We start from the raw sequence: 57,671 nt of genomic DNA, 5'->3' as shown, positions 1-57,671 counted from the left end.
GGGCGCACACCTGGAGGGGCCCGCACCGACCGGCGCGGGCCCCTCCAGACGTCGTACGACTGATCCGGTGTCGTACGACTGATCCAGATGTCGCCGACCGCTCCTGCTTCCTACTCCTGCTTCTTGCGCCGCGTGCCGAACACGATCTCGTCCCAGCTCGGGACGGCCGCTCGGCGGCCCGGGCGGACGCCGTCCGCCTCGGCCTGGCGGTCGGTGGCGCCGATCAGGCGGTCGCGGTGGCTGGTGACGGAACGGGGCATGAGGACGTCCGCGTAGGCGGAACCGGCCGAGGCCGCGGGGGCCGGGGGCTCCTCCTCCTCGGGTTCCGGGGCGGAGGGCTCCTCCACCTCGGGTTCCTCCACCGGGCGCTCCGGGACCACCAGGTCGCCCCGGAAGCTCGGCACCGCCTCCAGCAGGCTGGTCAGTGAGTCCCGCTCGCCCACGCTCTCCTCGGCCGGCTCGTCGAGCGAGGGCCCGGGCAGGCTCGGCCGCTCCCGGTCGAGGGCGCGGTCCAGCGGACGGTCGCGTGGCAGCCGTGCGATGCGCGGTACGAAGGGAAAGCTGGGCTCCGGGGTGGCGGCGAGGTCGTCGGACTCGCCGATCAGCGAGCGCGCCTCCTCGTCGACGGCCTGGACGAGCCGCCTGGGCGGGTCGTACGTCCAGCTCGCCGAGTGGGGTTCGCCCGCGACCCGGTAGACCAGCAGGACTTCCCAAGTACCGTCGTCGCGGCGCCACGAGTCCCACTGGACGGTGTCCTTCTCGGCGCCGCGCACGAGCAGCCGCTCCTGGACGGCCTCGCCGAGCTGGGGTCCGGCGGCGTTCTCGCCGGGACGGCGGACCGGGGTCTTCCTGGCCCGCTCGGCCATGAAGGCACGCTCCGCGAGCACGGGGCCCTCGAAGCGCCGCACGCGATCGACGGGGATTCCGGCCATCTGCGCGACCTCTTCCGCGGTCGCGCCAGCACGTATACGCGCCTGGATGTCTCGGGGGCGGAGATGGCTCTCCACCTCGATCTCGATCTGGCCGAGGCGAGGACGGTCGCCGCGCACGGCGGCGCGCAGGCGTTCGTCGATAGGAAGCGTGTATTCCGTAGAGTCGGCAGCCTTCAGCACCAGCCGTGTGCCGTCATTGGAGACGGCCACGACACGCAGTTCGGGCATGGGGACCTCCCGGGTGGTGCCTGCCGACGTCACGTGCGTCGCTGCTTCCGCTAGTCGAGTGTGGCCTGCCCGGGTGCAGCCTGCCACAACCTTGCCGAGTTGCCCGGCGTGTCGGGCACAGGCCCGGGAACGCCGTTATGGCACGGTTACCTATTCGCAACGCTAAGTGACCAACTCCGTCACCCTGTGCAACTAGCCCCCTCCCGGCGGTCCTTGAAGGCCACGGACGCCCTGGCGGGAGACCGAACCCAGGGCTCGCAACAGTACTCCATTCGGGCCACGTGCGTGGATTGGCACGCCGCCCAACTTCCGGCAGGGGGTGGCGCTCGGCCGCCGTGGCGCGGATTTCCGGATCTTGAACGTGGCGTAATTCACCTAATCGCCGGAAACGGAGCCAATGGTTACGTCTGTACGTCGCCTTCCCGCACGCTTGGTCGACCAGGTCCGTCCCCGAGCGCGTCCGCTACGCCCCCAAAACCCGCCGCAAGTAGTCGTTCTGGAACCGGCGATCGGGATCCAGCCGGTCCCGCAACGCCGTGAACTCGCCGAAGCGCGGGTACACCTGGGCGAAGTAGTCGGCGTCCCGCGTGTGCACCTTGCCCCAGTGCGGCCGGCCCTCGTGTGCGGTGAAGATCCGCTCGGCGGCGGTGAAGTACGCCTGGTAGGGCGCCCCCTTGACCATGTGCACGGCGATGTACGCACTGTCGCGGCCCGACGCGGTGGACAGTGTGATGTCGTCGGCCGGGGCGGTGCGCACCTCGACCGGGAAGCTGACCCGGAGGGCGGAGCGGTCGACCATCGCCTTGAGTTCGCGCAGCGTGTCGGCCACGGCCGCGCGCGGGACGGCGTACTCCATCTCCACGAAACGCACCCGGCGCGGAGACGTGAAGACCTTGTAGGGAATGTCGGTGTAGGTCCGCGCGGACAGCGCCTTGCTGGAGATCTGCGCGATCGCCGGCACCGTGGCGGGCACCGCGCGGCCGACCCACTGGGCCACCTGGAAGACGCCGTTGGAGAGGAACTCGTCCTCGAACCAGCCCGCGAGCTGTCCCACCGGCTGCTCCGGGCCCGCGCTGCGGTTGTTGCGCTTGGTGTTGGTGCTGCCGGTGTGCGGGAACCAGTAGAACTCGAAGTGTTCGTTCTCGGCCCACAGTTGGTCGAACTCGGCCACGACCTTGTCGAAGGGCATCGGCTCCTCGCGCGCCGTGAGCAGGAAGATGGGCTCCACGGCGAAGGTGATCGCGGTGACTATGCCGAGGGCGCCCAGGCCTATTCGGGCCGCGGCGAAGACTTCCGGGTTCTCTTTCTCCGAGCAGGTGAGCACCGAGCCGTCGGCCGTGACCAGCTCAAGGCCCTTGATCTGAGCGGCGATCGAGCCCGACTCGCGGCCGGTGCCGTGCGTACCGGTGCTGGTCGCCCCGGAGACCGTCTGCTCCATGATGTCGCCCATGTTGGTGAGCGACAGACCCTCGCGGGCCAGGGCCATGTTGAGCCTCTTGAGCGGCGTACCGGCCTCGACCGTGACCGTGCCGGCCTCGCGATCGATGCCGCGGATGCCGGTCAGGAGTTGAGGGCGGATCAACACACCGTCCGTGGCGGCGATGGACGTGAAGGAGTGCCCGGAGCCGACGGCCTTCACCTTGAGGCCGTCCTCGGCGGCCTGGCGCACCGCGTCGGAGAGTTCCTCGACGGAGGCGGGAGCGACCTCCCGCGCGGGGCGGGCGGCGACATTGCCTCCCCAGTTACGCCACGTGCCGTTCTTGCCGCTCGCTGTGCTGCTCAACGGTCCCTCCCCGACGCGGAGCCGGCCTGCTGAGCCGGCGGTACCCCAGGAAACCGACCGCGACCGCGACGGCTCCGGACACCGCCGGAACCCCGTACCCGGCCCGCGCGCCGGCGGCGTCGATCACCCAGCCGGCCACGGAGGAGCCGAGCGCGACCCCGACCGCGAGCCCGGTGCTCACCCAGGTCATGCCCTCGGTCAGTTGCGCGCGTGGTACGTGCTGCTCGATGAGGGACATCGTCGTGATCATCGTGGGAGCGATGGACAAGCCCGCAACGAACAGCGCCACGGCCAGAAACGGCAAGTTTCCGACCAGTAGGAGGGGGATCATACTCACGGCCATCGCGCAGACGCCCAGCAACCAGCGAGGTTCGGGCGCTCCCTTGAAGCGCAGCAGCCCGAACACGATCCCGGCGACGCAGGAGCCCGCCGCGTACAGCGCGAGGACGACGCTCGCGGCACCCTTGTGTCCCTGCTCGTCGGCGAAGGCCACGGTGACCACGTCGACGGCCCCGAAGATCGCGCCGGTCGCCACGAAGGTGGCCACCAGAACCTGCAGGCCCGGGGCACGCAGGGCCGAGTCGGCGCCGCGGTGCTGGCGCGGGTGCGGCGCCGGCTCGGTGGCGCGCTGCGCGGTCAGCCAGAAGACGCCGACCGCCAGGAAGCAGGCGGCGAGCAGCGGGCCGGCCTCCGGGAACCAGGCCGTGGACAGCCCGATGGAGATGATCGGGCCGAAGATGAAGCACACCTCGTCGATCACGGATTCGAAGGAGTACGCGGTGTGCAGCTGCGGAGTGCCCCGGTAGAGCGCCGCCCAGCGGGCCCGGATCATCGCCCCGACGCTGGGCACGCAGCCGATGCCGGCACAGGCCACGTACAGCGTCCAGTCCGGCCAGCCGTAGTGCGCGGCGAACAGCAGCACCGCCGCCGCGACGAGCGAGATCAGCGTCGCCGGACGCAGCACCCGCCGCTGCCCGTACTGGTCCACCAGCCGCGACACCTGCGGGCCCGCCACCGCGGCGGCGAGCGCGATGGTGGCCGACAGCGCACCGGCCAGGCCGTACCGCCCGGTCAGCTGGGAGACCATGGTCACCACGCCGATTCCCATCATCGACAGCGGCATCCGGCCGAGCAGGCCCGCGGCGGAGAAGCTCTTGCTGCCGGGGGCCGCGAACAGGGCGAGGTAGGGGCTGGGCAACGGGGTCTCCGGAGTGGCTCAGTAAGGTGCGAACGCAGTTGATACAGCTTACTGATTTAGGTAACCCTAATGCACCCCTGCCGACGGGTTGACCAGCAGTGGTCACCCCGCCGTTTCCGGGCCGTCAGTGCCGGGTGGCAGGATCGACCCATGCCAGACGCGCTCGATGTCACCCCCCGCGGTGTCACTCCCTACGACGCCCTGCTCCTGCTCTCGTTCGGCGGCCCCGAGGGCCCGGACGACGTGGTTCCGTTCCTGGAGAACGTGACGCGGGGACGCGGCATCCCCAAGGAACGCCTGAAGGAAGTGGGGCAGCATTACTTCCTGTTCGGCGGGGTCAGCCCGATCAACGACCAGAACCGCGCCCTGCTGGACACCCTCCGCAAGGACTTCGCGGACCACGGCCTGGACCTGCCGATCTACTGGGGCAACCGCAACTGGGCGCCCTACCTGACGGACACCCTGCGCGAGATGGTCACCGACGGCCGCCGCCGCATCCTGGTCCTCGCCACCAGCGCCTACGCCTCCTACTCCGGCTGCCGCCAGTACCGCGAGAACCTCGCCGACTCGCTGGCGATCCTGGAGACCGAGGGCCTGGAGCTGCCCAAGATCGACAAACTGCGCCACTACTTCAACCACCCCGGCTTCCTGGAGCCCATGATCGACGGGGTGATCGAGTCCCTCGCCGACCTCTCCGAGGGCGTCCGTGACGGCGCCCACATCGCCTTCTCGACCCACTCGATCCCGACCGCGTCCGCGGACACCTCCGGTCCGGTCGAGGGCCACGGCGACGGCGGCGCGTACGTCAGGCAGCACCTGGACGTGGCGCGGCTGATCGCCGACGCCGTCCGCGAGCGCACCGGCGTCGACCACCCCTGGCAGCTCGTCTACCAGTCCCGCTCCGGCGCCCCGCACATCCCCTGGCTGGAGCCCGACATCTGCGACCACCTGGAGGAGCGGCACGCGGCCGGGGTTCCGGCGGTCGTCATCGCGCCCATCGGCTTCGTCTCCGACCACATGGAGGTCCTGTACGACCTCGACACGGAGGCCAAGGCCAAGGCCGAGGAGCTGGGCCTGCCGATGCGCCGCTCGGCCACCGTCGGCGCCGACCCGCGGTTCGCCGCCGCGATCCGCGACCTCGTCCTGGAGCGCGCCGCGGTCGAACGCGGCCAGGAGGTCACCCCCTGCGCCCTGGGCGCGCTCGGCCCCGATCACCAGCTCTGCCCGATCGGCTGCTGCCCCGCCCGCGCCCCGCGCCCCGCCGCAGCGGGCGCCGACAGTCCCTACGCGTGAGGAGCCCCGTGACCGACCCCCTGCCCGCGGAACTGCTGAAGCTCGCCCACGAGGCCGCTCGCCGCGCGGGCGCGCTGCTGCGGGACGGCCGCCCGGCCGACCTCGCGGTCGCCGCGACCAAGTCGAGCCCGATCGACGTGGTCACCGAGATGGACATCGCGGCGGAGAAGCTGATCACCGACCTGATCTCCGGGCACCGCCCGGACGACGGCTTCCTCGGCGAGGAGGGCGCCGCCACCGAGGGCACGAGCGGCGTCCGCTGGGTGATCGACCCGCTCGACGGCACGGTCAACTACCTGTACGGGCTGCCCACTTGGGCCGTCTCCATCGCCGCCGAGCAGGACGGCGAGTCAGTCGTCGGGGTCGTCGCGGCCCCGATGCGCGGCGAGACGTACCACGCGGTCCGCGGCGAAGGCGCCTGGGCCACCGGCGGCTGGGACGGCGAACGCAGGCTGGCCTGTCGCCCCGCACCTCCGCTGGAGCAGGCCCTGGTCTCGACGGGTTTCAACTACGTCACCGAGGTCCGCGCCCACCAGGCCCACGTGGCCCAGCGGCTGATCCCGCTCCTGCGCGACATCCGGCGCAGCGGCTCGGCCGCGGTCGACCTGTGCGACGTGGCCTCGGGCCGCCTGGACGGCTACTACGAGCGCGGCCTCAACGCGTGGGACCTGGCCGCAGGCGACCTGATCGCCCGCGAGGCGGGCGCCCTGACCGGTGGACGCCCCGGAGAACGCCCGTCCCGGGACCTGGCGGTAGCGGGGACCCCGGGCGTCTTCGAGCCCCTCCAGCAGCTCCTGGAGGACCTGGGCGCCTGGCACGACTGAATGGCTCGGTCGCCTACGGGGCGCTTTCAGCCTGTGTCGAGAGCACGACCGTGCTCAGCCCTTCGGGCCTCCGCGCGCTCGTGCTCTCGACACAGGCGCGCCCCTTCGGCTCCCTCGCGGCCGACGCGTCGGGACAGTGGGCCTTGGTGGGCCCTGACTGTTGGGCGTGGTGCGCCCCCTGCCGGCGACCGAGCCATCACACACAGCAGGCCCCCGGCGCTGGATTCGCCGGGGGCCCGCTGTGGTGCCGTGCGAGCCGATCAGACGCTGTACGCGCCGACCTCCACACCGTGTTCGGCGGCGAGGCGGCGCAGGTCGTCGAGCTCGGCCTGCTCCACCTCGACGAGGAAGTCGTCGCCCTCGTCGCGAGCCCGCGTCAGGTCGGACTCGGTCGCCCTTATGCGCTGCAGAAGTCCTGCGGTGAATGCGTCCATGCTGCGCCCCCTCGTCCTGGGTCGTGGGTCGGTGGCACGGGGGTGTGCCGTTCGGAAGGGGCGATCACGTCTCCGTAGGTGCCCAGCGCTGCCCGGTGCTGGGCGGCGACGGTGCCGGACACCCACGCCCACTCTGCTGCAAGCGGATCGCGGAGTGCCGCATGGTGGTACGGCACGTGCAGAGCGTGATCGCGGGGTGTAAAGCCGTCCTCCCCCCGCTCTCTTCCACGGAAACCTCAACCGGAGGAGAAAATCTCGCATTCCCCGGCCTCATACCTGTCCTTCGGACTGCGCTCACCCGCCTTATCGCCGACTTATGGCCGAAAAGGGCAGGATGGAGGTCTACACACTGACCAAGCCCCCCTGCCCGCGTGCCCGAGAAGCGCTACGCGGGTGGACACAGGAAGGACAAACGACGTGCGCGTACTCGTCGTCGAGGACGAGCAACTGCTCGCCGATGCGGTGGCCACCGGCCTGCGCCGGGAGGCCATGGCCGTCGACGTCGTGTACGACGGTGCGGCCGCCCTGGAGCGCATCGGCGTCAACGACTACGACGTGGTCGTCCTCGACCGCGACCTCCCGCTCGTGCACGGCGACGACGTCTGCCGCAAGATCGTCGAGCTCGGCATGCCCACGCGCGTGCTGATGCTGACGGCGGCCGGCGACGTCAGCGACCGCGTCGAGGGTCTCGAGATCGGCGCCGACGACTATCTGCCCAAGCCCTTCGCGTTCAGCGAGCTCACGGCACGCGTGCGTGCCCTCGGCCGGCGCACCAGCGTGCCCCTGCCGCCGGTCCTGGAGCGTGCCGGGATCAAGCTCGACCCCAACCGCCGCGAGGTCTTCCGCGACGGCAAGGAGGTCCAGCTCGCGCCCAAGGAGTTCGCCGTCCTGGAGGTGCTGATGCGCAGCGAGGGCGCGGTCGTCTCCGCCGAACAGCTCCTGGAGAAGGCCTGGGACGAGAACACCGACCCGTTCACGAACGTCGTGCGGGTCACCGTCATGACGCTGCGCCGCAAGCTGGGCGAACCTCCGGTCATCGTCACGGTGCCTGGCTCGGGCTACCGGATCTGATCCCCCGTGGCCGCGACCCCCGCGCCTCCCCAGGCGCCTCCGAAGCCCACCTGGGACCCCAGGCGGCCGCAGCCGCCGTTCCCGTGGCTGCGCCCGACCATCCGGATAAGGCTCACGCTGCTGTACGGCGGGATGTTCCTGATCGCCGGCATCCTGCTGCTGTCGATCATCTACCTGCTCGCCGCGCAGGCCCTCAACCCGGGCAGCGACCTGCCGTTCAAGGTCGTCGCGGGCAGCAAGGTGACCAGCACCATCTGCAAGTTGCCCGACCAGGCCTCGCCCGACGAGTTCAACAACGCCATGAACGAGTGCGTCAACCAGCAGCGCCAGGACGCCCTGGACAACCTTCTCAGCCGCTCGCTCCTGGCCCTGCTCGGTCTGGCGATCATCGCCTTCGCCTTCGGCTACGCCATGGCCGGCCGCGTGCTGTCGCCGCTCGGCCGGATCACCCGCACCGCGCGCGCGGTGGCGGGCTCGGACCTGTCCCGCCGTATCGAGCTGGACGGCCCGGACGACGAGCTGAAGGAACTGGCGGACACCTTCGACGACATGCTGGAGCGGCTGCAGCGGGCGTTCACGGCCCAGCAGCGCTTCGTCGGCAACGCCTCGCACGAGCTGCGCACACCGCTGGCGATCAACCGCACGCTCCTCGAAGTGCACTTGTCGGATCCGAACGCGCCGGTGGAGCTGCAGCAGCTCGGCAAGACGCTGCTGGCCACCAACGAGCGCAGCGAGCAGCTCGTCGAGGGCCTGTTGCTGCTCGCCCGCAGCGACAACCAGATCGTCGAGCGCAAGCCGGTGGACCTCGCGGAAGTGGCCGAGCAGGCCATCGACCAGGTGCATGCCGAGGCGGAGGCCAAGGGTGTGGCGATCCGCGGAGAGCAGAAGCCCGCCGTGGTCCAGGGCAACGGCGTGCTGCTGGAGCGGATTGCCCTGAACCTCGTACAGAACGCGGTGCGGTACAACGTGCCGGAGGGCGGCTGGGTCGAGGTCACGACGGATGTCCAGCACGGTCAGCCGGTGCTCGTGGTGTCCAACACGGGCCCGGTGGTGCCGGCGTACGAGATCGACAACCTCTTCGAGCCCTTCCGGCGGCTGCGTACGGAGCGCACGGGCAGTGACAAGGGTGTCGGCCTCGGTCTGTCCATCGCCCGGTCCGTGGCCCGGGCGCACGGCGGGCACATCTCGGCTCAGCCGCGTGACGGAGGGGGACTCGTCATGCGCGTGACCCTCCCTGTCTGAGAGCATGGCCCCCGCACACGATCCGACACACGGGGATGTTCGCTTTGCGCGGAATTTTCGGGGCACCCGCCGACCATCCACCGAGCGTCTCCCTGTGTGATCGATCACAAGAGCGATTTTCCAGCCATGTACTCTCCGTGATCATGCGGTCGGCCGGAAAGCCGGGAAAGTCCGGGTTTCCGGGGGTCCTGATCACGGGAAGTACACGGTGAGACGCCTTTGAAGTGCGGGATTCGGACCGTGTACGGTCCCGATCGCCATCCAACCCGATCACTCATGAGGAGTTCGGTTGGGTGTCGATTGAGTAACAGACCTTGATGTGAGGCAAAATCTCCGCCTCGGGTCGGGCACAAGTCCGGCCTCTCACGCGTTACGTGCGCTGGAGACACCGCAGACACCCAGAGGGGGAGAGCGACATGGCAACCGATTACGACACTCCACGCAAGACCGATGACGACGTCGACTCGGACAGCCTTGAAGAACTGAAGGCTCGGCGGAACGACAAGTCGACCTCCGCAGTGGACGTCGACGAATTCGAGGCCGCCGAGGGTCTCGAACTGCCCGGCGCCGACCTGTCCAATGAGGAGCTGGCCGTCCGGGTGCTGCCCAAGCAGCAGGACGAGTTCACCTGCATGAGCTGCTTCCTGGTGCACCACCGCAGCCAGCTGGCCCGGGAGAAGAACGGCCAGCCGATCTGCCGCGACTGCGACTGAGGGCGGGTCGGCCGTGACTGGCTCGACCCCTCCCCGGAAGCGCCGCTTCCTCCAGAGGGAAGCGGACCGAGGGCCGTCCGACGGCCCGCACGGCGCGCGTGACGACGAGCGGGGCTCATCCGACAAGGGATCGGCCTCGCTCGAACCGGCGGCCGGCCGGGCTGACCTCCCGGTGCCGGCCGAGACCCCCGTGCCCGTCGCGCGGCGGCGGGCGGCGGTGATCCGGGAGAAGGCCAGAGAAGGCGTCCGCAAGGGCGGCAGCCGTGCCCGGGCGGCCCTTGCGCATCTCGCCGACCGATTGATCGACAACGCCCCGCGGATCCCCGTAAGGGACCTCGCCACGCTCCGTGGGCAGTTCCCGGGTCTCGGGCCGGAGGAGCTCGCCGACAAGCTCGTCACGGGCGCGTCGAGTGCGACGGCCACGGTCGGAGCGGGGATCGGTGCGGCCGCCATGATGCCCGTGCCGCCCGCGATGCCGGCGGAGCTGGCCGCCGAGATCACCGGCGTGGCGGCGATCGAACTGAAGCTGATCGCCGAACTCCACGAGGTCTACGGCCAACGGCCGCCGGGCAATCTGAAGCAGCGCTCCACCGCGTATCTGAACTCCTGGTCGGGAGAGCGCGGAATCGACGTGACCAAGCCGTCGACGATAAACGGCGCGCTGAACAGCCGAATGAAGCAACAACTGCGGCAGCAGATCATGAAGCGGATGGTGCGGAACCTGCCGAACCTGATGCCGTTCATGGTGGGCGCGGCCGTGGGGGCCGTCATGAACCGCCGGGACACCAGGCAACTCGCGGAGCGGATCCGGGGGGACCTGCGCGAGAAGCAGGTGCCGTGGGACGAACTTCCCGCACTGCCGCCCCTGGAGACCCCCAAGGACGCGCTGCCGATCGGGAACGTGCCCGAACAGGGCGGTCCGGGAACGGACGGCCCGAAAGAGCTCGGGTGACGCCTCGCCCGGGTGTTCTAGCCGGCGGCCCGCGCCGCCTTCAGGGCCTCGGCCAGCCGCTCCGGCTCACGCGTCGACAGGTACAGGTACGGCGTCGGGTCCTCGGGGTCCGTGACCTCCACGCGCAGAGCGGTGGGGATGTAGGCGCGCAGCAGCAGGAAGGCGCGGGTGTCGGCCTTGTACGTACGCCAGGCGGCGGCCTCCGCCGCGTCCAGGACCTCCGCGTCACCCAGCGCCGACACCGGGATCTTCGCCTCGCCCGCGATCAGGAAACCGCCCACGACGCGGATGCGCGGCGAGCCGTACGCGCTGGCCACGACCGCCGCCGCGGCGGTGCCGCCGGCCAGGCCGCCGAGCATCGGCAGGGTGCCGAAGGGCAGCAGGATCAACGCCATCGAGACCCCGACCAGGAAGGAGATCAGCCACCAGGAGCGGGGCGCGGTGAGGCGTTCTTCGTACGGGGCGGCGGAGAGCTGCATGAAGCCAAGCTTGGCACGGTGTCGGTACAGCCCCGACGCGCGGGTAAGGTCTGCGGCTGTGAGTGGTACTTCCGCAGCTCTCAAGCCTCCGGCCGACGCCGTGAAACCGGTGCGGCACCCTGAGGCTCCCGCACCCGGCGAGCTCCTCGGTGCGCACTACGCACAGTGTTTCGGCTGCGGCGGCGGTCAGCCGCACGGACTGCACCTGGAGGCGCGGGCCGGCGAGGGGGTCACCCTCACCGCCGAGTTCGCCGTGCAACCCGCCCACCAGGGCGCCCCGGGGCTCGCGCACGGCGGTGTGCTGGCGAGCGCCCTCGACGAGACCCTGGGCGCGCTGAACTGGATGCTGCGGACGATCGCCGTGACCGGGCGCCTGGAGACCGATTTCGTGCGGCCCGTTCCGGTCGGTACGACCCTGCACCTTCAGGCCGAGGTGAGCGCGGTGGCCGGGCGGAAGATCTACTCGACCGCCACCGGCCGCATCGGTGCCCCCGACGGGCCCGTCGCGGTCCGTGCCGACGCGCTCTTCATCGAGGTGAAGGTCGACCACTTCGTCGACCACGGCCGCCGGGAAGAGATCCAGGCCGCCATGAACGATCCGGACCAGGCGCGGCGTGCCCGTGCCTTCGAGGTGAACCCGTGAGCCGTGAGCCCCGTCAAGAAATCGACGTGCTGATCCGGCGCGTCGACCCGGACGTACCGATTCCGACGTACGCGCGTCCTGGTGACGCGGGAGCCGATCTGCGCACCACCGAGAGCTGTGAACTGCGGCCGGGTGAACGGGCCGTGCTGCCCACGGGGGTGTCTGTGGCCCTCCCGGAGGGGTACGCGGCCTTCGTGCACCCGCGGTCCGGTCTCGCCGCCCGCTGCGGTGTCGCTCTGGTGAATGCCCCGGGGACGGTTGATGCCGGGTACCGTGGGGAGATCAAGGTGATCGTGGTGAATCTCGACCCGCGCGAGTCCGTGCGGTTCGAGCGCTTCGACCGGATTGCCCAACTGGTCGTCCAGCAGGTCGAGAGGGTCCGCTTCCAGGAGGTCGCGGAACTTCCCGACTCGGCACGGGCCGAGGGGGGATTCGGGTCCACCGGTGGCCATGCCGCGGTGGACGGCGGGCGCGGCACAAGTGGTCATGCCGCCGTGGGCGGCGCGACGGGTGGGAATCGATACGCTTCGGTCGTATCCGACCGGGAAGGACAGTGACGTGTTCGGACGTCGCAAGAAGAAGGGTTCCGCTGAGGACGCGGCGGACGCGGCGAGCGAGGCCGAGCAGGTCGTCGACAGTGTCGACACTGAGGCGGACGACGAGGTCGAGCGTGAGCGCGTGAGGCTGGAACCGGAGCCGCGGCCCGACGGGCCGTGGGACAGCTCCGAGGTCCGTGACCCGGCCGAGGGCCGGGTGGACCTGGGCGGTCTGTTCGTGCCCGGCGTCGACGGCATGGAGCTGCGGGTCGAGGTCGCGGGCGACGCGATCGTCGCGGCGACCGTCGTGCTGCAGGACAGCGCCATCCAGTTGCAGGCCTTCGCCGCTCCCAAGCGGGAGGGCATCTGGGGCGAGGTGCGCGAGGAGATCGGCTCCGGCATCACCCAGCAGGGCGGCATCATCGACGAGGTCGAGGGTCCGCTGGGCTGGGAGCTGCGCGCCCAGGTGCCGGTGCAGCTGCCGGACGGCACCGGCGGTTTCCAGGTGGTGCGGTTCGTCGGTGTGGACGGGCCCCGCTGGTTCCTGCGCGGGGTGATCTCGGGCCAGGGCGCGGTACAGCCGCAGGCCGCCGGTCTGCTGGAGCAGATCTTCCGGGACACGGTGGTGGTCCGCGGCGAGGGCCCGATGGCGCCGCGCGACCCGATCGTCCTGAAGCTGCCGGACGACGCGCAGATGGTCCCCGAGAGCATCACGCAGGAGGAGGCGGGCTCCCGCTTCTCCGGCGGCATGGGGCAGCTGCAGCGCGGGCCGGAGATCACCGAGGTCCGGTAGACACCAGGGACACAGGGCCGCACCCCTCGCCGGGGTGCGGCCTTTTCTCGTACTCTGGCGCCCGGTTCACGGGGAACGGGGGAGGACACATGACTCAGGTGGTCACCGAGACCATGGTGCGCGTCGAGAACGTCCGCAAGTCCTACGGCGACTCGGCCGCCGTCGTCCACGCCCTGCGCGGCGTTTCCTTCGACGTGCCGCGCGGGGAGCTCGTCGCCCTCAAGGGCCGGTCGGGATCGGGGAAGACCACGCTCCTGAACATCGTCGGCGGCCTTGACGCGCCGGACGAGGGGCGCGTCGCGGTCGACGGGCTCGACCTCGCGGGGCTGGACGAGGACGGCCTGCTCGCCCTGCGCCGGGACCGCATCGGCTTCGTCTTCCAGTCCTTCGGGCTCATCCCGATCCTCACCGCCGCCGAGAACGTCGGCGTGCCGATGCGGCTGCGCCGGGCCGACCCCCGCGAACGCGAGGAGCGCGTCGAGCTGCTGCTGTCCCTCGTCGGCCTCGCCGACCACGCCGGGCAGCGGCCCGGCGAGCTGTCCGGCGGCCAGCAGCAGCGGGTCGCCATCGCCCGCGCCCTCGCCAACAGCCCCTCGCTGCTCATCGCCGACGAGCCGACCGGTCAGCTGGACGCGGATACCGGTCACTCCGTGATGGAGCTGCTGCGTGCCGTCGTACGCAGTGAACAGGTCACCGCGCTCGTCGCCACGCACGACGCGAACCTGCTGGATCTGGCCGACCGGGTGCTGGAGCTGAGGGACGGGGAGATCGTCCAGGGCTGACGCTCCGGCGTCAGGATGTGGCGTCAGGGTTTCGTCAAAGACGGTCCCGAGGCCGCACCCGACCCCATTTGTCGGGATTCTTGGTCGTAAGGTCGACGCTGCGCAGGCAGCTGACCGGAAGACAATGAGGGCATGGGACGCGGCAGGCTTCGGATCTATCTCGGTGCGGCACCGGGCGTCGGCAAGACGTACGCGATGCTGTCCGAGGCGCACCGGCGGGTCGAGCGGGGCACCGACTGTGTCGTGGCCTTCGTGGAGCACCACGACCGGCCGCGCACCGAGGTGATGCTGCACGGCCTGGAGCAGATCCCGCGCAAGGAGCTGGAGTACCGCGGCGGCGTCTTCACCGAGATGGACGTCGACGCCGTCCTCACCCGGCGGCCTCAGGTCGCTCTCGTGGACGAACTCGCCCACACCAACATCCCCGGCTCGCGCAACGCCAAGCGGTGGCAGGACGTGGAGGAGCTGCTCGCGGCCGGCATCGACGTCATCTCGACCGTCAACATCCAGCACCTGGAGTCGCTGGGCGACCTGGTGGAGTCGATCACCGGGGTGCGGCAGCGGGAGACCGTGCCGGACGAGGTGGTGCGGCGGGCGGACCAGATCGAGCTCGTCGACATGTCGCCGCAGGCGCTGCGGCGGCGGATGGCGCACGGCAACGTCTACCAGCCGGACAAGGTCGACGCGGCGCTGTCGAACTACTTCCGGCCCGGAAACCTGACCGCGCTGCGCGAGCTGGCGCTGCTGTGGGTGGCCGACCGCGTGGACGCGTATCTGCAGCAGTACCGCAGCGAGCACCGGGTGTCGAAGATCTGGGGATCGCGGGAGCGGATCGTGGTCGGGCTGACCGGCGGTCCGGAGGGGCGGACGCTGATCCGGCGGGCGGCGCGGCTGGCGGAGAAGGGCGCCGGCGGCGAGGTCCTCGCGGTCTACATAGCCCGCAGCGACGGGCTGACCTCCGCATCCCCGAAGGAACTGGCCGTACAGCGCACCCTCGTCGAGGACCTGGGCGGCACCTTCCACCATGTGGTGGGCGACGACATACCGGTGGCACTGCTGGACTTCGCCCGCGGCGTCAACGCCACCCAGATCGTCCTCGGCTCCTCCCGCCGCAAGACCTGGCAGTACGTCTTCGGCCCCGGCGTCGGCGCGACGGTCGCCCGGGAGTCCGGCACCGACCTCGACGTGCACATCGTCACACACGGCGAGGTCGCCAAGGGGCGCGGACTGCCGGTGGCCAGGGGCGCGCGGCTGGGCCGGGCCCGGATCATCTCGGGCTGGCTCGTCGGCGTGGTCGGGCCGGCGATCGTGGCGCTCCTGCTCAGCCTCGTGGACCTCGGCCTCGCCAACGACATGCTGCTGTTCCTGACGGTGACGGTGGCGGCGGCCCTGCTCGGCGGGCTCTTCCCCGCGCTGGCCTCGGCGGCGGTGGGCTCCCTGCTGCTGAACTACTTCTACACACCACCCCTGCACCACTGGCGGATCGCCGACCCGGAGAACATCGTCGCCATCGCCATATTCGTCGCCGTCGGGGTGTCGGTGGCCTCCGTGGTGGACCTGGCGGCCCGGCGCACGCACCAGGCGGCCCGGCTGCGGGCGGAGTCGGAGATCCTGTCCTTCCTCGCGGGCAACGTGCTGCGCGGCGAGACCGGCCTGGAGGAGCTGCTGGAGAGGGTCCGCGAGACCTTCGGCATGGAGTCGGCCGCGCTGCTGGAGCGGGAGAGCGACGTCGACCCGTGGACCTGCGCGGGCCAGGTCGGTCCCGGGCGGGCGGTGGAGCGACCGGAGGACGCGGACGTGGACGTTCCGGTCGGGGACCACATGGCGCTCGCGCTGACCGGCCGGGTGCTGCCCGCCGAGGACCGCCGGGTGCTGGCCGCCTTCGCCGCCCAGGCCGCCGTCGTCCTGGACCGCCGACGCCTGCAGGAGGAGGCCGACCAGGCCCGCAGCCTGGCCGAGGGCAACCGGATCCGTACGGCGCTGCTGGCCGCCGTGAGCCATGACCTGCGTACGCCACTGGCCGGGATCAAGGCGGCCGTCTCGTCGCTGCGGTCCGACGACGTGGCGTGGTCCGAGGAGGACCGGGCGGAGCTGCTGGAGGGCATCGAGGAGGGCGCCGACCGCCTGGACCACCTGGTGGGCAACCTCCTCGACATGTCCCGCCTGCACACCGGCACGGTCACCCCGCTGATCCGGGAGGTCGACCTGGACGAGGTGGTGCCGATGGCGCTCGGCGGGGTGCCCGCGGACAGCGTGGAGCTGGACGTCCCGGAGACGCTGCCCATGGTCGCCGTGGACCCCGGGCTGCTGGAGCGGTCGGTGGCCAACCTGGTCGAGAACGCGGTCAAGTACAGTCCGCCCGGCGATCCGGTCCTGGTCTCCGCCAGTGCCCTCGCCGATCGGGTCGAGGTGCGGGTGGTCGACCGCGGGCCGGGCGTCCCCGACGAGGCCAAGGAACGCATTTTCGCGCCCTTCCAGCGCTACGGCGACGCCCCGCGCGGAGCCGGTGTGGGTCTCGGCCTCGCCGTGGCACGCGGTTTCGCCGAGGCCATGGGCGGCACTCTCGATGCCGAGGACACTCCCGGCGGGGGCCTCACCATGGTGCTCACGCTCCGGGCGGCGGGATCGCGCCCGGAGTCCCTTCCCTCAGCGGAACCCGAAAGGCAGGCTTCATGACCCGGGTGTTGGTCGTTGACGACGAGCCCCAGATCGTGCGCGCCCTCGTGATCAACCTCAAGGCGCGCAAGTACGAGGTCGACGCGGCGTACGACGGCGCCACCGCCCTCCAGCTCGCCGCCGCCCGCCACCCTGACGTGGTGGTCCTCGACCTCGGCCTGCCCGACATGGACGGCGTCGAGGTGATCAGGGGCCTGCGCGGCTGGACCCGGGTGCCGATCCTGGTGCTGTCCGCCCGGCACTCCTCCGACGAGAAGGTCGAGGCCCTCGACGCGGGCGCCGACGACTACGTCACCAAGCCGTTCGGCATGGACGAGCTGCTGGCCCGGCTGCGGGCCGCCGTACGCCGCGCGGAGCCCACCGGCGGCGGGGAGGACGACGTCCTGGTGGAGACCGACGAGTTCACCGTCGACCTCGTCGCGAAGAAGGTGAACCGGGCGGGCAAGGACGTACGGCTGACGCCCACGGAGTGGCATCTGCTGGAGGTGCTGGTGCGCAACACCGGCCGTCTGGTCAGCCAGAAGCAGCTGCTCCAGGAGGTGTGGGGGCCGTCGTACGGGACGGAGACGAACTACCTGCGGGTCTATATGGCCCAGCTCAGGCGGAAACTGGAGGCGGACCCGTCGCATCCGAAACACTTCGTCACCGAGCCCGGGATGGGGTACCGGTTCGAGCACTAGTACGGGGGGTACGTAGCTGTCGGTGGGCCCCGGTACGCTTCAGATATGAGTGCTGCCCCTCGATCCGAGAAGCCGGTGGGCCGGTTCCGGCGCATGCTCGACCGGCTCTCCTCGTCGCAGGAGGACCTGGAGTCCGAGGAGCTGCGGGAGGACGCCGCGACCGCCGGCTGCACGCGGATCGGTGACTGTCACGACCGACAGGTGGTCACGGTTACTGGTACCTTGCGCACGGTCACCCTGCGGCCGCGCGCGGGAGTTCCGGCCCTGGAGGCCGAGCTGTTCGACGGCTCCGCCGCCCTGGACGTGGTGTGGCTCGGCAGGCGCTCCATAGTGGGGATAGAGCCGGGGCGCAAGCTGATCGCATCGGGCCGGATCTCGATGAGCCGGGGCCGCCGGGTGCTGTTCAACCCCAAGTACGAACTGAGACCCCTCGGACGGGAGTAGCCGGTGACGTCGCTCGACAAGCCGACCACAGACACCGAAGACACCGCGGACATCGAAGACGCCGCAGCCGCTGAGCGGGATGCCCGGGCGGTGACGGAGGCCGCGTTGTTCGAGGCGTTCGGCGGCGTGCGGGGCATGGTCGAAACGGTGCTGCCCGGCCTCCTGTTCGTCACGATCTACACGATCAACAAGGACCTGCACCTGTCGGCGATCGCCGCCCTGGGCGTGTCCCTGCTGCTGGTCGTGGTCCGCCTGGTGATGCGGGACACCGTCAAGCACGCCTTCAGCGGCGTCTTCGGCGTCGCCTTCGGTGTCGTCTTCGCGATGATGACCGGCAACGCCAAGGACTTCTATCTGCCCGGCATGCTCTACACGCTCGGCCTGGGGCTGGCGTACATCATCACGACCCTGGCCGGTGTCCCGCTGATCGGTCTCATCCTCGGCCCGGTCTTCAAGGAGAACCTCTCCTGGCGCACCCGCAACCCGGGCCGCAAGAAGGCGTACGCGAAGGCCAGTTACGCCTGGGGCGCGATCCTGCTCGCCAAGTGCGCGATCCTCTTCCCGCTGTACTGGTGGGCCGACACGACCCAGCTGGGCTGGGTGCTGGTCACCCTGAAGATCCCGCCGTTCCTGCTGGCGGTCTGGCTGACCTGGGTCTTCCTCGCGAAGGCGCCCGCGCCCATCGACGTGTTCGCGGAGATGGAGGCGGAGGAGAAGGCACGGGAGGCCGCGGCTCGGTCGGCTGAGTAGGCACCGGCACCGAGAGGTGAAAGGGGCGCCCTGGATGGTCAGGGCGCCCCTTCTCGTCGTAACCCCCGGAGGGCTCAGCCCGCCGCGTCCTCCCGCCGCACCGACAGCAGGTCCTCCAGCTGCTCCTCGCGGGCCTGCGCGGCCACGAACAGCAGCTCGTCGCCCGCCTCCAGGGAGTCCTCCCGGGAGGGCGTGAGGACGCGGGTGCCGCGGATGATGGTGACCAGGGACGTGTCCTGAGGCCACTCCACGTCGCCGACCTGGGTGCCGGCCAGGGCCGACTCCTCGGGCAGGGTCAGTTCGACGAGGTTGGCGTCGCCGTGGCTGAAGCGGAGCAGGCGGACCAGGTCGCCGACGCTCACCGCCTCCTCGACCAGGGCCGACATCAGACGCGGGGTGGAGACGGCGACGTCCACGCCCCAGGACTCGTTGAACAGCCACTCGTTCTTCGGGTTGTTGACGCGGGCCACGACGCGCGGGACGCCGTACTCCGTCTTCGCCAGGAGGGAGACGACGAGGTTCACCTTGTCGTCGCCCGTCGCGGCGATCACCACGTTGCAGCGCTGGAGCGCCGCCTCGTCCAGGGATGTGATCTCGCAGGCGTCGGCGAGCAGCCACTCCGCCTGCGGGACGCGCTCGACCGAGATGGCGGTCGGCGCCTTGTCGATGAGCAGGACCTCGTGGCCGTTCTCCAGCAGCTCGCCCGCGATCGAGCGGCCGACCGCGCCGGCACCGGCAATGGCGACCCTCATCAGTGACCGCCCTCCTCTTCGGGACCCTTGGCGAACGCCGCCTCGACCTTGTCGACCTCGTCGGCGCGCATCATCACGTGCACCAGGTCGCCCTCCTGCAACACGGTCTGCGAGGTGGGCAGGATCGCCTCGCCGAGCCGGGTCAGGAACGCCACACGGACGCCCGTCTCCTCCTGCAGCCTGCTGATCTTGTGGCCGACCCAGGCGGTCGACGCGTGCACCTCGGCCAGCTGGACACCGCCGGTGGGGTCCCGCCACAGCGGCTCGGCACCCGAGGGCAGCAGGCGGCGCAGCATCTGGTCGGCCGTCCAGCGGACCGTCGCGACCGTGGGGATGCCCAGGCGCTGGTAGACCTCGGCGCGGCGGGGGTCGTAGATCCGGGCCGCGACGTTCTCGATGCCGAACATCTCGCGGGCCACGCGGGCGGCGATGATGTTCGAGTTGTCGCCGCTGGAGACGGCGGCGAAGGCGCCGGCCTCCTCGATGCCCGCCTCGCGCAGGGTGTCCTGGTCGAAGCCGACCCCGGTGACCCGGCGACCACCGAACGAGGAGCCCAGTCGTCGGAAGGCGGTGGGGTCCTGGTCGATCACGGCGACCGTGTGCCCCTGTTGCTCCAGGGTCTGGGCGAGAGCGGACCCCACTCTCCCGCAGCCCATGATGACGATGTGCACGACCGTCCTTCCGGTGTGAATAGTTACTGCTCAGCCACATCAGGGTCTCAGACCGAGGCCCAAGCTACACACGCGCGGTACGACGTCGGCACCCCTGTGCACGGTTGCCTCGCACCCGGGGCGGTCAGCGGCGGCCGATGCTGCGGACGCTGGCCAGAGTCAGGATTCCGAGGCCGACGAGAGTGGCCGCGGCACCGATCAGCTGTGCGGTCGTATGCATGGAACCTCCAGGGGCGGCTACAGCCGGAAAACGCGGGGTTTTGTCATATAGGCATGCGGATCCCGCCACCTGCGGAACCCGCAGCCGGGCCGCCGGTCGATTTCACCCGTAGGGCAGATGAGGGGTGGCGGGTGGTTGCCCCCGCATTCGAACGCCTACGATCCTCTGTTGTGTCCAAACTGACCGACGTGCCCAAACGCATTCTGATCGGGCGCGCACTGCGCAGTGATCGGCTCGGGGAAACGCTCCTGCCGAAGCGCATCGCCCTTCCCGTCTTCGCATCCGACCCGCTGTCCTCCGTCGCGTACGCGCCTGGCGAGGTCCTGCTGGTCCTGTCGATCGCGGGCGTGTCGGCGTACCACTTCAGCCCCTGGATCGCCGTCGCGGTCGTCGTGCTGATGTTCACGGTGGTCGCCTCCTACCGGCAGAACGTGCACGCCTACCCCAGCGGCGGCGGCGACTACGAGGTGGCCAACACCAACCTGGGGCCCAAGGCGGGCCTGACGGTCGCGAGCGCGCTGCTCGTCGACTACGTCCTGACCGTCGCCGTGTCGATCTCCTCGGGCATCGAGAACCTGGGCTCCGCGATCCCCTTCGTGGTCGAGCACAAGGTGGCCTGCGCGATCGGCGTGATCGTGCTGCTCACGCTGATGAATCTGCGGGGCGTCAAGGAGTCCGGCAAGCTCTTCGCGATCCCGACGTACGTCTTCGTCACGGGCGTCTTCATCATGATCGCCTGGGGTGCGTTCCGCGGGCTGGCCCTCGGCGACACCATGCGGGCACCCACGGCGGACTACGAGATCAAGGCGGAGCACCAGGGGCTCGCGGGATTCGCCCTCGTCTTCCTCATGCTGCGCGCCTTCTCCTCCGGCTGTGCCGCGCTCACCGGCGTGGAGGCGATCTCCAACGGTGTGCCCGCCTTCCGCAAGCCCAAGTCGCAGAACGCGGCGACGACGCTCGCGATGATGGGCCTGCTGGCCGTCACCATGTTCTGCGGCATCATCGGGCTCGCGCTGGTGACCGACGTCCGCATGGCCGAGAACCCGGCCGCCGACCTGCTGCGCAACGGTGTCGCGGTCGGCGCCGACTATGTGCAGAACCCGGTGATCACCCAGGTCGCCGAGGCCGTCTTCGGCAAGGGCAGCTTCTTCTTCGTCGTGCTCGCCGCGGCCACCGCGCTGGTGCTGTTCCTGGCCGCGAACACCGCCTACAACGGTTTCCCGGTGCTCGGCTCGATCCTCGCCCAGGACCGCTATCTGCCGCGCCAGCTGCACACCCGCGGAGACCGGCTCGCCTTCTCCAACGGCATCGTGCTGCTCGCCGGCGCGGCCATGTTCCTGGTGTGGATCTACGGCGCCGACTCCACCCGGCTGATCCAGCTGTACATCGTCGGCGTGTTCGTGTCCTTCACGCTCAGCCAGACCGGCATGGTCCGCCACTGGAACCGCCACCTGGCCACCGAGCGCGACCCGGCCAAGCGCCGCCGCATGATCCGTTCCCGAGCCATCAACACCTTCGGTGCCTTCTTCACCGGGCTGGTGCTGATCGTCGTCCTGGTCACCAAGTTCACGCACGGCGCCTGGGTCGCGCTGCTCGGCATGGTGCTCTTCTACGCGATGATGACGGCGATCCGGAAGCACTATGACCGGGTGTCCGAGGAGATCGCCGCCCCGGAGGGCCCGACCGACGACAGCGTACGGCCGTCCCGCGTGCACTCGGTCGTGCTGATCTCCAAGATCCACCGACCGACGCTGCGGGCGCTGGCGTACGCCAAGCTGATGCGCTCCGACACCCTGGAAGCGCTCAGCGTCAACGTCGACCCGGCCGAGATCAAGGCGCTGCGCGAGGAGTGGGAGCGGCGCGGCATCGACGTACCGCTGAAGGTGCTGGACTCGCCGTACCGCGAGATCACGCGGCCGGTCATCGAGTACGTGAAGAGCCTGCGCAGGGAGTCGCCGCGGGACGCGGTGTCCGTGATCATCCCCGAGTACGTGGTCGGCCACTGGTACGAGCAGTTGCTGCACAACCAGAGCGCGCTCAGGCTGAAGGGCCGTCTGCTGTTCACGCCGGGTGTCATGGTGACCTCGGTGCCCTACCAGCTGCAGTCGTCCGAGGTGGCGCGGAAGCGGGCCCGCAAGCGGCAGGAGTGGAACGCTCCGGGCTCGGTGCGGCGCGGTCCCGCCCAGGAGCGGGCGAAGGAGACGTCGACACCGACGTAGACTGGTGGGCTGTTGTCCGCCTTCCCCCTACTCGATGTTGTGGAGTCACCCCGCCATGCAGGCAGAACCGAAGAAGTCGCTGGTGGGGGAGGAGTACGAGGTCGAGGTCGGCCCCGTCGCCCACGGCGGGCACTGCATCGCCCGTACCGAGGAGGGCCAGGTGCTGTTCGTCCGGCACACGCTGCCCGGCGAGCGGGTCGTGGCGCGTGTCACGGAAGGCGAGGAAGGGGCGCGTTTCCTGCGGGCTGACGCCGTCTCGGTCCTGTCGCCGTCCAAGGACCGGATCGAAGCGCCCTGCCCCTACGCCGGCCCCGGCCGCTGCGGCGGCTGTGACTGGCAGCACGCCAAGCCGGGCGCCCAGCGCCGGATGAAGGGCGAGGTCGTCGCCGAGCAGCTGCAGCGGCTCGCCGGTCTCACGCCGGAGGAGGCCGGCTGGGACGGCACCGTGATGCCGGCCGAGGGCGACAAGCTGCCGGCGGGCCAGGTGCCGCAGTGGCGGACGCGCGTGCAGTACGCGGTGACCCCCGACGGTCAGGCGGGCCTGCGCCGGCACCGCTCGCACGAGGTCGAGCCGATCGACCACTGCATGATCGCGGCCGAGGGCGTCAGCGAGCTCGGCATCGAGAAGCACGACTGGACGGGCATGGAGTCCGTCGAGGCGATCGCGGCGACAGGCTCGCAGGACCGCCAGGTGATCCTCACGCCCAAGCCGGGCGCACGGCTGCCGCTGGTCGAGTTGGACAAGCCGGTCTCCGTGATGAGGGTCGAGGAGAAGGACGGCGGCGTTCACCGCGTCCACGGCCGCCCCTTCGTCCGCGAACGCGCGGACGGCCGTACCCACCGCGTCGGCAGCGGCGGCTTCTGGCAGGTCCACCCGAAGGCGGCGGACACGTTGGTGACGGCCGTCATGCAGGGCCTGCTGCCCCGCAAGGGCGAGATGGCGCTGGACCTGTACTGCGGCGTCGGGTTGTTCGCGGGGGCGTTGGCCGACCGGCTCGGCGAGAAGGGCGCGGTCCTCGGCATCGAGTCCGGCAAACGCGCCGTGGAGGACGCCCGGCACAACCTCGCCGACTTCGACCGCGTGCGCATCGAGCAGGGCAAGGTCGAGGCGGTACTGCCGCGCACGGGGATCACCGAGGTCGACCTGATCGTCCTGGACCCGCCGCGGGCGGGCGCCGGACGGAAGACGGTCGAGCATCTGTCGTCGCTGGGTGCGCGGCGGATCGCCTACGTCGCCTGCGATCCGGCGGCGCTGGCGCGGGATCTGGGGTACTTCCGGAGTGGGGGGTATCGGGTGCGGATGTTGCGGGTGTTCGATCTGTTTCCCATGACGCACCATGTGGAGTGTGTGGCGATCCTCGAACCGGTGGCTAAGAGTGCCTGACCTGCGGTTTTGCGCGTGCGCGTTATGGGCGGTGTGGGCGTTACGGGCGATATCTTGACGCTGAAATGACGCTCGTGACGCTCATTTGACGCTCGTTCTGATGGGGTGTCAGGTGTGTATTGGGCAGGTCAGGTGGCGTCAAAGCTGCGAGTGACGATGTGACGCCGAGGGCTGGTGACGCTCAATACGGGGCCGCCGGATCGTGCAGATCAGATGTTCCGGAAGAGACCAGCGGGGCCCGTGACCTGCTGTGCTTGGTTGGTCCGATCCTCTGAGCGATCCCGGTTCCCACGCGACCGGGTTCTCTCCATCCTGCGGTGGCTGCCCTCCGGGACGATGAAGAACGGCTGGTGATGTCGCCCGCACTCCGTTGTCGGTCGCTTTTCTCCATCCACGGGGGCGCCGACGACCTGGTGGAGACCGGCTCGGTGGGCGAGGCCCGCGCGAAGTGGGAGGCGCGGATGGAGGGCAAGGACGCCGACATGCAGGACGGGGACGTGGTCGAGTTCCGCCACGGAAAGGCGTCAGGCGGCAAGGCCGTCTCGTAGCGCTAGAGGTCCTTGACGGTCACGCCCTTGGTTTCGAAACTGGCGGTGCACTCGTCGCAGGCGGACCCGTGGAGCATCAGTAGATCCTGCCGGAACACGAACGGCGTGAAGCTCGCACCCTGCCCCGGGAAGTGCCTGCGGCAGTTGTCGCTCAGCACCGACGAACCACGCACGCGACGGCCCTGAACGTGCTGCTGCCGGCCGTTCAACAAACCACGACACTGTGTCGGAGGTTCGCTTTACCATGGGCGCATGGCGCAATGCACAGCACCCTCCCGAGGCCACCGCACCGCGAGTGGGGCCGCGAACTGCCCAGCGTGCAGCAGCTGGGGACGGAGGTCGCACACCCCGTCGTATTCGTCCGGACCCTCCTACGGCGGTGGCGGCGGTGGCGGTCGGTCGTCCGGGTCGTATGGCGGCGGCACCTCGCGGCGCACCAGGTCCGGCAGGACGGTGTCGTACACCCCGACCGAGTGGCGGGCGGTCGAGCCCTACGCCGACAAGGCTGCGGTACAGGCACAGGTACACCCGGACAAGCGAGACCTCTTCCTCTGCCACGCCTGGAACGACCGCGAGGGCAGCGCGAAGGAGCTGTACGGTCACCTGAAGACGAGCGGTGCGACGGTGTGGTTCAGCGAGGAAGACATCCCGCTGGGCTCGCTGCAGATGCGGGAGATCGACAAGGGGCTTCGTAACTCCCGGATCGGCATCGTGCTGGTCACGCCAGCCCTGCTCGAGAGCATTAAGAACGAGGGGATCGCCGAGAAGGAGCTCGCCGTCCTGCTCGGCACCAACCGCGTCGTGCCCGTGACGCACGGGGTGACCTTCGACGAGCTCTATGACGTCAGCCCCATGCTCGCGTCGCACTCCGGGCTGAGCACGAAGGAGTCGTCGCTCGACGCCGTCGCCGCCAAGATCGCTGCTGCTGCCGCCGCGCTTCCCGCTGCCTGACGTCCGGACGCCGGAGAAGATCACGCGAAGAGACCGAACAAGGTCACACGAAGGGGCGGGTCTGCTGCACGATCGGGCGGCGGGTGAGTCGCCCGGTGACTTTGCGCGTGCTCGGCGGAGTCGGAGGGCGGAGTGCGGCGAGGCTGGACAACGCGATCCCTGGCCCAGTCCCGCAGCGTGGAGTAACCGACTATCCAGCCGCGCGGTCGGGCAGTTGGTTGGCTGCACGGGCGTGACAGGTCGCCCACGTACCGCGTCGCCTCCTTGCGGGCCTCGGATGGCGTGGATCGCGCAGCATCGAGGCCCCTCTGCCACAAGCACTCCCGGACAGATAGAAGGGCGGGCGGCAGCTCTGTGGAGCGCCACCGCCGCAAGGACGTAATGGCTTTAGAAACTCGCCTGTATTTCGCCGCCGTCGATGGATTCCCGCATCGTGGCCAGGAGAGCTGTTGCCTGTCCGGTCAGCGTCTCGTCGTCCGTCTCGCCGAGCGCCGTGACCGCAGCTGTACCAACTGAGATGGCTTCTTCTGGATCCGTCGCCCACAAGGCTGACGAGAGCAGGAAGAGGGCTCTCCCCTCCCCGTGACGGTCCCGAGCCGTCCGGTAGAGCGTGATCGCCTCCCGGACCGCTTCGATGGCCCGGTCCTGTCGCCCCAGTACCCCCCATGCCTTGCCCAGGTTCATCAGCGCCTTGGCCAGCGCGTGGGTAGCCCCGGCTTCCTTGAGCAGGTCATACGCGCTCATCAGTATCCGGACGGCCTCGGCTGGTGCCTTCGCATTGAGTCGGTTGGTGGCGAGATTCGTCAGCGCGACGCCCTCGCCCTGCTTGTCTCCGAGGTCGTGGCAGAGGGCGGCAGCCTCCTCAAGGAGGTCTGATCCGTCACCGAGTCCGCCTGCGCGTAGCGCACTGCTCAGATTTGTGAGGGCCATGGCGACACCGTGGTGATCACCGGCCCTGTGGAAGGCGTCCCGTGCAGCTGTGTGGGCAACCGCAGCCTCGCCGGCCCGCCCCAATTCCCTGAGGGCCAGGCCGAGATTGTTCTGGGTGACCGCCTCACCGTGCCAGTCGTCGATGCGGCGGCAAATTTCAATGTCCCGCTGGTACACGCCCACCGCTTCCTCGTAGCGGCCCGACTCGTCCAGCGCGCGTCCGAGGTTGGTGAGCGCAGCGCCTTCGCCTCGCAGGTTCCCTGCCTTGCCCTGCAGGACGACGGCTTTTCGCAGCACGAGCACGGCGCGATCGATGTCGCGCATTTCATGCAGCGTGTGACCGAGGTTGGTCAAAACCTCGGCTTCACCCAAGAGGGACCGCTCCGCGCGATGGATCCGTAGGGCTTCCTCGTGTGCGGCAACCGCTTCCGGGAACCGGGTCAGACCTCTGAGGGCGCATGCCTGTGCGTCAAGGAAGGCGGCTCGAAAGGCGGCAGGGGCGCTTCCGGCGCAGCACCTGAGTGCGCTGTCGTATATCTCCGTCAACTCGGCGTAGCCGCGGCGCAGTTTGAGGTAGTCGCCGATGCGTCCAGCCATCTCCATGATGACGTATGGGTTATCTGTGGGAGACGTTGCGGTTATGGTCGCGACGAGGTTCGCGCGTTCTTCGTCCAGCCAGGAGAGTGCTGCGCCCCGATCTGCGAAACGGGGCGCCGGGGACTGACCCGGGACAAGGCGGTCGTGCGCCTCAGCAAGCCGGTCTGCGTAGTGGCGGACCAGCCGGTCCAGGGCAGCGGAGCGATCGGTGCTAGCGCGCTCCGTCCGCCCGGTCTCGTCCGCGTAGAGCCTGATCAAGTCGTGCATGTGCCACCGGCCGTAGGTAGCCGAGCTCTGGACCAGGTGACCGCGCCCCAGGGCTCCCAAGAGTTCTTCGGCCGTGTCGGGATCGATGTCGCATAGGTGGGCCACGGACTCGGTCGAGACATCGGGGCCAGGGTTGAGAGCGAAGAGTCGGAAGAGCCGCGCCTGGTCCGGCGGCAGGTGCCGGTAGGACAGTTCGAACGCGGCTCGTACCGCGAGATTCCCCCGGCTCAACCGACGCAGGCGGCGATGCTCGTCGTCCAGAGCCTGGGCCATCGAGGACAGTGGCCGGTCGGGCTGGTCCGCCAGGAGGGCGGCGACGATCCGCAACGCAAGTGGCAGGTGTCCGCAGTGCCGGGCGATGGCCTCAGCAGTGTCGAAAGCATCCTCGACCCGTGTATCTCCCTTGCCCCGGGTCGCTCGCAGGACAAGACGGAGCAGGTCAACGGAGTCCGCAGGATCGAGCACGGCCAGGTCGTACAGGCGGGCGTCCAGTTCGGACAGTGTGTGTCGTGAGGTGATGAGTACGGGGACTCGCGCGTCGCCCGGGAGGAGGGGGTGGACCTGCTCACTGTCCATGGCGTCGTCGAGGACGATCAGGGTGCGCTGGCCCTGGTCGGCTCGGCTGCGCAGCGTCGATCGGTACAGTCGCGCGCGGTCCTCTAGATCTACAGGGAGGTGTTCGTGGTCGATGCCCAGCCCCCGGAGCATCGAAGCGAGCGCCTCGTCGGGGCTCTGCCGGCGGGCAGGGTCGTACCCGTAGAGTTCGACTGCAAGGGCACCGCAGAACCATCCGTCCTGGTCCTGGGCGCGATGGGCAACCTGTCGTATCAGCTCAGTCTTTCCGACACCAGGCAGTCCGGCCACCACGTGGACCGAGGGCCCCTCGCCTGTGGTACCCGGATCCAACGCCGAGAGTAGCTCTGCTACTACGGCGTCTCTACCGGTGAACGTGCCGGAAGGTGAGGGCAGTCCTGAGAGGGCAGGAGTGGTTCGAGGGATAACACGGTCGGGGGCGGTCTGGGCTATCCCACTCACCGGTGCCATGGCGGCGGAGTTCTCCGGTTTGACGTTGTGCCACAGCCCGTACTGCGGGAGTCGGGCCATTATGGCTCTCGCGTCGAGGCGCGTACCCAGGGAGTTGAGGAGTAGGTCACCCAGGGCGAGGGCCGCCAGTCGGCCGGGAGCCCCGGACAGAACCTTTTCAGCGAGAGCTGCATTCATGGCGACCACGTCGCGCTCATCGGGCCACTCCACCCACAGAGAGCGGAGCATGCGCCATACTGTCTCCGGTGCGCCAAATATCCCGGGAGCCGCGAGTTCGTCGAAGGGGGCACGGAGTTCGTCCGTCAGCCAATCACGGATGAAAGTGGAAAAGTCGTCGGAGCGGCGGGCGCGGTCGCCGAGTTCCTGAAGTGGCCGGGCCGGCACTATGGAGACGAAGTGGAAGTCATGGCTCGCCTCGACGTGGGTGCGCAGGTGCCGCCAAATCCCCTTTGCCTCCAAGGATGCGACGTTCCATCCGTTGGCATTGCGGTTCTGTCGTTTGACCTGATGTACCTCGGTGCGGCCATTGTGACGATAGGCAAACTCAGTCCCCTCACCGAGGACTCCGCTCGGTTCGAGGGTGAGCGAGTCCCCCTGCCCGAGTAGGACGTACAGGGCGTGCCTGATTGTCCAAGCGCCCTCGTAGCGATTGCCGAACTTGTCCGTCTCCCCACCCGGCCTCGGTGCCACCGGTTCCTCCTTGCCCCGCCTGCCCGGCGACTCTCTGCCCAGCCTTGTGCACGGCCACGCTACCCGGCGGCGCTGACAGTGGTTCATGTTGATCGGTTGTGTACCCGGCTGATCCGCGCGACGAGTTTGAGGTTCCCGGAGGCTCGAGCAAGGAGCCGGCATGCGGATCGTCCATGTACCGTATCTCGCAAGGGGGTTGCCCCGAAGCGGTGATGCCGCGGGCAGAGCCGATCAAGCGTACGGTTCGCTCGTGCGGTACTTGAACCCTGAATGGCTACAAGCCTCCACCTCGGCGGCGATGCACGCCGGGCAACGCAGCCTGCTGGAACGTGTGCTGTCCGCCCTCGATGGCAGCAGCCACCTTGGCCAGAACGTTGCAACACTGCCGAGTGCACTCGTCGCACTGATTCGTGCGCAGGCAGCACTCGAGAGCCACGGGTCCGTGGGGCAGCCGAGATGGCAACTGCTTGGTCGCGTCGTTGACGCGGCGATCTCCTCGACCCGGCAGGCGGCAGGTGCCTACCGCCTGGGTGGCCGAGCAGATCTTGCGCTGGCGGAGACGGAAATGGTCGCTATTGCAAGCCTGATTTCACAGCGTAGGGATTCCACGCCGCAGAATCAGACACGGCAGGCGGCGATCCAGCTCGACCGCCTCCTCGTTCCGCTTAGCGAGGCAATCAAGGGGTGGGTGAACCGCTGTGGACTGGTGCAGTCAGCGACCGGTACCTCGCGGAGCAGATGGCTGCGGAGATCGGGTTGCTCGTTGCCCTTGAGGGCCGGGACACGACTGCGCTTTACACCGATCTGGTGAATCTCATCTCCTGCGGCGCGGTGAGTGCGGACGCCGTCAAGAGCGCATTGTGGCCGCCCAACCGTTCGCATCGGGTCACGCTTGCCGTGCACGGAACACGGGAGCTTCGCGGCCTTGCGACCTTCCTGCCTGGCAGCCAGCAGTGGGGGCTGTGGGGCGGGCAGGAGGAAGACAAACTGCCCACGAGAGCTCCGATCCGCAAGTTTGTACGCTTCGTCGGCCCCCTTGAAGGCTCCGCTGTTCTGGTTAGCATTCGGATCGAGGCAGCTGACCCCGGCACAGCAGCGCGAATCGCGCGGCGAGAGCTCAGCGAGGCTTTGGATCATTATGCGGCTGGCGATCGACTCATTGACCTGCAACTGGCTCCAACGTGGTCGGTCGAGTCACCGTCTGACCGGCACGCAATGGGCACCGTGCGCAGCCCGGGGCGGCGTACGGCCTACCCGCTCACTGGCTACATGCCCGATTCGTTGCGTGCTGCGATGAGGGCGGCCAACCTCGCTCGCCATGTGGACGCACCCATGGCGAGCGCCGCTCTGTCCTGGAGTGCCTTGGAGACGACTGGCCTGGCAGCAAACAAAGTCGAACGATTGGCTCGAGCCTGCGCCCTGCAGACACTCCGCCGACACCTTGCCTCGACTCATGCAGTACTCCGTTCTGCTGCCCGTGCCCGGCTTGACCACCAGCGCCATGCCGTGGAGATGGAAAAGGTTCAACTCAAGAAGCATGAGACCGCGGCGCACTTCTGCGCCCAGTCCGACAGCCTTAACGCTCAGGCCGCGCTCAACACGCACGTGGAACTCGCAGCGACCGCGCGTGCGCGGCTGGAGCGCGTGGAAATGGACCTCCAGGTTACCGAGACGGCGATCACGTCCGACATGGCAGCATTGGGTGCGTATGTGACAACCGAAGGGAGCAAGGAACACCTGAAGTCTGTCGACGCCTGGCTCGACGTCCTGCTCCCCGCGCAATCAGGCATCTCGTCCTGCCTGCAGGCGGCCAAGGACGCTGCCACGGACCTTGCAACCCGCTGCGAAGGACTTGCCGCCGAGACTCTCTCCCTGTGGCGCTCCCGACTCGCTGCTCCCAAGGACTTGGCGAACTGGCTCGAAATCCAGGCCGGAACCTACCGAAGCGTCCTCGAATGGCTCTATGCCACCCGCAACATGGTCATTCACAAGGGCCACTTCACCGCTCCGTCCGACGAGTTGACCGCGTTTGCAGCCCGCGGCGTCGTCGATATGGCGCTGGAGTTCCTGAGTAACTGGCACACCGTCGAACGTGCCCGCTCTGGCAGGGAGACTCCTGCTGCCGAGGTGTACCAACGTCTAGGTGACCGGTTGACAGATGTGATCACCGAACTGCGCCGTCCCGGAGCGGCATGCCATTCCCTGCGCGTCGACTATCTCACTGGGCCCGACTCGACCTGGTGGATAACCGGATACCTGAGAGGAACTCCTTGACTGGTCCGAAGCGGACGGCGCATCAAGTCCTTGAACTTCAGGTTGGTTATGCCGCCCTACTCATCGATCGGCTCCAGGGCGACCTGTAACCGCATCGAGGGAGGCTCCGGCACTTCGATGACCGTCTCCTCCTCGGCGCCTTCATACAGGCAGTCGTGGTGCTGTTGACAGGTCCTCTTTCCTGCGGTGTTCGGTACTGACAGCCCGCGAAGCGCTGCACGAGCGGGAAGGTCGTGCTGGGCGACGGCGGACCGGCCGCGGCATCCGTCATCCATCCCGTACTCTGCTTCCTCGCGACGGGGATCGAACTTCGCGCAATCGCGGGGATCGTCATCGTCGCGGGGACAGCGCTGGCTGGCAACGACGTCAACTGCGAGCGCGCTTTTCGCCTTCTGCGGTTCCTCTACTACCGCTCACAGCCTCCGGCACCGTCCCAGCGGGTTGAATCACCACGTTCGCTGGGAAGGGTGAATCGATGATGAACTACTTGTTCAGATGGGACGAGATACCGCAAGTACGGGGGTGGGACCTTCGGGGTGGAAGCCCCGGAAGGCTGATCGACTCCAAAGGTTCGGGGGCGATGCGGTCGCCTATTCGGAGACCGGATGTATGCCATGTTCGACGAGACGGGTGCGGCGGCGCAGCAGATCCCCCTTTTTTTTGCGCGGGTGCTTGGCGCCGCCAGCCGTGTAGTCGGAGTGGTGCTGCCGGACAGTGCTGCCCTGCCGGTGGAAGACCCCGATCTAGACGGCGGCCTTGCGGTAGAGCGGTGAGGCCGTTCAGGTTCTGGCGCGGCGTGCACAAAAAGCCGTCGCCATAGAGCAGGTGCTTAGAAGGCGCCTGCTCTGTTCGGCTGCTTCGGGCCACGAAACGGGCGCTGTCGATGCTCCCTTGCGAGGCGGCGGCATCGGGGCGGTTCGCCGACGGCAGACAAGTTGGGACCGGAACGGACTGGAATAGAGGGCCCTGTGCAAGTCAATCTAGAGCGCTTCCTGAAGATCGTGATGACTTGCCGCCGCCATCCCTGACGTGGATCTGACGTCAGCATCGTTGGGATCCCGTGGCGTTATAGCACGGGATCCCCGGTTACCGAAACCGGGGATCGTGCCGACCATTGAATCTGTCACGCGGATCCCCGAGTGGCGCATTCTGTCCCTTTCCCTGAGGAGTTAATCGCTGTGTCCGTCGACGTAATGGACGAAGAATGGCTGCTTTCCGTGGAGCAAGTTCGATCGCTGCTCGAGTGGATACGTGGGCACGCGGGTGCCGATCGCTCGGTGTACCCCTTCATGCTCACCGTGGCCGAGCAGGCACTGCGTCCGGGGGAGGCTCGCGCCCTGCGAGTTCGCGACGTGATGCTCCCGGAGGGCGACGGGGGTCAGTTGACGGCTCGTCACCGAGGAGTAGCTAGGGAGATTCCCCTCCAGCCCCGTTTCGTTGAGTTTCTGCGTCACTGGATCGATGAGGCTGGTCTGAGGGAGGGCGATCTGCTGTTTCCCGGCAGGCGCGGTGGGCCGCTCTCGGCTTCCGTCTACCAGCAAGTGTGGGAGCAGGCCCAAGAGGCTGTCCTGCCCCGGGACGAGCGGTACTCGTGGCGTCTGGGGGAGCCCATCTCCATCCTGCGGGAGTCGTGCCTCGTGGAGTGGCTGAGGATGGGCATCTCGTCCTTCGCGGTTGCCGAGCTGGCCGGTGTGACGCCGGATTGGCTGGCACTTCGCTACCCGTACTGCTTCCGTCGGGAGGATGCCGACATCGACTGGGATCGCCTGGCCAAGGCCATGGCCCTTCCGGAGCTCAAGCGATGAAATCCCGCCCGCGCTCCGGCCGATCCGCGGAGCGCGGGCACCCTACCGATTTCATCCCTCTGCCCCTCGTCAGTCCTCACGCCCAGCGACACCGTCACGTCACGAAATCCTGGTTTGCGAGGTTCCACTTCGAGGTGAGGTCTCACTGCCCTGAGGGAGCTGGTTGACCTTCGCCCTGGACCGGCTGCCGCTTCGCCGGGCACCCATCCCGCCCCCATCGTCAAGGATCTACCCATGCCTGCCCGCTTGCTGTCCATTCCCGCTGTCGCCGCCGCCCTGGATGTCGACCGGCGTACGGTCTACCGCTTCATCGCTGCTGGTGAGTTGCCGGTCGTCGATCTGCGGACCGGAGCGGGGCGTTCCCGTGTCCGTGTTCCCCTTGCCGGGCTCGAGGAGTTCATCACCAGCAGGTCGGTCGCTGCCCCGAGGTCCCGCCGCTGATCTCCTGCCGTCGGCTTGTCCCGCTCCACCCTCGAACAAAGGAGTAGTATCGCGTACCTGCGCAAGTTGAAGTCTGGAAAGTGGCAGGCGACCGTCCGCAACCGGATAGGAGACCGGTTCAGCGAGTCGTTTCCCCTCAAAGCCCAGGCGCGGGCCTGGGGCATCGAGATGGAGACCCAGTTCGCGCGCGGAGGTATGCGCGACCCGCGGGCCGGTGAAGTGTCGTTCTGCGAGTGGCACGACCGGTGGTGGAACGCTCGCATCGTTGAGCCCCACACGCTGCGCGGCGACGCCTCCAACATCAAGAACCACGTCATGCCCTACTGGGCCGACTGGGAGATGCGGGCCATCACCCGCATGGACGTTCAGAGTTGGATCCGGACCCTGGTCGAGAAGGGCGCGGGGGCCGCTGCGATCAAGCGGGCCTACAACCTGACGTCCTCCATGATGCGCGCGGCCGTCGACGATGACGTGATCGCGGTAAGCCCCTGCCGCAGCATCGACCTGCCCACCATCGCGGTGAAACCGCCGCAGTGGTTCACGCTCGACCAGGCGCAGAGCATCCTGGACGAACTCCCCGCCCCGTGGCGGACGATGTGCCTGCTCGGCTTCTACACCGGTCTGCGCTGGGGAGAACTGACCGGCTTGCACCGCCACCGCATCGACACGCGTCGCGCGCGCCTGTTCGTGGTGGAGGTCAACAGCAAGAGCGGCATCAAGGAGTACCCCAAGAGCTCCAAGAGCCGCCGGGAAGTCCCGCTCCCGCCCCACGTCCTGGAGGCCCTTGAACGCCACATCCACCGGCTCGACCGGGACGCCGTGGTCTTCACCACCATCACCAAGGGCCGTACCGGGCGCCTCCTCGCCGACAGTAACTGGCGCCGGCAGACCTGGTGGCCCACCGTCGAAGCCTCCTACTACTTCGACACCGATGGCGAGCAACAGCTCGTCCCGCACTACCCGCCCCACTCCATGCGGCACACCTGCGCCTCGTGGCTGGTCCAGAAGGGAGTCTCGCTCTACGAGGTCCAGCACCTCCTCGGCCACGAGAGCTTCCAGACCACCCAGCGCTACGCTCACCTGCAGCCGGACGCGCACAAGGCCGTCCTCGGAGCATGGGAGCGGATGGAAGCCCCGCTCACCGTCGCAGCATGAACGTTCCTTCACCCCTGTCCGCGCCGGACGGGGGTGAAGGCGTTTGACAGCAGGTGACGCCCGGACTGGCTGGGGTCGGCCAGGGGGTGTTACCTCGTATGGAGGAAGTCCCTGGCGCCGCGGAGCCTGATGCCCAGCCGGTATTGCGCGGCGCGGCTGTCGAGGCGTACGTCCAGTGCCCCCGGTAGCCGGGTGTCCGCCCGACGGCCCGCGGGCAGCAAGGAGGGTGCGATGCCGTCGCGGCGGGCGATGAGCACGCCCAGCGAGTAGCGGCTGAGGGCGTCGGTGCCGGCGAGGTGGAAGACGCCTGCCTCGTTCGAGGCCGCGAGCTTCCACAAACCGGCCGCAAGATCGGCGACGTGGACGGGGCAGCGAATGTCGTCCGTGAACAGGGCTCCCTCCCGCTGGTTGGCAGCCAGCTCGTGCACCACCCGTTCGTGGTGGGATCCTCCGTCGCCGATGATCAGAGAGGTGCGGACGACAATGCCGTCCGGGCACAGCAGTCGCACAGCGGTCTCAGCGGCGGCCTTAGCGGCCCCGTACGGGGTGATCGGGTCTGGGGTGCAGGTCTCGTCGTAATGGGCCTTGCCGATGCCGGAGAACACGGCATCAGAGGAGGCGTGTACCAGGCGGATTCCGAGCTTCGCGGTGGCCATGGCGATGTGGATGGAGCCGTCCGCAGTGATCGCCCAGTCCGCACCGCCGCTTGTCACGTTGATCACCGCGCGAGGTGCCACCGTAACCAGGAGCGCTTCCACCTGTGCGGGATCACGGACGTCAAGCTGGTGCCAGGCGTCGGTCTGCGCGGCACTGGGGCGGGAGTGGAACGTAGCATCCGCCTCCCAACCCTGTACTTGCGCTTGGCGCAGCAGCTCCGTCCCTAAGAACCCGCTGCCACCAATGATCAGCATCCTCATCCCGCACACGCTAAGGCATGCTGTCGCGGCGGCGGAGAGCACGGAAAATGCAGCAGGAGGCCGGGCCCGTTCGGCGTGAGCATCCCGCAGGGGACCGCAGCACGGTCGTGCGCTCACCCAAGTTCGAGGCAGGGTCTGTGTGGTGAGTCGGGCCTTGACCCAAGATCGTGGACACCGGTTGTCATGCGGCGGTGGTCAGCGTAACTGATCGTTGTTCGAAGGAGTTCGGGCTGATCTGACCGATGCTGGAGTGCCTCCTTCTGGTGTTGTAGCGGGTCGCCCATCGGAAGACCGCGAGGCGGGCTGCGCGGGCTCCTGGCCAGTGTTTCCTTCCCTGGAGCGTTTCGCGTTTCATGGTCGCGTTGAACGACTCGGCGGCGGCGTTGTCCGCGCTCGTGCCCACCGCGCCGCGCGATCTGATCACGCCGAGGTCCGTGCAGACCTGGGCGAACTCCTTCGAGGAGTATTGGGTGGATTCAACTGGTCGTCGCAACACCTCGTTCATGGAGGTGTTGGTGGGCAGGCCAGCGGGTTGGATGACGGAGTTGACCGGTAGGTCACCGATGAAGTCGCCGGGCAAGCCGTCGCTGCGACGCGACGCGGAGCGGTTGTTCTGGCGTGAGATCGGCAAAGGGCTTACCAGCGAGGATGCCGCGATCGCGGTCGGCGCGTCGCAGGCGGCCGGCAGTCGTTGGTTCCGGGAGCGTGGCGGCATGCCGACGTTCCTGCGCATCCCGGTCTCGGGCCGCTACCTGTCGTTTGACGAGCGTGAAGAGATCGCCCTACTGAAGGCTCAGGACGCCGGGGTGAGAGAGATCGCCCGTCGGCTCGGCCGCCATCCTTCGACCATCTCCCGGGAGCTGCGCCGCAACGCGGCCACCGCGGAGGCAAGCTCGACTATCGAGCGTCCGTCGCGCAGTGGAAGGCCGAGCTGATGGCACAACGTCCCAAGACGGCCAAGCTGGTCGAGAACGACCGGTTGCGCGGTTACGTGCAGGAACGGCTATCGGGCCAGGTCCGACGCGCGGACGGGACAACGGTGGTGGGGCCCGCGGCGACACCGTGGAAGGGACGCAACAAGCCACGCCGCCAGGACCGGCGATGGGCGACCGCCTGGAGCCCGGAGCAGATCTCGAACCGACTGCAGGTCGACTTCCCCGATGATGACTCCATGCGCATCTCGCACGAGGCGATCTATCAGGCCCTCTATGTCCAAGGGCGCGGGGCACTCAAGCGCGAGCTGGTCGCCTGCTTGCGCACCGGGCGGGCGTTGCGGGTTCCTCGCGCCCGTACTCGACGGCGGGCGAATGGGCACGTTACCCCCGAGGTGATGATCAGCCAACGGCCGGCCGAGGCCGAGGACCGGGCAGTGCCCGGACATTGGGAGGGTGACCTCATCATCGGCACCGATAAGTCCGCGATCGGCACGCTGGTCGAGCGAACGACACGGTTCACCATGCTCCTGCACCTCCCCCGGATGGAGGGTTTCGGTATCGAGCCGCGGGTGAAGAACGGGCCCGCGCTGGCCGGTCTGGGAGCTGAGGCCGTCAAGGACGCGATCGCTGCCACGATCACCACGCTGCCCGGACAGCTCCGCCGCCCGCTGACCTGGGACCGCGGCAAGGAACTGGCCCAGCATGCCCAGCTCCGTATCGACACTGGGCTGCAGGTCTACTTCGCCGATCCGCACAGCCCTTGGCAACGTGGCACGAACGAGAACACGAACGGATTGCTGCGACAGTACTTTCCCAAGGGCACGGACCTGTCCCGGTGGCAGGCCGACGAACTCGCAGCCGTTGCCCTCGCCCTCAACAACCGTCCCCGCAAGACCCTCGGATGGAAGACACCCGCCGAAGCCCTCAACGACCACCTACTCTTGACTCAAGAAGCCGGTGTTGCAACGACCGATTGAGTCCGGGTTGCGCCCCGTTGTCGCTGTGGAAGATCGCTCCGCGCAGGCCGCCGGCACCCCGCGCCGCCGCCGCGGCCTTCAGAGCGTCGGTGACCAGCCCGGTGCGCATGTGGTCGGCGATCGACCAGCCCGCCAGGCGTTTCGAGCACAGGTCCAACACCGTTGCCAGATACAGGAATTGGCCGTTCCCGACGGGGAGATAGGTTATGTCGCCCACGTACCTCGTGTTCGGTGTCTTCGCGGTGAAGTCGCGCCGCAGCAGGTCGGGAACCGGTGTCGCCGACGGCTCGGGGATGGTGGTGCGGACCTTCTTGCGCAGGTGGAAGCCGACGATGCCCCGCGCACGCATGACCCAGGCTACGCGTTTGTGATTGACCTGTACTCCGGCGTCGCGAAGCTCGGCGGTGACCCGCGGGGCGCCGTAAGTCCCGTCGGACTCGACGTGGATGGCGGTGATCCGCTCGGCGAGGTCGGCATCTGCCCGGACCCGCTCAGCCCGCGCGTCCGCGCCGGCCAGCCACCGGTAGAACCCGGACCGCGAGAGATGCAGCATCCGGCACAGCCGGTTGACGCCGAAGGCGCCACGATGATCGTCAACGAACTGGAAGCGGCTGCTCACCAGCTGGTCTCCGCCGCAAAATACTTCGCGGCCCTCCGCAGGATCTCCCGCTCGAGCTCGAGTTCCTTCACTCGCGCCCGCAGCTGCCGGTTCTCCTTCTCGATCGCGCCGGCCTCGCCGGCACCGGGCCGGGCGGCCTGCTCGGCGTCCCGCACCCAGGTGCGCAGGACACCCAGGTCCTTGGCCACCGAGGCGTAGGTGCCACCGGGGGTGGCCCGGTACAGCGCGACGGCGTCGGCCCGGAACTCAGGCGAGTACTTCGACGTCCCCAACGGGAACTCCTGTCCTTCGGATCTTTACGATCCAATGATCAGGGTGTCCACGATCAAGGGTGAAGCCCCTTGTTCCGCCTCCGGTGGCAGAGCGGGAAAGGAGTCGACGGGTTGGCCCTGCACACGGACTCGCCGGTCTACGGGACGGGACCGGTCGGGACGAACGGACATCTCTGTCTCCCCTTCTGCTTCTGCGCACGCCGCAGACGTCACCGCCCCAACATCACACCATCGAGCGATGACAAGACCGGCAGAACGCCACATCTCGCACTCTCAGAAGGAAGGCGGTAGCAAGTCACGACACCGTCGTTGTCGGCGAGCAAGAAGTCCCCAAGGACCAGCAAGTTGAATCCGCAGTCGTTCTGCCCATCACGGTGGGTGCCAGGAAGTGATTCATCGACAGGCCCCGACGGTCACCACGGGGCCAGTCAATCAGCGGCCGGAGCCTGCACGGTGTGGGGTGAGTGAACCTCGACGAAGGGCAGGATCTCACGGAAGCGCAGTACGGTGCCGTGGCAGTAGTTGGCGTTGTGCTCAAGGCTTCGCTGCGGCATGTAGGGCATCTTCTGCCGAGCATGATGGTTGACGCGCAGCATGACCCGTCCGGATTCGGCGTCGCCCTGCGCGTCGGCGTCGAGCATCTCGCGCTCCGTCAGCAGCCGAGCCAGCTCCGTGGAGACCTCCACGATGAAAGTTTCGGCATCGCCCAGGCCGTGCACGGTGATCTCCGTGAACTCGTAGTCCGGCGCACTCACCGCTTCGCGGTAGATATAGGGCCGTGCGATGAGATCCATCTCGAACGCCTGCCGGGCCATCGGGTCCGACCACCACTCCTGGGATGTGACGTAGTCGGCCAGCACCATGTCGAATTCCTCACGATGGGTGCTGAGGATCATGTGGCCGATCTTTCCGCTGAGGAGCACGTCATAGTTGGTCAGGTTGGCCAAAGACTCGGTGATGAGCCGGAGCACCTCAGAGTCTGTCCGACGCTGGAAGTAACGCGCGACGCTGGCAAACAAATCGCCGTAGGAGATGATGCCGGCCGCATCGAGATAGCCGGAGAGCAGGAACAGGCCGCGCATGTTGTAGATGGTGTGCATTGCATTATACAGCCAGTACGCATCGCGGCATTCTTCCTTTGACACCCAGTTCGTGGCGACCACGACCTCCGCCTCAGACACGTCGCTCGGCACGGGCTCCGTTGTCAGGCCGTAGAGTTCCACCTGGTTGTACATGGGAGTGTTGTGCAGGAGAAGCTGCGGATAGACGATAACGGTGTCGGCGTAGGACCGGGACAGCTTCGTCAACCCGTCTTTGAACGACTCGAAAGTCTCCCCCGGAAGGGGCCAGATCAGTTCCACATAGGAACTGATCTGCTTCTCCCTGAGCGTACGCTGCAGCTCGACGAAAGTCTCTTCGTGAATGTTGGCCCGATCCACGAGCTTGAGCGACTCAGGATTCAGCGTCTGAAGTGAGATGGGCTGAGTCACCATGAGGTCGCCGCGCACGAATATCTCGGTGATCTGCGCCATGCGCTCCGGCCGGTTCTTGGTGGCTGCCATGTACACGACCAGCGGGTAGCCGGCTTCCTTTTTGCGCTCCACGATATGCTCGGTCATCGCCACATCACGGGGTGACTGCCCCCAATTCGCGTCGGCGATGAAGAGCCCGGAGAGCCCGTTGTCGGCGATCCAGTCCAGCTCAGCCCGGATCCGCTCCTCCTCGAACTTGATCACCTTTGAGTTGGTGGCCGCGCCCCAGTAGCAGAAGGTGCAGCGGAAGGGGCACCCCCGGTTCGTCTCCAAGATCCCCATACTGAACTCGCGGCCGTCGAAGACGCCCGTGAGGAACGGAGAAGGAATTTCCATGAGATTGCTAATCCGCGGCGCGGGTTCCGTGGTGACGAGCTCGCCGCCGGACCAGAAGCTGAGACCGGGGACTTGGTGCAGATCGGGCGTTGGGGCGCTGACCTGCCTGAGCAGCTCCACGGACGTCCTCTCCCCCTCTCCGTTGCACACGTAGACGTTCTCCGGCGCATCCGCCAGGTAGGTTGCAGCGTGATTCATCACCTGCGGGCCGCCGAGCAGGTAATGGGCGTGTGGCTGCCGCTCCCGCAACTCCTTCAGCAGCCAGCTGACCAGCTTCATGTTCCATATGTAACAGCTGAACATGTAAACTTGCGCATATTTTCCGGCCAGTTCCTCCAGTAGCTTGTGCCGGTCATCGGTCACCGGGTAAGAGACTATTTCGAAGGTATGAGCCGCCCCCACCTCGATGTCTTCCTGTGCGCACGCCTGGATGTAGCCAGACGCAAGCGGCAGGATGTTCTCGTATGTGGGAATCTCGACAAGCACAACTTTCTTACGCTCTTGGTTGCTGCTCCTTATCGGGATGCTTTCAATTAGCATTCTGGACCTCCCCGAATCCTGTGTCGCTATCTCGTCGATATACGTGGGTATGAAGGCTGCAACGGCCGCCGTACAGTCAAGTTGGGGCAGCATTACAGGAACCCGGGCGTATTCATGCCAGATCGTGGGTCGCGGGCGCCCCGGTGTCCTTGTTGGCCCACCGGTCTATGCGTTCGGCCAGGTCGGCGAGGACCGGAGTGTCGATCAGAACGCGCACCGTGAAATCGATGTTCCATACGCGGCGGGCCTCCAGCACCACCTTGGTGGCCAGCAGCGAGTCCCCACCAAGGCCGAAGAAATCCTGGTCACGCCCGACCTTGTCAAGCTTGAGGACATCGGCCCAGATCATCGCGAGCCGACGTTCTGTCTGCGTCTCGAAGTCGCCTTCCATTTCAAACCCCTGTCTGCGCTAGCGTTTTGTCCGCACCTTCGACAAAAACCCGAGGAGATGGCATCGCCGCGGCACCGCAGGCGGCCGAGCCGCAGCGCCTGGTCAGATCGCATACATGTGCGAACACCTCGTCTCGCCGGGCAACAGGTGACTGAGCAGGTAGCGGCAATCGAAACCGTCCAGGCCCAGGTCGCCGATGTGGGCTTCCGGCCGCCGGCCGGGGTGGTAGTAGTCGATGACCAGGAGGGTTGGCGTACCTCTCATGGCCAAGTTGCTCCTCTGCGTCAGCGGCCGGGCTGCTCATGGCCTTGCAGGTGAATGCCCGCAAGCGTCTGGGCGACCGCCTTGCGGTCCGCCTTGCCGCTCGGTGTACGGGGCAGTTCCGGCAGGACCGTGATGGAGACGGGCACCGATGGCCCGGGCAGTAGCTCGGTCAGGGCGGCCATCGCTCGGCCGACGTCAAAGTCGGCTTTCCCTCCGTCGACAGTGACGGCGGCCCGCAGTTGACGGGAACCCTCGGCGATCTCGATCGGAACACATACCGCTTCCGTGACGCCTGGCTGCTCGAGCAGGCAGGCGTCCACCTCCAGCGGATTCACCCGGACTCCGCGGACCTTCACTTCGTCGTCGGCACGGTTGACGTAGTAGATGACGTCGGCCTCGACGCGCACCAGGTCTCCGGTACGGAAGGCCCGGTTGTGGCCGTAACGGGTGAGGTCCAGTGGGATGTACCGCGCCGCGTTGAGGCCGGGCTGGTTGAGATAGCCGGTCGAGAGGGGCAGGCCGGTAACCAGAAGCTCCCCCACAGCCGGCTCGCCGTGGTCGACCGGATCAACGATCACCTCGCAGCCCGGCAGCGGGCGCCCGATCGGCGGCAACGTCGGCCAGTGTTCCGGCGGCCCGGTCAGTGTGTGCGCGGTGACCATGGCGGACTCGCTCTGGCCGTAGTGGATGTTCAATCGGCAGCCCGGCAGGCGCCGGAAGAAGTCTCTAACGGCAGGGGTGCAGACGAGCTGCTCGCCGCCGAGGTTCACCTCTTGGAGGGCGAGATCGTCGAGTGAATCGGCGGCGGCAGCGGCAACGGTGAGCATGTTCAGCGCCACGTACGGCAGGAACAGGCGCTCGATCCGATTGTCCGCCAGCCAGTCGAGCAGGGCGATCGCGTCACGGCGTAGGGGCTCGGGCATGATCACCAGCGTTCCCCCGCCGCACAGCGTGCCGAGGACTTCCTGGAACCACACATCGAAGTTGAGCGGCGTGAACTGGGCAGTGCGCAGGTCCGGCCGCACCGAATGGCTCCGCTGCCATTCCGCCATGTTGTCGATGGAGCGGTGCGGCAGCGCCACCCCCTTGGGCAGGCCTGTGGACCCGGAGGTGTAGATGATGTATATGGGTAGGTCCGCCTGACATGAGTGCCGCGGCATGGCCGCGTCGCTGGGCGTGCTCGCAGTCAGCCAACCGGGTGCCGGCGGTATGCGCAAGGACTGCACTCCGGTCGCGAACGCGGGCTCCTGGTCAGCGAACAGCAGCATCTTGGCACCGCTGTCGGTCTTCATGTGCTTAAGGCGCCGCACCGGGTAGCCGGCATCCAGCGGCACATACGTGGCACCGATGTACACCGTGGCGAGCATCGCCGCCACGATCGCGGCACTTCGCGGACCGGTGATCGCCACCCGGTCGCCCGGGCGGATTCCGTGATCCACCAGCACCGCAGCGATGCTCCTGGTCCATATGGTCAGGTCGCGGTATGTCAGCTCATGGTCCTCATCGCGGACCGCGACGTCTCCTGGCCGTGTCATCGCAGTCATGGCGAGCGCCTCGAGCAGGCACGGCGGATCTGCCGCCCCTCCCCATAACGAGGGGAGCGGGCGGGGCACAGTCAGCGCTGTCGATTTACTTACCATCTGCCATCCCTAGTGTCTCGTGATCCTGTTCGTGGAACCTGAGGCTGGTTGGCTCGTTGAGTTCAATATGGATCTCTCCTCTGAACAGATGGCGGAACTACGGGAGTTGGCCGGGTCGCGGGATGGTCCGGCCGATGTGGCGCTTCGTGCACGGATCGTGTTGTGGTCCGGTGAGGGGCGGCGGCGCAAGGACATCGCCGAACTCGCCGGTGTGGCGCCGCTGACGGTGGATCGCTGCAAGGCCCGTTATGCCGAGCGGGGCCTTGCTGGTTTGGAGGAGAGGCGCCGTGGCGGGCCGCGTACCCAGGTGCCGCCGCGGGTGCGGGCTCGGGTGATCGCTTTGACGCGGATGTCGCCGCCGGCGGAATCGGGTCTGTCGCACTGGTCGACGCGGACGCTGGCGGACCATTTGAAGCGGCGGGAGGGCATCTCGGTGTCTTGGCATTACATCGCCCGCGTCTGGCGTGAGGAGAATCTGAAGCCGCACCGCTCGGGCACCTTCAAGATCTCGAAAGACCCGGCGTTCGCGGAGAAGGTCGCCGATGTCGTCGGCCTGTACCTGGCCCCGCCCGGTGGCGCCGTGGTGCTGTCGGTCGATGAGAAGACGCAGGTGCAGGCCCTGGACCGGACCCAGCCGGTGCTGCCGGTGACTTTCGCGGCCACGGAGAAGCGCACCCACGACTATGTGCGGCATGGCACTACGAACCTGTTCGCCGCGCTGAACGTCACGACCGGTGAAGTGCTGGGCGAGTGCAAGCCGAACCGGAACGGCGCGAACTTCCTGGCGTTCATGAAGGAAGCCGTCAAGCCGCACGCGGGGAAGGAAATCCACGCCGTCCTGGACAACCTCTCCACCCACACCACCCCGGACGTGAAGGCGTGGCTGGCGAAAAACCCGCACGTCCACTTCCATTTCACCCCCGTCGGGTCCTCGTGGTTGAACCAGATCGAGATCTGGTTCGGGATCATCACCCGGCAGTCCATCCGTCGCGGCACGTTCGCAAGCGTCAACGTCCTGGTCAAACAGATCCGCGACTATATCAACTCCTGGAACGAGAACGCGAAACCCTTCACCTGGACCCACCGCCGACGAGATCCTCGCCAAGGTCCGGCTCGTCCAGACCAGCGTGAAGAAACTCATCAGTAACAACTCGAAGTAACCGCAATCAGGGTCACGAGACGCTAGGCCAAGGACGCTCAGCAGGTGAGTTCGCCAATGAGGCATTACTGGATTCGAATCCGACAGTCAAGCAGAAGTAATCCACCGAGTTTTTCTGGTCCCAGCCCGCGGCTAAAGGATAGATCGGCCGTGAGACACCCTGCAAATACACGGTGCTGAAATCCCGCATTTGACCGCTGGGAATCAGCTTACCACGAGTGCCCGCTGAGGGTGACTCAAAGTGCGATTCATCCTGTTCATATGGCCGCATATAGCTGCGGGCACATATACGTCGACTCCCCGCAGCACCGGAACGATTTTCCCATGGCATTGGACGCGTCATGAGACGATCTTCGTACGGAACTTGATGTCGCCCAGTACGTCACTCAAGTCCGCCAGCAGCGTGGCCTCTTCGGCCCTGAGGTAGAAGTGGCCACCGGGCAACACCCGGAGCCGGAAGGTACCGCGTGTCAATTCTGCCCAGCCGCGCATCTGCTCCGGGGTCACTTCGGAATCATTGTCACCGGTATAGCCGTACACAGGGCAGTCGAGCGGAGGTCGGCGGCCGCCGGAATAGTCGTCGACCAATTGGTAGTCCGCGCGGACCGCGGGGAGCACGATCTCCCTCAGGTCAGGGTCAGCGAAGACTGCGGCACGGCTCGCGTCGAAGCCCACGACATGCGCGATGATCTCTGCGTCCGTCCTGGAGATCATCTGCCGGCCGGCCAGCGCATGCGTCGGCCGCCTACCGGACACACACAAGGCGGCCGGCGGGCACCCACGTTCCTGGAAGCGCAGCGCCACCTCGTGCGCCAACGAAGCTCCCATGCTGTGACCGAACAGCACCAGCCGATGCCGCGTCAGCTCGCCGAGCGCGTCGGCGATGTCGTCCGCAAGGGCTTCCAGCCGGGCCGGGAACGGATCGCCGAACCGGTCCTCCCGGCCCGGGTACCGGACGGCGAGCACGCCGATGTCCGAAGGCAGTCCCACGGGCCAGGTGCGATATGCGCTCGCCCCAGCGCCGGCGGCAGGGAAGCAGACGAGCTTCGTCTCGTACCCGTCGTCATCGCGGTAGCGGCGTATCCACCGCTCTTCCACCGGACTACTCATCGAAAGGTTCCCTTTCCGCAATGCAAGGAATCATCAGTGCCATGGGCGAGACCGGGCATCACGGGCTCTGCGGACGTTCAACTGATGTCGCCTCCGATCTCGGCGAGGACTGTGCTCTCGCCGTTCTGTCCCGCGCACCGGGCGACGATCGAGTCGACGATCTCGCCGCTTCGCACTGCGATGTTCGACAGCAGCGAGGAGGTCAGGCCGTGGGTGTGTTCGGTACCGCCCTGAAGATAGATGCCGCACCGCATTTCAGGCGCGGTGACGATGCGGTAGTCCCGCTCCACCCGGTACCGGCCCGCCTCGTCGCGCAGGCAGTGACGGTCGAGAGCGCCGAGCAGACCTGTGGGCTCCATCGCGTTGTAGCCGGTCGCGCAGATGAGTAAGTCGAAGTCGAGTTCGCGTACCTCACCGTCGGAGCCCTCCTGGAGGGAGACGCGGGTCTCGGCGCCGGCGCGCTTCACACCGGTGACCCTCGTCAGGTTGAGGACCTGGAGGCGCCTGACCCCCCGTACGTCGTCGTCGTACGACCTGCGGTACAGATCCCGGATCACCTCGTCGTCGACGACCGAGTAGTTCGTGTTGCGGTGGTACCGCCAGAACGCCTCCCGCGTCTGCTCGGTGCCGAAGTAGTGGTCGTCGACGGCGCTCGGATCGAAGATCTGATTGGCGAAGGGGGTGTCGTCCGCGACGGAATAGCCGTAGGACGGGATGACCGCACACACTTCGGCGTGCGGAAGCTCGTCGTACAGAAACCTGGCGATCTCGGCGGCGCTCTGGCCCGCCCCGACCACCGCCACCCGACGCAGATCCCCGGGGTTCATCCGGCGGTACTTCTCCAGGAACTCGGAGCTGTGCCATACCCGTTCGTCCCGGTCGGTCCCCTCGGGCATGCTCGGGACCAGGCCCGTCGAGATCACCACGTTCCGTGCCTCGACCACGCGGCTGACCCGGTCGGCGGCATCCGCCACCTCCAGTCGCAGACGGTCCGACAGCTCCGGAACGGCGCCCGACGGCAGCCGGATCGACGTCACTTCCGAGCCGTATGCGATGCGGTCGGCCACCCGTGCCTGCGCCCACTCGAGGTACTGGTGGAACTCCTGGCGCGTGGGAAAGAAATCCTGGTTGTTGACGAACCGGGGGAGCCGCCCCGACGCGTGCAGGTACGCGATGAAGCTGAAACTCGACATCGGATTGCGGAAGGTAACCAGGTCCTTGAGAAAGGATATCTGCATGGTCGTCGACGGCAGCAGCATGTTGCGGTGCCAGCCGAAGGAGGACTGACGCTCGAAGAAGAGGCTGCTGATCTCATTCTCCAGACCACTCGCCCCGTACTCTTCCAGGGCGATGGCGAGCGACAGGTTGGACGGACCGAACCCAATGCCGACTACGTCGTAGATCTCGTGTTCACGATTACTCATAGGGAATTCTCCCGCTGGCATGGCTGCACGGCGCGCTGTTCGCATCTACGACCGGTAATCTTCCGCCCTAAGAACGATCCGCATCCGGGCAGGCTGGCATTTCCAGCGGTCGCTCCGCCAACGTAGACCGGCATGACGAACCATTCAAGTACGCCGGACTCAGCCCACGCATACCGAGTATCAGCGTATCCGTGTGGGCAGGGCATTCGTGTCCCGCTGACGGGACACGAATGCATACGTAAGGCATGCTTCCATGCAACCGCCCTGGCCCAGGACTCCTCGAAGCCGCCGTCTTCGGATTCGCCGTTCCGTAAGCCTCCGCGAGCGGGTTGCCGATCCCGATGCCGTCATCGAGCATCGCCCCGCCGCGTGCGGCGGCTGCCGAGACGCCCTGGCCTGGCCCAGGACGCCGTACCGGTCGGGTTCTCGGTCTCGCAGGTCTTCGACCTGCCCGATCCGCGACTGACTGTCACCGAGCATCGGATGCTGAAGGTCCGCTGCCCCTGCGGGCACATCACCCGCGCCGCGGATCCACACGGGGTGAAGGCGCCGGCCCAGTACGGACCGGGTGTGCACGCACTGGCCGCTGCACGGCGCCAATCTCTCCGAGGGCTTCGTCCACACCGCCCTGCTGCGAGCCGCTGCCCGGCTCGTTCCCTTCAGTGAACGCGTCGTGGCGCTGCTGCAGTCCGCTCCCGTGGCGCACTTCGACGAGTCCGGCATTCGCGTCAGTTCCTCGCTGCACTGGTGGACGTCGCCTGCACCACCCATCTGACCTGGTACAAGGCACACGCCAGGCACGGCAAGGCCGCCATGGCGGATGCCGGAGTACTGCCACACTTCACCGGCGCCACCGTCACCGACGCCTGGAGTTCCTACCTCGGCTACGGCATCGCCGGCGCGCTGCGCAACGCGCATATCCTGCGCGACCTGGACGGCGTCCACCGTGGCGATCCAACCGGCTAGCAGTGGGCGGAGGCCGCCATCGACGCCCTCGCCGTCGGCAACGATGCCCCGCATACCGCCCGCGAGGCGGGGCGAGACGCTCTGACCAGCACCGAAATCGCTTCCCTGGAAGGCGAGTTCGACCGGGCGGTCCGGGTCGGACGCTCCGCCAACCCCGACCCGCCACCGAAAACGAAGAAGACCTTCGCCCGGCAGCTCGTCGACCGCCTGCACCGCCGCCGCGAGGACATCCTGCGCTTCCTGCACGACCTGACGGTGCCCTTCACCAACAACCAGGCCGAGTAGGACATCCGCATGGCCAAAACCCAGATGAAGGTCTCCGGCGGTTGGCGCACCCTCGAAGGCGCCAACCGCTGGCTCCTCGTGCGCTCCCACCTCTCCACCGCCCGACACGGCCTCAACCCCATGACCCGTCCTCCGCGACCTCTTCGCCGGAAACGTCTAACGGAGTCCTAGTAGTCACGCCTTGCCGATCTTCTGGGCGCCTTGACCCTTCTTCTAGGCGCCTTGCCCCTGCTGTGCTGCGGATGGAACCGTCGAAGGGTGTGCGCATGTTTCACTCATCGAAATTGGGGGTCGTAGCGTGCTGGATTCAGTGGAGCGACGCCGCTTACTGCATGAATTCAATGAGACGGCAGTTGCCGTACCTGATGTGACGATTTATGAATTGTTTGCGCGACAGGCTGCCCGTACTCCGGACGCCGTCGCGGTGGTGGCCGGCGGGACGTCATTGACCTACCGAGAGCTCGACGACGAGGCGGATCGGCTGGCGCGGGAACTGGTCCGGCGCGGCGTGGGTCCCGGAGCGGTGGTAGGGGTGGTCCTGCCCCGCTCAGCCGCACTGGCGACGGTCCTCCTCGCGGTGCTCAGGGCCGGGGGGACATATCTCCCCCTGGACCCGGATTATCCGGCCGAGCGCGTGGAGTTCATGTTGCGCGACGTGCGGCCGGTGCTGCTGCTCACCACCTCGGCCGCCGCCGCGAGTCTGCCCTCTGTCGGCTGCCCGAGCGTCGTGCTCGACGAGCTGGACACCATGGCCGTACCTGCCCGGCAGGCGGATGAAAGCACTCCGGATCCTGCCGTGGCGCTGCACCCGGATCACCTCGCGTACGTCATCTATACCTCCGGTTCGACCGGGGTACCCAAGGGCATCGGCATCACTCACCGGGACGTGGTGGGTTTCGCGCTCGACCGCTGCTGGCGCGGTGGTGCCCACGAGAGGGTACTGCTGCACTCTCCGCTGGCGTTCGACGCCTCGATCTACGAACTATGGGTGCCGCTGTTGAGCGGAGGCGCGGTCGTCGTGGACCCCTCCGGGGACCTGACCCCGGAGGTGCTGGCCGGCCTGGTGAGTGACTACGGAGTCACCTCCCTCTTCCTGACCACCTCACTGTTCAACCTTCTGGCCGAGGAGGACCCGCGCTGCTTGGCCGGGCTGAAGGCCGTGTGGATCGGCGGCGAGCGCCTTACCTCGCGTGCCGTCCGACGCGCCGTCGAGGCTTGCCCGCACACGCAGTTCGTCAATGGCTACGGGCCCACGGAGGCAACGGTCTTCGCCGTCTGCCATGCGGTGGACCCCGCCGAGCCGGTCGGCGACAACATCCCGATCGGGCGCTCCATGGACAACATGCGCGCCCATGTACTGGATGACCAGTTGCGCCCGGTGCCGACGGGGACGGCCGGTGAGCTGTATCTGGCCGGTGTCGGGGTGGCGCGTGGCTATCTGAACCGGCCTGCGCTGTCCGCGGAGCGCTTCGTGGCCTGCCCGTACGGCGGCGTCGGTGAGCGGATGTACCGGACCGGCGACGTGGTGATGCGGACCTCCGGCGGCGAACTGGTGTACCAGGGGCGCGTCGACACCCAGGTGAAGATGCGGGGCTTCCGGATCGAGCCCGGCGAGATCGAGGCGGTGCTCCTCTCCCACCCCGGCGTGGCGCACGCGGCGGTGATCACCCGTGAGACCTCCGGCGGAGCCGGGAGCAAGCAACTGGTGGCGTACGTCGTCCCGGTCGGCTCCGACGCGGCCGGCTGGGGGCCGGCCGGCGGCAGCATCGCCATCGGCTCCGGCTTCCGGGTGGGGGACCTGCGCGGGTTCGTCGGGGGCCGCCTGCCCGAGTACATGGTGCCGTCGGTCTTCATGGTCCTCGACAAGCTGCCGCTGACCCCGAATGAGAAGCTGGACCGGGCGGCGCTCCCGGAGCCGGAGTTCGGCGGCGGCGAGTACCGGGCGCCGCGCACGCCCGGCGAGGAGCTCCTCGCAGGGCTGTTCGCCGAGGTCCTCGGCCTCGACAGGGTCGGCATCGACGACGACTTCTTCGCGCTGGGCGGCGACAGCATCCAATCCATCCAGATCGTGTCGCGGGCCCGCGCACAGGGCACGCAGGTCAGCTCGCGCGAGATCTTCGAGCAGCGGTCCGTGGCTGCCCTGGCCGAGGCTGCCGCACGCCGCGGGTCCGGCACGGAGCCGGCACTCGCCGAGATGGCGGGCGGCGGCACCGGATGGATGCCGCTGATGCCGGTGGCGCGGTGGATCCTGGAACGGGGCCCCGGTTTTGACCGGCTCATCCAGGCCGTCGTACTCGAACTGCCGGACGGCATCGACCGGGTCGGCCTGGCCGCGACGCTCGGCGCGGTCCTCGGCGGGCACGATCTGCTGCGCGCGCGCCTGGTGACCGGCGACGACACCGCGCCCGAGCAGTCGGGCGAGGGCATGGGCCTGCACGTCTCCCCGCCGGGCTCGGTGGACGTGGATCCGCTGATCCGGCACGTCGAGTGCTCCGGTCACTGGGACGCGGAGTCCTGGCGCCCCCTGCTGCTGCGCGAACTCGACGCGGCCGCCGGGAGAATGGACCCGGCAGCGGGTGCGGTGGCGCAGTTCGTGTGGTTCGACCCGCGGGCCACCGGCGGGGACGGCGGGCCCGCCGCCTCCGACTCCGCGGCCGCCTCCGATACTTCAGCCTCGACCGCCGGCGTGGCGTCCGCCGGTCCTGGCCGGCTCCTGGTCGCCTTCCACCACATGGTGATCGACGGGGTGTCGTGGCGGATCCTCATGCCCGACTTCGCCGCGGCGTGGGCGCGGGTACGGGCCGGGCGCGACCCGGACCCGGCACCGGCGACGACGTCGGTACGGCGCTGGGCACACGCCCTGATGGACGCGGCCACCGCCCCGGAACGGGCGGCGGAACTGCCGCTGTGGCGGTCGGTGGTGGCGGGTCCCGACCCGGTCCTCGGCACCCGGCGCCTGGACCCCGCGGTGGACGTGATGGCCACCGTGGAGAAGGTGCGGGTACTGCTGCCGGTACCGGTCACCGAAGCCGCCCTGACGGCACTGCCCGCGGCCGTCCGCGGCGGGGTCAACGACGGCCTGCTGGCCGCACTTGCCCTGGCCGTCGCGCAGTGGCGCCGCCGGCGCGGCGTCGAGGAGCCGTCGACCCTGATCCGGCTCGAAGGGCACGGCCGTGAGGAAGGCGTGGCACCGGGCGCGGACCTGTCCCGCACGGTGGGCTGGTTCACCAGCGTGTTCCCGGTGCGCCTGGACCTCGCGGGAGCCGACATCGACGACGCCTTCGCGGGCGGCCCGGCCGCCGGCGACGTGGTCAAGGCGGTCAAGGAACAGCTGCTCGCCCTCCCCGACAAGGGCATGGGCTACGGCCTGCTGCGGTATCTCAACCCGCAGACCGCCGAGGTGCTCCGCGACCATCCGATGGGCCAGATCGGCTTCAACTACCTCGGCCGGTTCTCCGCCGCCGACATGCCCGACGAACTGCGCGGACTCGGCTTCACCCAGACCGCCGAACTGGCCGAGTTCGCGGAGCTGGCCGAGCTGGACGCCGGGCACGACGCGCGGATGCCCGCGCTGTGCGAAGTGGACATCAACGCGACCGTCACCGACACCCCGGACGGCCCCCGGCTCGGCGCCGTCTTCGGCGCCCCGGCGGGCGTGCTCTCCTCCGACGAGATGCGCGAGCTCGCCGACCTGTGGTGCGACGCCCTCACCGGCCTCGCCCGGCATGCCGCGAGTGCCGACGCGGGTGGTCTGACGCCGTCGGACGTCCCCCTGGTGACCGTTGCCCAGAGCTCCATCGAGACCTGGGAACGCCGCTATCCGGGGCTCACCGACATCTGGCCGCCGACCGCGCTCCAGTCGGGACTGCTCTTCCAGTCGCACCTCAACGACTCCGCGTTCGACGCGTATCAGGTGCAGTACACGCTGCACCTGTCCGGATCCGTCGACCCGGACCGGATGCGCGCGGCCGGACAGGCCATGCTCGACCGGCACACCGCCCTGCGGACCGCGTTCGTGTCCGACGACAACGGCGACCAGCTCCAACTGGTGGTCGACGGGGTCGCGCTGCCGTGGCTCCACCACGACCTGTCCGATCTCGACGGGCCCGGCCAGGACGACGCGTTCGAGCGGTTCCTCGCCGAGGACCTGGACACCCACTTCGACTCCGCGACCCCGCCGATGCTGCGGCTCTCCCTGGTCACGCTCGGCCCGGACCGTTCGGAACTGGTCCTGACCGCCCACCACGTGCTGTTCGACGGCTGGTCGCTGCCGCTCCTGACACAGGGTCTGCTGCGGCTCTACGCCACGGACGGCGACGCGGCAGGGCTGCCGCGCGTTCGCGACTACCGGGACTTCCTGGGCTGGCTGGCGCGACAGGACCACGAGGCGTCGGCCACCGCCTGGGCCGCGGAACTCGACGGCCTGGACGAGCCCACCCTGCTCGCGCCCGCCGACGGGCACAGGACGGGCCTCACGGGCATCGGCCAGGTGGAGGTGCCGCTGCCCGCCGACATCGCGCGTGCTCTGTCCCGCCGCGCGGCCGAGCTGGGCGTCACGGTGAACGCCGTCGTCCAGGGCAGCTGGGCGATCCTCCTCGCCAGACTCACCGGCCGCCAGGACGTGGTGTTCGGCGCCACCGTCTCCGGCCGCCCGCCCGCCGTGACCGGCGTGGACTCCATGGTCGGCATGTTCCTCAACACGGTGCCGGTACGGGTGCGGTGCGCCCCGGGGGACACCCTCGCCGAGCTCCTGACCGCGCTCCAGGACCGGCAGGCCGCGCTCCTCGATCACCATCACCACCCCCTCACCGACACACAGCGGGCCACGGGCCTGAGCACGTTGTTCGACACCTATGTCGCCTTCGAGTCCTTCCCCCTGGACCGATCCGGCATCGAGGAGGCGAGCCGGGCCGCCGGCATCACTGTCACCGGCATCCGCCCGTTCGCCACCACGCACTATCCGCTGACCGTGATGGCCCTCGCCGACTCCGACCGGCTGCGCCTGTCGCTGCAGTACCAGCGGAGCGTGTTCGACCGGGACGAGGTCGACCGTATCGGTGCCCGCTTCGGCCGGATCCTGCATCAGCTGGCGGCGGATCCCGGCCATCGCGTGGGCGCCGTCGACGTGCTGGAGCGCGCCGAACGGGACCGGCTGCTCGGCCGGTTCAACGACACGACGGCACCGGAACCCGGGCTGACCGTCCCGCAGGTGTTCGAGCGGCAGGCCGCCGCCACGCCGGACGCGGTCGCGGTGGTGTGCGGCGAGGTCTCGCTGACGTACCGCGAACTCGACGAGCGGGCGAACCGTCTCGCGCGCGGCCTGGCCGGGCGCGGGGTCGGTCCTGAGACCGTCGTGGCGGTGGCGCTGCCGCGCTCGGCGGACCTGGTCGTCGCGCTCCTGGGCGTGCTGAAGTCCGGCGCCGGCTATCTGCCGATCGACCCGGAGTACCCGAGCCGGCGCCTCGCGCACATACTCCGCGACGCCCGCCCGGTCCTGGTGCTCACGGACCCCGCCACCGGCACGGCGGTGCTCCCCGACGACGGCACCCCCCGCGCCAGGCTCGACGAGATCACGGCCCGCGGGAGCGGAGTGGGCCACGGCCTCGGTGACGGGGACCGGGTGCGGCCCCTGCGGCCGGACCACGTGGCGTATGTGATGTACACCTCCGGGTCCACCGGGACGCCGAAGGGCGTGGCCATCACCCACCGCAACGTGGTCAACTGCCTCCCGGGCCTCGCGGCCGCCCTCGGGATCCCCCGGGGGTACCGGATGCTGGCGGGCACGTCGGTCAACTTCGACGTGTCGGTGTTCGAGCTGTTCACGACACTGTCCACTGGCGGCAGGGTCGAGGTGGTCCGGGACGTGCTGGTCCTGGGCGAGGGTGACGGCTGGTCGGGCGGTGTGATCAGCACGGTCCCCTCCGCGTTCACCGAACTCCTCGACCAGTTGGGCAGCAAGATCAGCGCGGACGCGGTGGTGTTCGCCGGTGAGGCGCTGCCCGCCTCCCTGGTGCGGCGGGTGCGGGAGGCGCTGCCCGGCGTGCGGGTGGTCAACGGCTACGGCCAGAGCGAGACCTTCTACGCCACCGCGCTCGCCGTCGACGGGGCGGACGAGTGGCAGGTCACGGCGAACGCGCCGATCGGCACGCCGCTGCCGGGCGTCCGGGTGTACGTCCTGGGCGACGGACTGCTGCCCGTGCCACCGGGCGCGGCGGGCGAACTGTATGTGGCCGGAGCGTCGATGGGGCGCGGCTACTGGGGCCGGACCGCCCTGACCGCCGAGCGCTTCGTCGCCGACCCGTACGGGCCGCCGGGCGCGCGGATGTACCGCACCGGTGACCTGGCCCGCTTCAACTCGGCGGGCGAGCTGGAGTACGCCGGGCGCGGCGACGCGCAGGTGAAGATCCGGGGCATCCGGGTCGAGCCCGCCGAGGTCGAGGCGGTGCTGACCGCACATCCCGGGGTCGACCGGGCCGTCGTCATCGCCCGGGACGGCCACGGCACGGGCCGGGCCGAGCAGTTGGTGGCCTATGTCGTGCCGTCCGCAGCCGACGCCACCGCACCCGGCGAACTGCGCGGTTTCGCCGCCGAGCGGCTGCCCGACTTCATGGTGCCCGCGGCCGTCGTACCGCTGGACGCGATGCCGCTGATGCCGAACGGCAAGCTGGACCGGGCCGCGCTGCCCGAACCCGAGTTCACCGCCGGGCGGTACCGCGCGCCGCGGACACCGCAGGAGGAGACCCTCTGCCGGCTGTACGCCGAGGTCCTCGGCGTGGACCGGGTGGGGATGGACGACGACTTCTTCGCCCTGGGCGGCCATTCGCTCCTGGCGGCCCGCCTGCTCAGCAGAATCCGTTCCGAGCTCGGGGCCGAGGTGCCCCTGCGAGCGATTTTCGACACCCCCCGCATCACCGACCTGTCGAGCAAGGTGAAGGACGCCTCCGCGGCCCCTGCGAACGATTCCTCCGCGTCGAGCCGACCTCGTCTGCGCAAGATGGATAGGAGCAAGTACTAAATGATCCCGTTGTCCTTCGCGCAGCGCCGCCTGTGGTTCATCGACCGCTTCGAGGGCCCGTCCGCGGCCTACAACCTTCCCTTCGTACTCCACCTGAACGGCTCCCTGGACGTGGCCGCGCTGTCCTCGGCGGTGCGCGACGTCGTCGTCCGGCACGAGAGTCTCCGCACCGTGTTCGGCGAGGACGAGGCGGGCGTGCCCGGGCAGCGGGTGCTGCCCGAGGACCAGATCCGGCTCCCGGTGCCCGTGACCGACGTGGCACCGGACGACCTGGCCGGCGCGGTCGCCGAAGCGGTGGCCCACCGCTTCGACCTCTCGGCCGAGATCCCCGTGCGGGCCCATCTGCTGCGCCGGGCCGCCGACGAGCACGTGCTGGTCCTGGTGATGCACCACATCGCGAGCGACGGCCAGTCGATGGAGCCGCTGGCACGCGACCTGGCCGCCGCGTACACGGCCCGCCTGACGGGCGACGCACCGCAGTGGCCGGAACTGTCGGTGCAGTACGTCGACTACACCCTGTGGCAACGCGAACTCCTGGGCGACGAGTCCGACCCGGGCAGCGCCCTCGCCACCCAGCTGCGCTACTGGCAGGATGAACTCGCGGGCGCCCCCGAGCAGTTGCCGCTTCCCACGGACCGGCCGCGGCCGTCCGCCGCCAGCCACCGCGGCGACAGCGTGGAGTTCACGATCGCGCCGGACCTCCTCGCCGCGGTGCAGAAGCTGGCCGACGACCAGGGCATACCCGGCCTGACCGCGTCGATGGTGATGCAGTCGGCCGTCGCGGTGCTGCTGCACCACCTGGGCGCCGGCGAGAACATCACGATGGGCTCCACCATCGCGGGCCGCACCGACCCGGAGCTGGCGGACCTGGTCGGGTTCTTCGTCAACACCTGGGTGCTGCGGACCGACCTGGCCGCGAACCCGACGCTGGAACAGGTGCTCCAGCGGGTGCGGAACAAGGCGCTGAGCGCGTACGAGAACCAGGATGCCCCCTTCGAGCGGCTGGTGGAGGCGCTGAACCCGGAGCGTTCCACGGCCTACCACCCGCTGTTCCAGGTGATGTTCACCTGGCAGGGAGACTCCCGCGTCGACGTCGCCCTGCCCGAGGTGCGGGCGCGCCTAGAGGCGGTTCCCACCGCGACCGCCAAGTTCGACCTGGAGTTCAACTTCGGCATCGACCCCGACGAGCGGTCCATGCGGTGCACCCTGGAGTACGCCACCGACCTGTTCGACCGGAGCACCGTGGAGGCCGTCGCCGCCCGCTTCGTGCGGGTGGTGCGGGCGTTCGTGGCCGACCCGGGCATGCGGGTCGGTTCGGTGGACGTGCTGGACGCGGCCGAACGGGCCCTGGTGTTAGGTGAGTTCAACGACACGGCGGCGCCGACGCCCGAGGTGACGGTCCCCGCGCTCTTCGAGCAGCAGGCGGCCGCCACCCCGGACGCGGTGGCGGTGGTGTCGGACGACGTGACGCTGACGTACGGGGAGCTGAACGCGCGGGCGGAGCAGGTCGCGCGTGCCCTGGCGGGGCGTGGAGTGCGTCCCGAGTCGGTGGTCGCGGTGGCGCTGCCGCGCACGGCCGACCTCGTCGTGGGGCTCCTGGGCGTGCTGAAGGCCGGGGCCGCGTATCTGCCGATCGACCCGAAGTACCCGAGTGCGCGCCTGGACCACATCCTGGCGGACGCCCGGCCCGGCCTCGTCCTGACGGCCGCGGAGTCGGCCGACGTGCTGTCCGGGACCGACGTTCCGCGGCTGTTCGTCACCGGCATCGGGAGCGAACCCCTCCCGGAGGACACCGGTCCGACGGCGCCGCGGCCGCACAACGCGGCGTACGTGATGTACACCTCCGGGTCGACCGGCACGCCCAAGGGCGTGACGATCACCCATCGCGATGTGGTGAACGGCGTGCTGCGGCTGGCGTCGTCGGTCGGCGTGGACGCCACAACGCGGATGCTGGCGGGCACCTCGGTGAACTTCGACGTGTCGGTCTTCGAGATCTTCACCACGCTGTGCGCGGGCGGCACCGTCGAGGTGGTCCGCGATGTGCTGGTGATCGGGGAGCGGAACGGCTGGAGCGGTGGCGTGGTCAGTACCGTGCCGTCCGTCTTCGCCGAGCTCCTCGACCAGATCAGCGGAAAGCTCAGCGTCGACGCGGTGGTCTTCGCGGGCGAGGCGCTGCCCGCCTCGCTGGTGCGGCGGGTGCGCGAGGACATCCCGGGCGTGCGGGTGGTCAACGGCTATGGCCAGACGGAGAGTTTCTACGCGACGGCGTTCGTGTTGCCGTCGGGTGAGGAGTGGGACGGGTCGGGCAGTGCGCCGATTGGTTCGCCGTTGGGGAACATGCGGGCGTATGTGCTGGGTCCGGGGCTTGTTCCGGTGCCGCCGGGTGTGGTGGGTGAGTTGTATGTCGCGGGGAATGTGGCGCGTGGGTATCACGGTCGTGCGGGTCTGACGGCGGATCGGTTCGTCGCGGATCCGTACGGAGCTGCGGGTGCACGCATGTATCGCACGGGTGACCTGGCGCGGTGGAGTGCCGACGGGCGGTTGGTGTATGTGGGGCGTGATGACGCGCAGGTGAAGGTGCGCGGCTTCCGTATCGAGCCGGGTGAGGTGGAGGCGGCGCTGACCGCGCATCCCGGCGTGTCCCAGGCCGTGGTCGTCACGCGCAGGGGCCGCGGCGTCAAGCAGTTGGTGGGCTATGTCGTGCCCGTCGGCATGGGCGAGGGCGGCATCGGCACCGTCGAGAGCCTCGGCCAGCTCGACGTCGACCTGACCGCCGGAGTGTCGCCACGGGAACTGCGGCGTTTTGTGGCGGGGCGGTTGCCGGAGTTCATGGTGCCGTCGGTGTTGGTGATGCTGGATCGGTTGCCGTTGGCGCCGAACGGGAAGCT

General features: G+C 68.5%; 46 protein-coding genes and 3 pseudogenes. 31 read left to right on the top strand and 18 right to left on the bottom strand.

Annotated features, from left to right (window positions below; translation table 11 throughout):
* Nucleotides 1–110: 110 nt before the first annotated feature.
* The 3 genes from sepH to ABT063_RS18860 form a co-directional block, all read right to left on the bottom strand.
* Nucleotides 111–1,160 carry a septation protein SepH gene (gene sepH / locus ABT063_RS18870; protein WP_351058482.1) on the bottom strand — a complete coding sequence of 350 codons (1,050 nt, stop codon included), beginning with the start codon at nt 1,158–1,160 and terminating at the stop codon, nt 111–113.
* Nucleotides 1,161–1,623: 463 nt separating this feature from the next.
* The gene (locus tag ABT063_RS18865; protein ID WP_351058481.1) at nt 1,624–2,943 is read right to left on the bottom strand and encodes a D-arabinono-1,4-lactone oxidase; all 1,320 of its coding nucleotides are present in this window, start codon (nt 2,941–2,943) and stop codon (nt 1,624–1,626) included.
* A complete protein-coding gene (locus tag ABT063_RS18860; protein WP_351058480.1) occupies nt 2,903–4,141 on the bottom strand; it encodes an MFS transporter in 1,239 nt (412 codons plus the stop codon). The genes ABT063_RS18865 and ABT063_RS18860 overlap by 41 nt, the downstream gene beginning before the upstream one ends.
* 150 nt (nt 4,142–4,291) lie before the next feature.
* Between ABT063_RS18860 and ABT063_RS18855 the strand changes: the two genes are divergently transcribed.
* A complete protein-coding gene (locus ABT063_RS18855; RefSeq protein ID WP_351058479.1) occupies nt 4,292–5,434 on the top strand; it encodes a ferrochelatase in 1,143 nt (380 codons plus the stop codon).
* 8 nt (nt 5,435–5,442) lie between these two features.
* Nucleotides 5,443–6,258: an inositol monophosphatase family protein gene (locus ABT063_RS18850; protein WP_351058478.1), complete on the top strand. Its 816-nt coding sequence runs from the start codon at nt 5,443–5,445 to the stop codon at nt 6,256–6,258.
* A 260-nt stretch (nt 6,259–6,518) separates the two neighbouring features.
* On the opposite strand, the gene ABT063_RS18845 is transcribed toward ABT063_RS18850, so the two are convergent.
* Entirely contained in the window at nt 6,519–6,692 is a 174-nt protein-coding gene (locus ABT063_RS18845) for a hypothetical protein (protein WP_172629090.1), read from the bottom strand.
* A gap of 417 nt (nt 6,693–7,109) precedes the next feature.
* Between ABT063_RS18845 and ABT063_RS18840 the strand changes: the two genes are divergently transcribed.
* The 4 genes from ABT063_RS18840 to ABT063_RS18825 all read left to right on the top strand — a co-directional run bounded on the left by ABT063_RS18840 (nt 7,110) and on the right by ABT063_RS18825 (nt 10,670).
* The gene (locus tag ABT063_RS18840; protein WP_351058477.1) at nt 7,110–7,763 is read left to right on the top strand and encodes a response regulator transcription factor; all 654 of its coding nucleotides are present in this window, start codon (nt 7,110–7,112) and stop codon (nt 7,761–7,763) included.
* A 6-nt stretch (nt 7,764–7,769) separates the two neighbouring features.
* Entirely contained in the window at nt 7,770–9,005 is a 1,236-nt protein-coding gene (locus ABT063_RS18835; protein ID WP_351058476.1) for a sensor histidine kinase, read from the top strand.
* 416 nt (nt 9,006–9,421) lie between these two features.
* Nucleotides 9,422–9,718 carry a DUF4193 domain-containing protein gene (locus tag ABT063_RS18830; protein ID WP_005481602.1) on the top strand — a complete coding sequence of 99 codons (297 nt, stop codon included), beginning with the start codon at nt 9,422–9,424 and terminating at the stop codon, nt 9,716–9,718.
* A gap of 13 nt (nt 9,719–9,731) precedes the next feature.
* Nucleotides 9,732–10,670, top strand: a complete 939-nt coding sequence (locus ABT063_RS18825; RefSeq protein WP_351058475.1) for a hypothetical protein — start codon at nt 9,732–9,734, stop codon at nt 10,668–10,670.
* Between the two features lie 17 nt (nt 10,671–10,687).
* Here ABT063_RS18825 and ABT063_RS18820 read toward each other — a convergent pair whose 3' ends face one another.
* Entirely contained in the window at nt 10,688–11,149 is a 462-nt protein-coding gene (locus ABT063_RS18820; protein ID WP_351058474.1) for a DUF3093 domain-containing protein, read from the bottom strand.
* A 58-nt stretch (nt 11,150–11,207) separates the two neighbouring features.
* Between ABT063_RS18820 and ABT063_RS18815 the strand changes: the two genes are divergently transcribed.
* From ABT063_RS18815 to ABT063_RS18780, 8 genes are all read left to right on the top strand, one after another.
* Complete coding sequence (locus tag ABT063_RS18815; protein ID WP_351058473.1) at nt 11,208–11,792, top strand: PaaI family thioesterase; 585 nt, start codon at nt 11,208–11,210, stop codon at nt 11,790–11,792.
* Nucleotides 11,789–12,349: a dUTP diphosphatase gene (gene dut, locus ABT063_RS18810; protein ID WP_351058472.1), complete on the top strand. Its 561-nt coding sequence runs from the start codon at nt 11,789–11,791 to the stop codon at nt 12,347–12,349. The genes ABT063_RS18815 and dut overlap by 4 nt, the downstream gene beginning before the upstream one ends.
* A 1-nt stretch (nt 12,350) precedes the next feature.
* Nucleotides 12,351–13,121, top strand: coding sequence for a DUF3710 domain-containing protein (locus ABT063_RS18805; RefSeq protein WP_351058471.1), 771 nt, complete (start codon nt 12,351–12,353; stop codon nt 13,119–13,121).
* 89 nt (nt 13,122–13,210) lie between these two features.
* Complete coding sequence (locus ABT063_RS18800; RefSeq protein WP_351058470.1) at nt 13,211–13,903, top strand: ABC transporter ATP-binding protein; 693 nt, start codon at nt 13,211–13,213, stop codon at nt 13,901–13,903.
* A 132-nt stretch (nt 13,904–14,035) separates the two neighbouring features.
* A complete protein-coding gene (locus tag ABT063_RS18795) occupies nt 14,036–16,579 on the top strand; it encodes an ATP-binding protein (RefSeq protein ID WP_351058469.1) in 2,544 nt (847 codons plus the stop codon).
* The gene (locus ABT063_RS18790) at nt 16,576–17,259 is read left to right on the top strand and encodes a response regulator (protein ID WP_351058468.1); all 684 of its coding nucleotides are present in this window, start codon (nt 16,576–16,578) and stop codon (nt 17,257–17,259) included. Before ABT063_RS18795 ends, ABT063_RS18790 begins: the two co-directional genes overlap by 4 nt.
* Nucleotides 17,260–17,304: 45 nt before the next feature.
* Nucleotides 17,305–17,703, top strand: a complete 399-nt coding sequence (locus ABT063_RS18785) for an OB-fold nucleic acid binding domain-containing protein (RefSeq protein ID WP_095750835.1) — start codon at nt 17,305–17,307, stop codon at nt 17,701–17,703.
* 3 nt (nt 17,704–17,706) lie between these two features.
* Nucleotides 17,707–18,453 (top strand): DUF3159 domain-containing protein, encoded by a 747-nt coding sequence (locus ABT063_RS18780; RefSeq protein ID WP_351058466.1) that lies wholly within the window; start codon nt 17,707–17,709, stop codon nt 18,451–18,453.
* A gap of 74 nt (nt 18,454–18,527) precedes the next feature.
* Here the strand turns inward: ABT063_RS18780 and ABT063_RS18775 are convergent, their stop codons facing one another.
* Nucleotides 18,528–19,205: a potassium channel family protein gene (locus ABT063_RS18775; RefSeq protein WP_351058465.1), complete on the bottom strand. Its 678-nt coding sequence runs from the start codon at nt 19,203–19,205 to the stop codon at nt 18,528–18,530.
* A complete protein-coding gene (locus tag ABT063_RS18770; protein ID WP_351058464.1) occupies nt 19,205–19,876 on the bottom strand; it encodes a potassium channel family protein in 672 nt (223 codons plus the stop codon). Before ABT063_RS18770 ends, ABT063_RS18775 begins: the two co-directional genes overlap by 1 nt.
* A gap of 390 nt (nt 19,877–20,266) precedes the next feature.
* Between ABT063_RS18770 and ABT063_RS18765 the strand changes: the two genes are divergently transcribed.
* From ABT063_RS18765 to ABT063_RS18755, 3 genes are all read left to right on the top strand, one after another.
* Nucleotides 20,267–22,315: an APC family permease gene (locus ABT063_RS18765; protein WP_351058463.1), complete on the top strand. Its 2,049-nt coding sequence runs from the start codon at nt 20,267–20,269 to the stop codon at nt 22,313–22,315.
* Nucleotides 22,316–22,370: 55 nt separating this feature from the next.
* On the top strand, nt 22,371–23,699 hold the full coding sequence (locus ABT063_RS18760) for a class I SAM-dependent RNA methyltransferase (protein ID WP_351058462.1): 1,329 nt from the start codon (nt 22,371–22,373) through the stop codon (nt 23,697–23,699).
* 353 nt (nt 23,700–24,052) lie between these two features.
* On the top strand, nt 24,053–24,247 hold the full coding sequence (locus ABT063_RS18755; RefSeq protein WP_351058596.1) for a hypothetical protein: 195 nt from the start codon (nt 24,053–24,055) through the stop codon (nt 24,245–24,247).
* 2 nt (nt 24,248–24,249) lie between these two features.
* Here ABT063_RS18755 and ABT063_RS18750 read toward each other — a convergent pair whose 3' ends face one another.
* Complete coding sequence (locus ABT063_RS18750) at nt 24,250–24,456, bottom strand: hypothetical protein (RefSeq protein ID WP_351058461.1); 207 nt, start codon at nt 24,454–24,456, stop codon at nt 24,250–24,252.
* A gap of 244 nt (nt 24,457–24,700) precedes the next feature.
* Here ABT063_RS18750 and ABT063_RS18745 point away from each other — a divergent pair, with 244 nt between their 5' ends.
* On the top strand, nt 24,701–25,198 hold the full coding sequence (locus ABT063_RS18745; RefSeq protein ID WP_165343137.1) for a toll/interleukin-1 receptor domain-containing protein: 498 nt from the start codon (nt 24,701–24,703) through the stop codon (nt 25,196–25,198).
* 387 nt (nt 25,199–25,585) lie between these two features.
* Here the strand turns inward: ABT063_RS18745 and ABT063_RS18740 are convergent, their stop codons facing one another.
* Nucleotides 25,586–28,726, bottom strand: a complete 3,141-nt coding sequence (locus ABT063_RS18740) for a tetratricopeptide repeat protein (protein WP_351058460.1) — start codon at nt 28,724–28,726, stop codon at nt 25,586–25,588.
* Nucleotides 28,727–29,410: 684 nt separating this feature from the next.
* Here ABT063_RS18740 and ABT063_RS18735 point away from each other — a divergent pair.
* The 5 genes from ABT063_RS18735 (at nt 29,411) to ABT063_RS18715 (ending at nt 34,401) form a co-directional block, all read left to right on the top strand.
* The gene (locus tag ABT063_RS18735; RefSeq protein ID WP_351058459.1) at nt 29,411–31,000 is read left to right on the top strand and encodes a hypothetical protein; all 1,590 of its coding nucleotides are present in this window, start codon (nt 29,411–29,413) and stop codon (nt 30,998–31,000) included.
* 605 nt (nt 31,001–31,605) lie between these two features.
* Nucleotides 31,606–31,773, top strand: a complete 168-nt coding sequence (locus ABT063_RS18730) for a hypothetical protein (RefSeq protein ID WP_351058458.1) — start codon at nt 31,606–31,608, stop codon at nt 31,771–31,773.
* Between the two features lie 405 nt (nt 31,774–32,178).
* On the top strand, nt 32,179–32,805 hold the full coding sequence (locus ABT063_RS18725) for a tyrosine-type recombinase/integrase (protein ID WP_351058457.1): 627 nt from the start codon (nt 32,179–32,181) through the stop codon (nt 32,803–32,805).
* Between the two features lie 234 nt (nt 32,806–33,039).
* A complete protein-coding gene (locus ABT063_RS18720; protein WP_054243456.1) occupies nt 33,040–33,246 on the top strand; it encodes a helix-turn-helix domain-containing protein in 207 nt (68 codons plus the stop codon).
* Nucleotides 33,247–33,312: 66 nt separating this feature from the next.
* Entirely contained in the window at nt 33,313–34,401 is a 1,089-nt protein-coding gene (locus tag ABT063_RS18715; RefSeq protein WP_351058456.1) for a tyrosine-type recombinase/integrase, read from the top strand.
* An 89-nt stretch (nt 34,402–34,490) separates the two neighbouring features.
* Here the strand turns inward: ABT063_RS18715 and ABT063_RS18710 are convergent, their stop codons facing one another.
* Together ABT063_RS18710 and ABT063_RS18705 are read right to left on the bottom strand one after the other, a co-directional pair.
* A complete protein-coding gene (locus tag ABT063_RS18710; RefSeq protein WP_351058455.1) occupies nt 34,491–35,318 on the bottom strand; it encodes an SDR family oxidoreductase in 828 nt (275 codons plus the stop codon).
* 181 nt (nt 35,319–35,499) lie between these two features.
* Nucleotides 35,500–35,787 (bottom strand): annotated as a pseudogene (locus tag ABT063_RS18705) (integrase core domain-containing protein); the annotation flags it as partial.
* Between the two features lie 67 nt (nt 35,788–35,854).
* Between ABT063_RS18705 and ABT063_RS18700 the strand changes: the two are divergent.
* Nucleotides 35,855–37,230: pseudogene (locus tag ABT063_RS18700) on the top strand (IS30 family transposase).
* A gap of 7 nt (nt 37,231–37,237) precedes the next feature.
* On the opposite strand, the pseudogene ABT063_RS18695 reads toward ABT063_RS18700, so the two are convergent.
* The 5 genes and pseudogenes from ABT063_RS18695 to ABT063_RS18675 all read right to left on the bottom strand — a co-directional run.
* A pseudogene (locus ABT063_RS18695) lies at nt 37,238–38,121 on the bottom strand (IS3 family transposase); the annotation flags it as partial.
* Nucleotides 38,122–38,549: 428 nt separating this feature from the next.
* Nucleotides 38,550–40,475: a B12-binding domain-containing radical SAM protein gene (locus ABT063_RS18690; RefSeq protein WP_351058454.1), complete on the bottom strand. Its 1,926-nt coding sequence runs from the start codon at nt 40,473–40,475 to the stop codon at nt 38,550–38,552.
* A 166-nt stretch (nt 40,476–40,641) separates the two neighbouring features.
* Nucleotides 40,642–40,920, bottom strand: coding sequence for a phosphopantetheine-binding protein (locus ABT063_RS18685; protein WP_351058453.1), 279 nt, complete (start codon nt 40,918–40,920; stop codon nt 40,642–40,644).
* Nucleotides 40,921–41,022: 102 nt separating this feature from the next.
* Nucleotides 41,023–41,184, bottom strand: coding sequence for a hypothetical protein (locus ABT063_RS18680; protein ID WP_351058452.1), 162 nt, complete (start codon nt 41,182–41,184; stop codon nt 41,023–41,025).
* A gap of 20 nt (nt 41,185–41,204) precedes the next feature.
* The gene (locus ABT063_RS18675) at nt 41,205–42,719 is read right to left on the bottom strand and encodes an AMP-binding protein (protein ID WP_351058589.1); all 1,515 of its coding nucleotides are present in this window, start codon (nt 42,717–42,719) and stop codon (nt 41,205–41,207) included.
* A 124-nt stretch (nt 42,720–42,843) separates the two neighbouring features.
* Here ABT063_RS18675 and ABT063_RS18670 point away from each other — a divergent pair, with 124 nt between their 5' ends.
* The gene (locus tag ABT063_RS18670) at nt 42,844–43,971 is read left to right on the top strand and encodes an IS630 family transposase (RefSeq protein ID WP_351058450.1); all 1,128 of its coding nucleotides are present in this window, start codon (nt 42,844–42,846) and stop codon (nt 43,969–43,971) included.
* A gap of 351 nt (nt 43,972–44,322) precedes the next feature.
* On the opposite strand, the gene ABT063_RS18665 is transcribed toward ABT063_RS18670, so the two are convergent.
* Both ABT063_RS18665 and ABT063_RS18660 read right to left on the bottom strand, forming a co-directional pair.
* Nucleotides 44,323–45,093, bottom strand: a complete 771-nt coding sequence (locus tag ABT063_RS18665) for a thioesterase II family protein (protein WP_351058449.1) — start codon at nt 45,091–45,093, stop codon at nt 44,323–44,325.
* A 77-nt stretch (nt 45,094–45,170) separates the two neighbouring features.
* Nucleotides 45,171–46,517 carry a lysine N(6)-hydroxylase/L-ornithine N(5)-oxygenase family protein gene (locus ABT063_RS18660; protein ID WP_351058448.1) on the bottom strand — a complete coding sequence of 449 codons (1,347 nt, stop codon included), beginning with the start codon at nt 46,515–46,517 and terminating at the stop codon, nt 45,171–45,173.
* Between the two features lie 132 nt (nt 46,518–46,649).
* On the opposite strand from ABT063_RS18660, the gene ABT063_RS18655 reads away from it, so the two are divergent.
* The 6 genes from ABT063_RS18655 to ABT063_RS18630 all read left to right on the top strand — a co-directional run.
* A complete protein-coding gene (locus ABT063_RS18655) occupies nt 46,650–47,183 on the top strand; it encodes an IS66 family transposase zinc-finger binding domain-containing protein (protein WP_351058447.1) in 534 nt (177 codons plus the stop codon).
* Entirely contained in the window at nt 47,086–47,292 is a 207-nt protein-coding gene (locus ABT063_RS18650; protein WP_351058446.1) for an IS66 family transposase, read from the top strand. The genes ABT063_RS18655 and ABT063_RS18650 overlap by 98 nt, the downstream gene beginning before the upstream one ends.
* A complete protein-coding gene (locus ABT063_RS18645; protein ID WP_351058445.1) occupies nt 47,265–47,483 on the top strand; it encodes a transposase in 219 nt (72 codons plus the stop codon). Before ABT063_RS18650 ends, ABT063_RS18645 begins: the two co-directional genes overlap by 28 nt.
* A gap of 18 nt (nt 47,484–47,501) precedes the next feature.
* The gene (locus ABT063_RS18640) at nt 47,502–47,768 is read left to right on the top strand and encodes an IS66 family transposase (protein WP_351058588.1); all 267 of its coding nucleotides are present in this window, start codon (nt 47,502–47,504) and stop codon (nt 47,766–47,768) included.
* A 382-nt stretch (nt 47,769–48,150) separates the two neighbouring features.
* On the top strand, nt 48,151–54,783 hold the full coding sequence (locus ABT063_RS18635; RefSeq protein ID WP_351058444.1) for a non-ribosomal peptide synthetase: 6,633 nt from the start codon (nt 48,151–48,153) through the stop codon (nt 54,781–54,783).
* Nucleotides 54,784–57,671, top strand: a 2,888-nt coding sequence (locus ABT063_RS18630; RefSeq protein ID WP_351058443.1) for a non-ribosomal peptide synthetase, incomplete at its 3' end; no start/stop codon positions are given.

The sequence above is a fragment of the Streptomyces sp. NPDC002838 genome (assembly GCF_040295365.1).
GTDB lineage: Bacteria > Actinomycetota > Actinomycetes > Streptomycetales > Streptomycetaceae > Streptomyces.
The sequence above is the reverse complement of the archived record's forward strand: the minus strand, read 5'-3'. Positions and strand labels throughout refer to the sequence as shown.

What these genes read in the sequence shown, in the direction of transcription:
- sepH (WP_351058482.1), bottom strand. Translation starts at nt 1,160, where the DNA reads ATGCCCGAACTGCGTGTCGTGGCCGTCTCCAATGACGGCACACGGCTG.
- ABT063_RS18855 (WP_351058479.1), top strand. Translation starts at nt 4,292, where the DNA reads ATGCCAGACGCGCTCGATGTCACCCCCCGCGGTGTCACTCCCTACGAC.
- ABT063_RS18845 (WP_172629090.1), bottom strand. Translation starts at nt 6,692, where the DNA reads ATGGACGCATTCACCGCAGGACTTCTGCAGCGCATAAGGGCGACCGAG.
- ABT063_RS18830 (WP_005481602.1), top strand. Translation starts at nt 9,422, where the DNA reads ATGGCAACCGATTACGACACTCCACGCAAGACCGATGACGACGTCGAC.
- ABT063_RS18820 (WP_351058474.1), bottom strand. Translation starts at nt 11,149, where the DNA reads ATGCAGCTCTCCGCCGCCCCGTACGAAGAACGCCTCACCGCGCCCCGC.
- ABT063_RS18800 (WP_351058470.1), top strand. Translation starts at nt 13,211, where the DNA reads ATGACTCAGGTGGTCACCGAGACCATGGTGCGCGTCGAGAACGTCCGC.
- ABT063_RS18795 (WP_351058469.1), top strand. Translation starts at nt 14,036, where the DNA reads ATGGGACGCGGCAGGCTTCGGATCTATCTCGGTGCGGCACCGGGCGTC.
- ABT063_RS18790 (WP_351058468.1), top strand. Translation starts at nt 16,576, where the DNA reads ATGACCCGGGTGTTGGTCGTTGACGACGAGCCCCAGATCGTGCGCGCC.
- ABT063_RS18785 (WP_095750835.1), top strand. Translation starts at nt 17,305, where the DNA reads ATGAGTGCTGCCCCTCGATCCGAGAAGCCGGTGGGCCGGTTCCGGCGC.
- ABT063_RS18775 (WP_351058465.1), bottom strand. Translation starts at nt 19,205, where the DNA reads ATGAGGGTCGCCATTGCCGGTGCCGGCGCGGTCGGCCGCTCGATCGCG.
- ABT063_RS18760 (WP_351058462.1), top strand. Translation starts at nt 22,371, where the DNA reads ATGCAGGCAGAACCGAAGAAGTCGCTGGTGGGGGAGGAGTACGAGGTC.
- ABT063_RS18755 (WP_351058596.1), top strand. Translation starts at nt 24,053, where the DNA reads ATGTCGCCCGCACTCCGTTGTCGGTCGCTTTTCTCCATCCACGGGGGC.
- ABT063_RS18730 (WP_351058458.1), top strand. Translation starts at nt 31,606, where the DNA reads ATGTATGCCATGTTCGACGAGACGGGTGCGGCGGCGCAGCAGATCCCC.
- ABT063_RS18720 (WP_054243456.1), top strand. Translation starts at nt 33,040, where the DNA reads ATGCCTGCCCGCTTGCTGTCCATTCCCGCTGTCGCCGCCGCCCTGGAT.
- ABT063_RS18710 (WP_351058455.1), bottom strand. Translation starts at nt 35,318, where the DNA reads ATGAGGATGCTGATCATTGGTGGCAGCGGGTTCTTAGGGACGGAGCTG.
- ABT063_RS18685 (WP_351058453.1), bottom strand. Translation starts at nt 40,920, where the DNA reads ATGGAAGGCGACTTCGAGACGCAGACAGAACGTCGGCTCGCGATGATC.
- ABT063_RS18680 (WP_351058452.1), bottom strand. Translation starts at nt 41,184, where the DNA reads ATGAGAGGTACGCCAACCCTCCTGGTCATCGACTACTACCACCCCGGC.
- ABT063_RS18675 (WP_351058589.1), bottom strand. Translation starts at nt 42,719, where the DNA reads ATGACACGGCCAGGAGACGTCGCGGTCCGCGATGAGGACCATGAGCTG.
- ABT063_RS18665 (WP_351058449.1), bottom strand. Translation starts at nt 45,093, where the DNA reads ATGAGTAGTCCGGTGGAAGAGCGGTGGATACGCCGCTACCGCGATGAC.
- ABT063_RS18660 (WP_351058448.1), bottom strand. Translation starts at nt 46,517, where the DNA reads ATGAGTAATCGTGAACACGAGATCTACGACGTAGTCGGCATTGGGTTC.
- ABT063_RS18655 (WP_351058447.1), top strand. Translation starts at nt 46,650, where the DNA reads ATGACGAACCATTCAAGTACGCCGGACTCAGCCCACGCATACCGAGTA.